Genomic DNA, 54,445 nt, shown 5'->3' with positions numbered 1-54,445 from the left:
GTAATGGCGAAGGCAGCACTTCCTGATCACGACGCAGCCGAGGCAACCGCCGCGGCCGCATTCCGGCGCCAGCTGCGGTTCTGGCTGATCGGCGCCGTCATCCTGATTGGCTTCCTCTATCTGTTCAGCGACATTCTGCTGCCCTTCGTGGCGGGCATGGTGCTGGCATACTTCCTCGATCCTGTTGCCGATCGGCTGGAACGGTTCGGCCTGTCGCGTGTCATGGCGACGGTGGTGATCCTGATTGCCTTCATCGTCATCCTGGTGCTTGCCTTTGTCATCCTGGTGCCGGTGCTTGCCTCGCAGATGGCAGGGTTTGCGGAAAAACTGCCGGATTATCTCACTCGTCTGCAGGCTCTCGTCACCAATTTCGACCCGAAATGGCTGGAGCAGCGTTTCGGCGTCAACGCCGCCAGCCTCAAGGATGGGCTGAATTCGGTGCTGAGTTCCGGCCTGGGTCTGGTGACCACGGTTTTCCAGTCGTTGTGGAATTCCGGCATGGCGCTGGTTTCGGTGGCATCGCTGTTCGTGGTGACACCGGTGGTTGCCTTCTACATGCTGCTCGACTGGGATCGCATGGTGGCGACCGTAGACAGCTGGGTACCGCGCGATCATGTCGAGACGGTTCGGCAGATATCGGCCGATATCAACAGCGCCACCGCCGGTTTTGTTCGCGGGCAGGGCACGCTCTGCCTGGTGCTCGGTGGCATGTATGCGGTTGGGCTGACGTTGACGGGGCTGAATTTCGGTATCCTCATCGGCCTCTTCGCCGGCCTGATCTCCTTCATTCCTTATGTCGGTTCGCTGACTGGGCTGGTTTTGGCGATCGGTGTCGCCATCGTGCAGTTCTGGCCGGACTGGACGATGATCGTCGCGGTCGCAGCGGTTTTCTTCATTGGCCAGTTCATCGAGGGCAACATCCTGTCGCCCAAGCTGGTGGGCAAGAGTGTCGGCCTGCATCCGGTCTGGCTGATGTTTGCGCTGTTCGCGTTCGGCGCGCTGTTCGGCTTTGTCGGTCTTTTGATCGCGGTGCCGGCTGCAGCGGCCATCGCGGTTCTCGTGCGCTTCGCCATCGCGCGATATCTGGAATCGCCGCTCTACAAAGGGCACGGCGTCGAACCGCCGCCATTACAGGGCAAGCGAACCCGATCGCGACGCGGATAGGAAGAGATGGAACGGCCGCGTCAGCTTCCGCTCGATCTCGGGCACGGCACCGCCTATTCTCGCGACGACCTGGTCGTGTCGGCATCGAACGTGCAAGCGGCAGCACTCGTCGACCGCTGGCCGGACTGGCCCGCACCCGTGGTGGTACTGGCGGGGCCGGCGGGGTCCGGCAAGACGCATCTGGCCCACATCTGGCGTGAGGCAGCCGATGCTGTCAGCATCGAACGCGGGAAGATCGCACAAGGCGCAGCGACCTTCGACGGGCGACCGGTTCTGATCGACGACATCGATGCCGGCGCCTTCGACCAGAATGGTCTGTTCCACCTCATCAACAGCGTGCGCGGTGCCGGCTCCCACTTGCTGCTGACCGCACGCCGGTTCCCGGCCGCGTGGGGTACGACGCTGCCCGATCTGGCATCGCGTCTGAAGGCCGCCGCGACCGTCGAGATCGATGAGCCGGACGATGTGCTTCTGGCCGGCGTCATCACAAAGCTGTTTGCCGACCGTCAGGTCGAGGTCGAACCGCATGTCGTGCAATATCTGGTGCGGCGGATCGAGCGCTCGCTGGCCACCGCGATGCGGGTGGTTGAGCGGCTCGATCGTATGGCACTGGAGCAGAAGGCGCGGATAACCCGCGCCATGGCTGCCGACGCCGTCAGTGCCATGGACGAAGGGCAGGGCGAATTCGAGCTATAGGCTTCAGGCGCCTGGCTCAATTCGATTGCCGCTGACGGGATCGAAGATATGCTGTGCGCTCCGGTCCACGGCAAGACGCACGTGTTGCCCCGGTGCCAGAGCGGGCCGGCCAATCGCATAGATGCGCAACTGCTCGTTGGCGAGGCGCACATAATATTGCGTTGACATGCCAAGTGGTTCGACAACCTCCACCTCGGCCGCGAGCGAGCCGTCCTCGGCAATCCTGATATCCTCCGGGCGCACACCGACCGTGAACGCGGAACCATCCCGCAACGGCAGACCATCGGGCAGGCGCAGCTTTTGGCCATCGCTGAACACCGCCTCCGCAACCGCTTGCCGCGAAACGGTAGCAGGCAGGAAGTTCATTGCCGGCGAACCGATGAAGCCAGCGACGAACATGTTTGCTGGATGGTCATAGAGCTCCAGCGGTGCGCCGACCTGCTGTACGTTTCCATTGTGCATGACCACGATGCGGTCGGCCATGGTCATGGCTTCGGTCTGATCGTGGGTGACGTAGATGGATGTAGTCTTGAGCTGCTGGTGCAGAGCTTTGATTTCCGTGCGCATATGCGTGCGCAGCTTCGCATCAAGGTTGGACAAGGGTTCGTCGAACAGGAAGACCTGAGGGTCGCGAACAATGGCCCGGCCCATGGCGACACGCTGGCGTTGGCCGCCGGAGAGTTGGCGCGGCAGGCGCTGCAGCAAGGGGGCCAGTCCCAATCGCTTCGCTGCACCTTCGACACGGGTTGCGATCGCCGCTTTCTCGGTCTTCCGCAGCATCAGGCTGAAGGCCATGTTCGAAGAGACATTCATGTGCGGATAGAGCGCATAGGATTGGAACACCATGGCGATGTCGCGATCCTTCGGCGCAACGTCGTTGACGACACGTTTGCCAATGCTGATATCGCCGCCTGACACATCCTCAAGGCCGGCGATCATGCGCAGCAGGGTGGATTTGCCGCAACCAGACGGGCCGACCAGCACGACGAACTCGCCGTCGGCGATTTCCAGGTCGACCTCATTGAGGACCCGGACGAGGCCGTAGTCCTTCCTGACCTTTTCCAGCGTGACGGAAGCCATGATCACCCCTTGACCGCACCGGCGGTGAGCCCGGTGACGAGATAGCGTTGCAGGAAGGCGAAGAAGATACAGACCGGGATCAGTGCCAGCACCGATGCCGCCATCATCTGCCCCCAGTCGACGGCAAATTTGCCGATGTAGGTGAGCAGGCCGACGGCGAAGGTCTTCTTGTCGTCGCTGGAGATCAGCATCAGCGCAAAGAGCAACTCGCTCCAGGCCGCAGTGAAGACGAAGCCGAGCGTCGCGCCCATGCCGGGTAGGGTGAGGGGCACGATGATGCGCCGCATCGCCTGCGCCCTGGTGCAGCCGTCGATCATGGCCGCCTCCTCCAGGTCCTTCGGAATGCCGTCGAAGAAGGACTGCATCAGGAAAGTGGCGAAGGCAGTGTTGAAGGCAGTGTAGATGATGATGAGGCCGGTCAGGCTGTTGATCAGCCCGACCTGGCCCATCATGCGATAGATCGGCGGGATGACCATGACGAGCGGGAAGGTCTGGGTGAGCAGCAGCATGATGGCGAGCGCCGCCTTGCCGCGGAATGTGAAGCGGGACATGGCGTAGCCGGCCAGCGTAGCAATGACGGTGACTAAACCAGCCGTCGAAAGCGAGACGATGACGCTGTTCAGGAAATAGCGCGGGAAGTCGGTGGCAGACAACACTGTCGCGAAATTCTCGAAAGTGGTTCGTGACGGCCACAGCGTAATGCCTTCGGAGTAGAGGAGCGAGGTCGGCGTCACCGATATCTTCAGCGTCCAGAAGATCGGAAACAGAGCGAACAGCACATAGGCGGTGATTGCCGCATAGAGGCCGATGCCACCGAGCAGGCGCGAGGACTGGGTTTGTCCGGCAATCATCAGACATGCCTCACAAGCGTGCGTCGGATGCCGATGAGCACCAGCGCATAGAGGACGAGCAGGACAAGCAGCAGCACGGCAATCGCCGAGGCGTAACCCTTGTCCAGTGACTTGAAGGCGCTGACGTAGATGTAGACCGGCATGGTGGCGGTCGAACCGGCCGGGCCGCCTTCTGTCATGACGAAGATCAGGTCGGCGAAGGTGGCGATCCAGATCGTGCGCAGCATCACCGTGATGGCGATGGTCGGCGCCAGGAAAGGCAGAGTCACCTTGACGAAACGCTGCCAGGGCGTGGCCCCGTCGATGGCCGCCGCCTCATGCAGCTCCGAAGGAATGGATTTGAGCGCCGCCAGCAAGGTGATGGCGAAAAACGGTACGCCAAACCAGACATTGGCAATAATCGGCCCCCACATGGCCGTGGCCGGGTCGGAGAGGACGTTGGTCGGCTCGGCTTTCAGGCCCAGAGCATAGAGCCAGTGCGGCAGCGGGCCGATGATGGGGTTGAACAGCCAGGCCCAGGTCAGGCCGGAGAGGAATGACGGCACTGCCCAGGGCAGGAAGACAAGCGCCTGCACGACACGGCGGCCGGCGAAGGGTTTGTCGAGCAGAAGCGCCAATCCAAGGCCAAGGAAGAACTGGAAGAACAGGCTGGCGATGGTCCACCAGGCAGTGTTGATGAGTGCCTCGCCGAGTAAAGGGTCCGCCAGCATCGCCTGATATTGGCCGAGGCCGACGAATTCCGACTTGAAGGCGGAAAACTTCCGGAACGAATAGCCAATACCGATGATGAGCGGCACAAGCAGCACCGTAACCAAAAGTACGATTGCCGGGCTCAGATAGAGCCAGGGCTCGAAGGACGCAAAGGATAAGCCCTTGCGGCGCGTTGGTGGACTGTCGATGGCAATGGTCATCAAAACACTCGCTAGAGCAATTCCGCAAAACGTGTGCCGCTTCCGGAAGTGCGTAGAACAAAGAGCTCGAGCGTCTCCGCGTCTCCGAAGAAGCGGAACCGCTCTACGGCAAACCGGGCGGCAGCTTTCTCTCCGGTCAACGAGGAGAGATGTCCGGTGGAACAGTGAGGGGCGGCACGAGCCTGGGAGAGCCTGGCATTGCCGCCCCTCATCCGGCCTCTTCGGGCCGTTCCACGGACTTCCCCGATCGTGGGGGGAACAAGAAAATCACTTCTTGTTCTTGGCCATCCAATCCTGCTGTTCCTTGGTCATATAAGCGGCCCACTCATCGGCAACTTCCTTGGCCGGGCGCTTACCCAGAAGCACTTCCTGGAAGCCCTTGATGGCGATCTGGTCGACGAAGTTGCCGAGATTTTCCAGATGGGTCGGCGGGGTCACGAACTCATACTTGTCGCCACCGTTCAGCTCGTCGAACCATCCCTTGAACTGCTCGGTCTTGAAGTACGCGTCCTCTTCGGCACCGTTGTGGATCGGCAATACACCGACCATCTTGGCCCATTCGATGTTGCCCTTGGGGGACAACAAGGTCTCCATTAGCTTCCAGGATTCATCCTTGACCTTGGAGTTGGCAAAAATCGCCCAGCCGGAATAGCCGAGTGTCGGGAATGATTTGCCGCTTGGCCCGGCCGGAACCGGCGCGACGGCGAAGTCGTCCTTGTTCATCTTTTCGGCGATGCCGATCAGTGCATCCGGATCCTGGTCGAGCATGGCGCAGGTGCCGGAATAGAAGCCGGTGACGGTCTCGTTAAAGCCCCAGCTGACGCTGTCCTTCGGCGCGTAGCCGTTCTTGTACAGGTCGGCCAGCACCTGCAGACCCTTGACCGAGCCTTCCTCGTTCATGGTCGAGGTGCCATCGGCGTTGAAATAGCCGCCCTTGCCGTTGGCGATGTTCATGAACATGTTCATGCCGAAGGTAGCGCCGGGGCCGCCGCGCAGGCAGTAGCCATATTTGCCGGGCAAGGCGGAGATCTTCTTGGAAGCCTCGACAAACTCGTCCAGCGTCGTCGGAGCGTGGTCGAGGCCGGCTTCCTTGAACAGCTTCTTGTTCCAGAACATCGCCTTCAGGTAGTAGCCGTAGGGGATCATCAGCTGTTTGCCGCCGACAGTCGAACCGAACTGCCGTGCACGTTCGCCAAGCGTCTTGTTGTCGGGCCACTTCTCCATATAAGGCCCAAGGTCTTCCAGCATGCCGTTGGCACCGTAGAGACCCATCCAGCGTTCAGGCATCTCGACCACGTCCGGCGTGTCGCCGGCCTGCACCATGGTCAGGAATTTTTCGTAAGCCTGGCCCCAGGGCAGTGAGATCAGCTCGACCTTGACGCCCGGGTTGGCGGTTTCGAATTCAGCGATCTGTTTCTTCAGGAATTCCGTGCGCGGCGGACTGGTGATGACCTCGACCATCTTGATCGTGGTGTCCGCCATTGCCGTACTTGCGGAAATCGCCAGGCCGGCGACGGCTGCAAGCAGTGTCTTCAACGTTCCCATGTCTTCCACTCCCATTTCTGTTCGACAGGTTATTTTTTTGCTTTTTCAAGGGCCTGTGTGATGTCGCTCCACAAATCCTCGACATTCTCCAACCCGACATTGAGCCGGATGGTTCTCGGGCTGACGCCGAAGCGCGCCATGGAATTCAACCCTGGGGTCTGCTCCAGTGAAGCCTTTGCCGGCACGACCAGACTTTCATGGCCGCCCCAGGAGACGCCGATGCGAAAATAGCTGAGCGCGTCGGTGAAAACGGGGATGTCGATCTCTTCCGTCACTTCGAAAGAGAACAAGCCGGCGTAACCGGCGAGCGTCGCCTTGCCGGGATGGTTCGAATAGACGGGATGATTGACCCGCTCGACCATGCCGTGTGCCTTGAGCCGCTCGGCAATGGTGAGCCCGGTTTTCATGTGATGCGGCAGACGCAGCGGCAACGTGCGCAGGCCACGTAGCAGCAGCCACGCCTCGAAAGGCGAAAGCTTGCCACCAAGATAGGAATAGGTCTGTTCGTTGATGCGGCGGATGTTCTCAGCCGAACCCGCGACCACGCCGGCAACAGTGTCGCTGTGGCCGCCGAGATATTTCGATGCCGAGTGCAGCACGAGATCGACGCCATGGGCGATCGGCTTCTGAAAGATCGGTGTCGCCCAGGAGTTGTCGATCGTGGTGACGATTCCATGCGCTTTCGCCAGCCGGGTCAGGTGTGCCAGATCCTGCAACTCGAACATCATCGACGTCGGGCTTTCAAGATAGAGCAGCTTGGCGCCGGGCAGGGCGGCTGCCACGGCTTCCGGGTCGGAACCGTCGACATAGTCGACTGTGATGTTGAGACGCGGAAACAGCCTTTCGAACAGCCGGTAGGCGTCACCGTAGCAGTTGCGCACCGCAACGACACGGTCACCCGCGCCGACAAAGGCCAGGACAGTGGCGCTGATGGCAGCCATGCCCGACGAGAAGCCGCGCGCGGCCTCTGCGCCTTCGAGTGCAGCCACTCGTTTTTCGAACTCCATGACGGTTGGATTGTCGCCACGCGAATAGATCGGCTGGCGCCGTTTGCCGGCAAAGGTGTCGGCCATCTCGGCGTAGCTGGCAAAAGTGAACAGCGACGTCTGGTAGATCGGCGGCACCACGGCGCCGCCAGCGAACGGATCATCATGGGCAAGCAGCGTTGCTGCCTCTGCAACAGGATCGATGTCGAGGTTCGGTCGAAGGTCGTTCATGCTTGTCGTGCCTGCTTGCGTGCCGCTTCGCCGCGCCGCAGATCGGCTTCGACGGTGGCGATCAGTTTCAACGCTTCGGCTCGTGCGCCTTCGGCGTCACGGGCGGCAATGCGCTCGTAGATGGTGCGATGGTAGGGGAAGGACGCGTGGCCGAAATCGCGCACGCCAAGCGGGTGTTCCCAGAAACGGTGGAACATTTCATGCATGGCAGCGATCAATTGCTCGAATAACGGGTTGCCGGATGCGCGATAGATCGCCTGGTGGAACTCCCAGTCTTCTTCAGATGACATGCCGGCGCGGCTGTGGAAGGCCTCTTCCATGATTTCGAGCTTGCGGCGGATAAGCTCAAGTTCGTGCGGGCCGGTGCGCATGGCGCACAGGGCGACGGCCTCGGCCTCCAGCGCACGGCGGACTTCCAGCGTCTGCATGAGGCTGGCGAAATCGTTACCGCCCGCAAGTGTCAGCGGCATATGCAGCATATGCGGGGAAACGGCGGCTTTCAGGAAGGTGCCACTGCCTTGCAGACGCTCGACGAGGCCTAGCCCCTCCCAACGCGTCAATGCCTCGCGCACCGTATTGCGGCTGACCTTCAGCCGCTCTGCCAGAATGCGCTCCGTCGGCAGTTTGTCGCCGGGTTGCAGCGTTTCCTGCTGAACGAAACCCACCAATGCCTCGAGCACCGCGTCGTCGCGCGCTGTCGTCTGAATCGGCGGGAGGCGAACCTGGCTCATTCGACATCCAATTGGATCAATGGTCCAACCAATTACATGGTGAAAAAAAGGAGTCAATCGCGGATGGAGGCTTGAACTGCGGCTTGGGAAAACCGATGCGGCTCGCAAGGCCAATAGCCGCGCTGCATCAATCGCCGCCACAGCCTCCGCAACTGCTGCCGCATCCTCCTCCACCGCAGCCCCCGCTGTTGTCCTGTTTCTTTTTTCGAAGTCCCTTGTCGGGGCTGAAATATTCCATCGCCATGATCGCAACGGCGATGGCTGCGAAGATCATGGCGGCGGACGACTGGCCGCCCTCGCTGACCACAACCAATGCCAGGGCAAGGAGTAGAAGCAGGCCAGCGAGAATATGAGCGACTTCGATACCCAGGATCGTTGAAGATGCATCGCCCCTTTGCATCGCTGCGCCGAAGCGGACCGCGGCGCTTGGCCAAAGATCGGCTGGCGGTTCGGCGCCGAATTCCTCGGCATAGCGCTGCCTGGTTCGCTGGTAGGCGTGCAGGAATTGGGCGTCCTCGGTGGCGCCGCCTTCCGTGGGACTGTGATGGATCTCCCTGCCGAGCGTTCCAGCACAGAACTCATCCCAATATCCTCGTGTGTAGACGAGATGCAGATGCCAGACCTCATCGACCTCCTGCGAGGGCGTAAGCATCTCGTCTGAGACGCAGATCAGGCCGAGAAGGGCAGGCTGATGGCGGGTTGATCGAGATTGTAGGCCTGTATGCGATTCCAGAGTTCAGGATCGCTTGGCTTCTGCATAAATGCTCCCGTGGGTGTTCAGCGACGGGATTATTATAGCAGATCAGCAGTCGTGGCCGGGCCAGCTGTCAAGTGGGCCGGTGTGTCGGCATCCAAAGGAATGGAGAGAGAATGGTCGGAGTGGCAGGATTCGAACCTGCGACCCCCTGATCCCAAATCAGGTGCGCTACCAGGCTGCGCTACACTCCGAGGCCGCGTGTTGCCTAGTGGGTCGCACGCCGCAAAGCAAGCCCTAAAACCATTGGTCTTGCGGATAATTCCATTGCGCAGTAAGCACCGGGGACGAAACGGCGCGCAGCCGAGCAACGAGGTTCCCATGTCCGCACGCATCTTCAGCCCAGCCAAGACCGCCATGCAGTCGGGCAAGGCCAGAACCGGCAACTGGGTGCTGGAGTTCGATCCGGAACAGCCGCGCAAGATCGACCCACTTATGGGCTACACCACCTCCGGCGACATGAAGAGCCAGATCAGGCTTTCCTTCGAAACACGCGAAGAGGCGGTCGCTTATGCCGAAAAGCAAGGCTTGGCGTTTCGCGTCGAGGAGCCGAAGGAAACCAAGCGGCGGCAGATTTCCTATTCGGACAATTTCCGCTATGACCGCCGCACGCCTTGGACACACTGACCGCCGAATTATGGCAAACGCCGTCGACTGCCCGCTTTGAATTCGCTACCCCGATTCGGGTCAGCCAGCGGTCCCGTAGCTCAGCTGGATAGAGCACCGGCCTTCTAAGCCGATGGTCACAGGTTCGAATCCTGTCGGGATCGCCAATAATTTCAATAATTTACCTATAGAATCCAAATCGCGAGAGCGACCTGGTTACTGGGCCGTTATGCGATCTGTTCATTTGGGCGTTCTGTCCCATGCGCAAAATGACCGCATCAGAGCTCTGCTGATCATTGCCTGAGAGCCGGTCACTACGCGTACAGGGCTGCCGAAGTAGATTTCAGAACGCAAGGAAGACGAGGTAGTAAATCGTAGGGAAAGGGTAGCCGGTGACTTCTTCGGAGCAAGCGAAGGGAAAAGCCGTAACCAGAAACGGAGCCGAATTCGAAGCTCTGAAGCGAGGATTGAGCAATGCCCCGCAGGAAGACAAAATGGCAAATCCTGGAAGGTCAACCCGGCCAGTTCGAGCGCGCAGCTTCAATTTCCGGACCGCGCTACGGGACACGATGATGAGCGTCCGGCCATTCAGCGACGACTATATAGCCCTCGCTGCGCCGAGCGACAGGACGAGCAATGAGCAACGCTATCGAGATAACCGTCCGCCAAAGTCGCTATGCAATACGAGAGCCCGCCGCCGACGATCTTCGGCGGGCTCCCGTCACACCGCAGTTACTGCGGGGCTACGGTCGCTGAAGGCGTTCCGTTTGCCGTGATGTTCAGGTTGTTGTTGTTTGTCTGATACGAAAGCAACTGGGCACCACCGCTGGCGTTGATGCCCGTATCGTTGCCAACGATGACGTTATTGCCGATAAGGATCGTCGATTGTGCACCATTCGACTGGACGCCGATTGATCCGTTGTTGCTGATCACATTGTTGCTCAGCATGATGTTGACCAATGTCGTCGATGTCACGCCGGCTACGCCCTGGAAGAGGTTGCCGGAGATCGTGCTGCGGGCGACGTCGACACGCCTTGCTCCCGTGCCTGTGGTGCCGTCGACACGCAAGCCCTGCGAGTTGTTCAGCAACTGTACGCCATCGAGAGTGACCTTCGCGGTAGCAGCGCCTGAAGGGCGGATGATGACGCCACTGCCGCCACTCACCGAGCCATTGGAGGTTATTGCCGAGTTATTGATGAAAAGCTTGGCGTTGGCGCTGGGGGCGAAATTGACACCCGTCCCCGACGCGCTGGTGAAACCAAAGATTTTGGTTTCGTCGATTTGCAAGGAGGCTCCGTTGAGAAAATTCACGCCGTTGAGACCGGGCGTTGAGCCTGCACCCTCGATAGACAGCCCGCGCAAGATCACATCGATGCCGGCTCCATTGACGTTGATGCCATTCGTAGCCGATGCCAGCACGCCAGCGAGAACGTGACGGCAGTCGATGGTGATCGACTTGGTGATCGTGACAGTGCCGAATCCGCCGGGATCTATGCAATTGATAATCCCGCCGTCTGCCGTCTTGGAAATGGCACCGGCAAAGGTTTTGCAGGGTGCCGTGCGACTGCAAGGATTGACGTCGTCGCCAACGCCAGAAACCCAGGTGCGCGTTGCTTGAGCCTGCGCGCCTGAAACGAAGAAAAGCGAAGCAACTGCCAGTGCGAACACTGACAGCCAAAGCTGTAGAGTTTTCATGGTATCCCCCAGTGTGAAAGTAATCAAAACTTCCGCATTTGCCCGCATCCGGCCGCTGAATACACCAATTCAGGGGATTCGGGCAACGGAGGCTTTGTTCTGAAAATAAAACATCCGTCGCCACGTCGCGACAGGGGTGGCGATGGTGACCTTCTCGCCGGGGGGCTACCAGTCAAAACATCACGGTTGGGATAAACTCTTAGATGATTGGACCCATCAAGTATGAATGAGCCATATTGCTCAACTAAGCTGTTAGTCCACGGGTTAGAACAGGCTCCAGACTCATTCGCCAGCCTTGCACAGCCCGAAGCAGCTCGAGCGTCAGGAGCCAAGGGCCGTTTTGACGTTGCGTGGCAGGCGGCATTTCCCGTTTACAGAAGCGCCGGATTTCTCAATGAAATGCAGCCCAAAATCGTAATTCGAATTCCCGCATACCCGCAGAACTGCACGGTTGGCTGTGGGTCTTATAAGCCAATGGTCGCAGGTTCGAATCCTGTCGGGATCGTCAATAATTTCAGATAGTTACGTGTCGTTTCCTGGTGTGGTTCCCAGGATTTACGGCCACTTCTTCCCCTTCAGCCCCTTGGGCTTCATGCCGTCTGCGGTTTCCATGAACTGAGCGACGGTATCGACCCACGCTGCTGTTTTCGGTGGGATCTCTGCTTCCTCCGTCAGCCACGCCTCGACCAGCGACACGTCACACCCCAAGGCTTGTGCGAGGGTTTCTGGCGACCAGCGGACTATGGACAAGCATTCTTCAAGCCGTTCGGGTGTCATGAGAGGTAACCTTCCTGTTTCACTTATCCCTGCCTCAACTCGAGGCCGCCTGCAGCTCCTTGGGCAAGGGCTGGCTTGAGCACCGCAGGTGCATGTCACGCGCAATCTGCTTGCGCTGCTTGTCCTGGTGCTCCTTTATGGCCAGTGCAAGTCCGAGCCCATAGGGGCCAAGCAAAAGGCCGGGTGCGAGTTTGCGGGTTTCCTTTTCTTTGGCCTCAAAGGCCAACGCTGTCGCTCGTACCTGTTGGCATTGCTTCGATCGCCATTTTGGGTCTTTGGTCGACAACGTGGCTGCGTAATTGGTCGGCGACGTCGCGCAGCCGGCGATCATTGCCGCCAGAAGGACTACCGCCACGGCCGATATGCGATTGATTGCCATGCAATTTCCCTCTGTTTCGTCGAGCAGTCTCTGATGCGCTGGCCGCAGGGATTGCCGCATCATGCCGAATGCCGCCCGTAGCGACGACAGTTACCCTAAGCGGGTTTCTGAATCGCTCACAAGCATTCATGAGGTTTTTGCCTGGTTCTGAGTCTTGGCGAGGCATTCGCCTGCTGTGGGCGGCTTGCTAAGCGCTGAGCCGGAGGAAGCCGATTTGACAACGGCTTCGCATAAAGGGGAACAAGCAGGGCGCATTCGCCCTGCCAAGTGCTTTCATGCGGCGTCCGTGGAGCGCTTCTTCTTGTCCAGCCGCTTCTTCTCCAATTCCCGCTTCCTCACGATCTCACTCAGGATCTGGTGGGCGGCTTCCGCCTCGCGCTTGCTGAGCCCGGCCAGAACCTGATTTGCAAACACCACAGGTTCATCGGTCTCATTGTCCCAGACCGACCAGAGATCGGTTGGCTCGAGCACCAGCTCAAAACGTTCCTTCACAATCGCCTCCGTTTTCCCCACGCCCTGGCATGGCGAGAGTGGTGCGCGATTCTGTTCAATGAAACGTGAGTAAAATCAGTAGGATAAGATTAGAATTTTAGCAAATGACCAAGTCTGTGCCCGAATTGACCGAGCAATGTCGATCAATGGCTAAAGATCAGTGAAACAAACGCGCCTGGATGACGCTCAAGCCGACCGGCAAGATCGAGCTCCAGAAGGATCATGACGACCTGGCCGGGATGGAGGCCCGTGTGTCGGATGATTTCGTCAATATTTACAGGTGCTTGGCCAAGTGTTTCGATGGCCCTCGCGCGCTCGTTGTCGGTGGGTGGCGGTGTCACTGACAGATCTGTTGGTTCTTCCACAGGACTGGAAGGGGGAAACCGTGGGCCGCTCAACGGTGCCAGAGCATTAAGTATGTCTGCGGTTTCGGTGACGAGAGTGGCGCCATCCTTAATGAGAGCATTCGTGCCGCGGGCGCGCGGATCGAGCGGGGAGCCGGGAACGGCGAAGACCAACCGTCCCATTTCGGCGGCGAGGCGTGCGCTGATCAATGATCCCGAGCGTTCGGCGGCTTCCACCACGATCAGTCCGAATGCTGCGCCGGCGACCAGCCGGTTTCGGCGCGGAAAATCCTGGGCACGGGGCTGCCAACCGAACGGCATTTCGGAAATCACGGCGCCACGCTCAACGATCTCGTCGATCAATCCGGCATTCTCAGGTGGATAGGGGTGGTCGAGCCCGCCTGCGAGCACGGCGACCGTACCGGTGGAAAGACTGCTTTGATGAGCGGCGGTGTCGATGCCGCGCGCAAGGCCCGAGACGATTGCGTAGCCTTCGCGACCAAGTTCGGCTGCGAGCATACGCGCCATCTTGATGCCGGCGAGCGATGCGTTGCGCGCGCCGACAATGGCGACTGCCGGCAGCGCGAATGCTGCACCGGTACCTTTCATGGCAAGCACTGGTGGTGGATGGTCCATGCGCTTGAACAGCGGCGGATAGTCCGCTTCGCCAATGCAGACAAAGCGCGCGCCCGCGCGCCTCGCAGCTTGCATCTCCGCTTCGATCTCGGCGATCGCCGGAATCCTGACGGTACGGCTGGCTCCGCCGGAAAGCGTCAATTCGGGCAGGAGTTCAAGTGCCGCCTCAGCCGAACCGAAACGGTTGATCAGCGCACGGAAGGAAGCAGGGCCAACATTCGGCGTGCGAATAAGGCGCAGCCAATTCAGCCGTTGCCGGTCGCTGAGGCGCGGCCCGGCAACGGGCTTGCTCATCCTTTGGCCCCGATCCGGCCTTCGGTTCCAGCTCTCAGCCGCTCGATGTTGGCCCGGTGCTTGTAGAAGATCAGTACGCTCATCAACGCAAACGCGAGGGCATATTGAGCGTGGCCGAAGAAAAACAGTGCGACCGGAACCACGATGCACGCAACGAGTGCGGCCAAGGAGGAATAACGGAATAACACCGCCATCGCGAGCCAGACGGCGGCGAAGATCAAAGCCACCTGCCAGGCCAGGCCGATCAACACGCCCAGATAGGTGGCGACGCCCTTGCCACCTTTGAAACCGAGCCAAACCGGGAAAATGTGTCCGATGAAAGCGCCGGCACCTGCAAGCGCACCGGCTTCCGTGCCGTAGCGCGCGAAGATCAGCGCGGGAACCGTGCCCTTCAGCGCGTCAAGGATCAAGGTAGCCGCGGCGAGGCCTTTGTTACCGGTCCGCAGAACGTTGGTGGCGCCGATGTTGCCGGAACCGATGCTGCGCACGTCGCCGAGGCCGGCGGCACGGGTCAAAAGCAGGCCGAAGGGTATCGAGCCGCAAAGATAACCAATGATTGGCGCAATAATGGAAATCAGCGACATTGCTCCCCCGTTGCTTTGCGTCGCTTGCAGACGCTAGAGCGTTTCCGTTTTGTCACGGAATCGCGGAAACACTCCAGCCTTTTGTAAATACACAGTTCCGAGCGCAGAACTGCTGCGCGCTTCTGCTGCCATTACTCTAGGCGGAAAATACTGTGCGGCCCGCGACCAATGTATGCAAGACCTTGCCCTGCAGACGCGCGCCCTCGAAGCAGGTGTTTTTTGAGCGTGAGCGGATCCCGGCCTCGTTGACAATCCAGGGTTCATCGAGGTCGACGACAGCGAGATCCGCTGTTGCGCCGGGCTTCAACGTGCCACCAGGCAAACCGAACAGTCGGGCCGGCGCCGTCGAAAGCACTTCCACCAGTCGCAGGAGCGACAAGTCTTCGTTGTGGTAGAGTCGCAGCGCGACTGCGAGCAGCGTCTCCAATCCGACGGCGCCCGCTGCCGCGTCCGCAAAGGGAAGGCGTTTGGTGTCGACGTCCTGCGGGTCATGCGAGGAAACGGCTATGTCGACCGTGCCGTTCTTCAACGCCTCGATCATGGCCAGACGATCTTCTTCGAGGCGCAGCGGCGGTGCCAGGCGGAAGAAGGTACGGTATTGGCCGACGTCGTTTTCGTTGAGCGCCAGATTGTGGATGGCCACGCCGGCGGTCACATTGGCACCGTCTGTCTTGGCGCGGGCAATCGCTGCGGCGGAGATCGCCGTCGAGATCTTGGCGGCGTGATAGTTGCCTCGGGTCAGCCGGGCGAGCGCGAGATCGCGCTCCAGCGGGATCAGCTCAGCTTCGCGTGGAATGCCGGAGAGGCCGAGCCAACTGGCATACAACCCTTCGTTCATGACGCCGGCCGAAGCAAGGTCGGCATCCTGCGTTTCATGTGCGATCACCGCACCGAAGTCGCGGGCATAGGTCAGCGCACGCCGCATCACCAAAGCGTTGGCGATGGTGTGCCGGCCGTCGGTTAAGGCGACCGCACCAGCCTCGCGCAGCAGGCCGAATTCGGTCATCTCACGGCCGTGCAGGCCCTTGGTGATGGCTGCAGCGGGAAAGACGTTGACGCTTGCGGTGTCGCGGGCGGTGCGCAACACGAATTCGACCAACGCCACCGTGTCGATCGTCGGATCGGTATCGGGCATCATCACAAGCGAGGTGACGCCACCCGCGGCAGCGGCCTGACTTGCCGAGTGGATGGTCTCGCGGTGTTCGCCGCCGGGCTCGCCAATGAAAACGCGGGAGTCGATCAAACCGGGGATGATCGCCTTGCCCGAGCAATCGACAACCGTGGCGCCCTCAGGGGTGCCCTGGTTGAGCGCTTCTGCACCAGCGGCGGCGACGGTCCTGCCGTCGACGATGACGGTGCCGATCTCGTCGATGCCGCGCGACGGATCGATGATGCGGGCACGCTTGAAAACCGTCGTGGTCATGCGCCGCGCCCCTCCTGGTTGCGACGCGGGTCGAGCAGGGCTTCCATCACCGCCATGCGCACGGCGACACCCATCTCGACCTGTTCCTGGATGACGCTCTGCGGCCCGTCGGCCACTTCGGAGGCAATCTCGACACCACGATTCATCGGTCCGGGATGCATGACGAGCGCATCGTCCTTCGCGGCTTTCAGTTTCTCGGCATCGAGACCGTAGTAGCGGAAATACTCGCGTACTGAAGGCACAAACGCACCTTCCATGCGCTCGCGCTGCAGACGCAGCATCATGACGACATCAGCATCCTTCAGGCCTTCGGCCATGGAGCGGGTTACGATGACCCCCATGCGTTCGATACCCGAGGGCAGCAGCGTCGAGGGCGCGACAACCCGCACCTGGGCGCCGAGCGCATTGAGCAGGATGATGTTGGAGCGCGCGACGCGCGAATGCAGGATGTCGCCGCAGATCGCGACGATCAGTTTCGACAGCGGTCCCTTGGCGCGACGGATGGTCAGTGCGTCGAGCAGCGCCTGGGTGGGATGCTCGTGCGTGCCGTCGCCGGCGTTAACCACGGAGCAGCCGACTTTCTGCGCCAGCAACGCCGCAGCTCCCGCCGACTGATGTCGGATGATGAGGATGTCAGGGCGCATCGCGTTCAGCGTGATCGCGGTGTCGATCAGCGTTTCGCCCTTTTTCACCGACGAGGAGGCTACCGACATGTTCATGACGTCGGCGCCGAGTCTTTTGCCGGCAAGTTCGAACGACGATTGCGTACGTGTCGACGCTTCGTAGAACAGGTTGATCTGTGTGCGTCCGCGCAGTGTAGAGGTCTTCTTCTCGGACTGGCGCGAGATCGCCACCGCGCGGTCGGCCCGGTCGAGGAGTATCTCTATGTCAGGGGGAGAAAGGTCGCCTATGCCCAGAAGATGGCGGTGCGGAAACAGCGGAAGGGACGAAGCGTCGGTCATCTCAAGGCGCTGCTATAGGGCCGCCGCGAGCCACCCGCAAGCACCTCGATCGGAAAGCGCGGCTTTCCACCGGTATTTTCGTCGCCTCGACGCAACAGCTTCGTTATAAACCCGGCAGCGGTTCCGGATTCGAGCAGGCAAGCGGAGCGGATGTGAAAGGGAAAGCGTGGCCGACGACGTGATCAATCAGCCGCCGCCGCTTGCAGGCGGCAATGCCTGGCGAGGCGATCCGCTGCTGATCCAGCTCGCCGAGCGATTCTCGGAGCCGGTGCGCAAAGATCTCGATCAACTTGGCCGTTTTGTGCTGACGCAGGAAGCGCAGGATCTGGCGCGGCTCGTCAACATCGAAACGCCCAAGCTGAGGACGCACGACCGGCAGGGCAGGCGGGTCGATCTGGTGGAATTCCACCCCGCCTATCATGCATTGATGCGTCGTTCGGTTGCGAATGGCCTGCATTCTTCCGTGTGGGAGAACGGCGAAGCCGAGATCGGCCGGCGACATCAAGTGCGCGCCGCGCGCTTTTTTCTGACAGCGGAACTGGAGACCGGCCATCTGTGTCCGATCACCATGACCAATGCCTCGCTGGCGGCACTGATGGCCAACCCGAAGATATTCCGGGAGTGGGCACCCCGTGTAACAACGCGCAAATACGACCAGGCGCAGAAGCCACCCGTCGAAAAGACCGGGCTGACGCTCGGCATGGGCATGACCGAAAAGCAGGGCGGCACTGACGTGCGCGCCAATGTCACCAAGGCAGAGCGTGCTGGTTCCAGTGGTTTCTACCGGCTGTCCGGGCACAAATGGTTCATGTCGGCGCCGATGTCGGACGCCTTTCTGGTGCTGGCACAGGCGTCGGAAGGGCTATCGTGTTTCCTGGTGCCGCGCATTCTCGGCGACGGCTCAGGCAACGGCTTCCGCTTCCAGCGACTGAAAGAGAAACTTGGCAACCGCTCCAACGCTTCGTCCGAAGTCGAGTTCGAGAACGCCATCGGCGAGATGGTCGGCGAACCGGGCCAAGGCGTCAAAACCATCATGGACATGGTCACGCTGACCCGGCTGGATTGTGCAGTCGCTTCCGCCGCGATCATGCGAGCCGGTCTGGCGGAAGCCGTTCATCATACGCGCCACCGCAAGGTATTCGGCGCCAACCTGATCGATCAGGCGCTGATGCAACGCGTCCTGGCCGATATGGCGCTCGACGTCGCCGCGGCCACTGCGCTGTCGTTTCGCCTGGCACGCTCCTTCGACGAGGCTGCAGCGGATCGGGGCGAGGCGGCCTTCGCCAGGGCCATGACACCGGTGGTGAAGTATTGGGTGTGCAAGATCGCTCCCTCCTTGCTCTATGAGGCGATGGAGTGCCTGGGCGGCAACGGATATGTCGAGGAAGCGCCGCTGGCGCGCTACTATCGGGAAGCTCCCGTCAATGCCATCTGGGAAGGCTCCGGCAATGTGATGGCGCTGGACGTGCTGCGCGTGCTCGGGCGGGCGCCTTCGCTGTTCGAAGACGTGCTGGCCGGTATCGACCGCGATCTCGGCGCCAATGGACACGGAACGATCAGTGTCCTGAAGGCGGCCATGCAGGTGGCGTCGACCGACGAAGGCTCGGCCCGGCTGTTGACGGAGCAGCTGGCTCTGGCAGCTGCGGCTGCGGAACTGAAGCGGCTGGGGGCAGGGCGTATCGCCGATGCCTTCATCGAAACGCGGCTGGCCGGTCAGTGGCGCAACACTTATGGCATGCTCGATTCACGCCATGATGCGCGCATGATCCTCGATACGCTGTATCCGGCTACAAGCTAGGATTTCCTGCCGGACTGAAAAACACCTCGGCGCGAGATGGGCGCGGTGGGGGCGCTTTCCGTCGTTGAGCTGTAGGGGAGGTTGGTTCTCCACAGCTATGTTGCCGCCACTTGGCTGTTAACCCTAACAAATGGTTTCCGTTGCGATGGCGAGCGGCAAGCCCCACTGTCTTTCTTCAATCATAGGAAGACCATGCGCTACTCGCTGCAACTGCTCGAAAGCCAGGAAAGGACCGGACATTGGACGGTCCCCGCTGAGCAGCGCGTGGACCTTTGGTGCCTTGCAGCAGGGGCGGCCTGATGCGCGCCTTGTTGTTGCTGTGGATCGCGCCGCTCGGTTTGTTCTGGGGCTGGTACTTCCTGTCGCTCAACGACATGAATTTTGGCTATGTCATGCTGAGCCGCCAGCTGCACGATCTGGTTTTCCAGCTTTACGGCGAGATGCTGGGCATCGATCCGGCGTCGATCCCTGGTCTGATCGCCAGGGCCTGCTTCTTTGATTCCTTCCTGGTTGCCGGCATTGTCGCTTTTCGCCGTCGCCGCCAGATCTCGACGTGGTGGCGTCAGCGTCAATCCGGTCGCGTTCCGCTCAGCCGGATCGACCGAGTGTCCTCAGGCGGTCCAAGGCTCCCTGCAGAATAAAGGCGGCAGCGGCTGAATCGATGCGTGTTTCGCGTTTGCGGCGCGAGACGTCCATTTCGAGCAGCGCTCGTTCCGCGGCCACAGTAGACAGGCGTTCATCCCACAGCACAAAAGGCAGGGCGCTCAGTGGCGCCATGTTGCGAATGAAGGCGCGGGATTTCTGCGCACGCGGCCCCTCGGAGCCGTCCATGTTGACGGGCAAGCCGATGACGATCGCGACGGCATTTTCCTTGCCGAGCAGCCCGAGTAGGGCGGCTGCGTCGATCGTGAATTTCTTGCGCATAATCACGGGACGGGGATGCGCAAAAGAAAGGCCGAGGTCCGAAACCGCAACGCCGATGGTCTTGTCGCCAAGGTCGATACCGGCAAGCGTGCCGCCTGCTGTCAACAGTTGAGGCAGGGCGTCGATTGCGATAATTGCCACGTGCTTTCCTTTGACTTGATCCGTCGCCGTTCTATCTTCCTGCTTTCATAAAATCGAGGAGAGGCTGATGAAACTCACCTGGTACGGGCACGCGGCATTTCGTGTCGAAGCCGCCGGCGCAACCATCCTGATCGATCCTTTCCTGGTGGGCAATCCGTCATGGGGCGGTGGCTGGGAAGGTGTGGCTGACGGCGTCACCCACGTGCTGCTGACGCACGGTCATGATGATCATATCGGCAGCTCGGTCGACATCCTGAAGAAGAGCGGTGCCACGCTGGTCGCCAACTTTGAGATCTGCATGCATCTGGTCGGCAAAGGCGTGTCGGGTGACCGGATCAATCCTGGCAATATCGGTGGCACCGTCGATTGCGGCGGCTTCACCACGACCTTCGTACAAGCGCTGCACTCCTCCTCCGCGTCAGGCGAAGGCGGCAGCAACACCTATCTGGGCAATCCGGGTGGGCTGGTGCTGCATTTTCCGGAAGACAAGACGCTCTATCACATGGGTGATACCGACATTTTCTCCGATATGGCACTGATCAACGAATTGCATGAGCCGAAGATCGGCCTGGTGCCGATCGGCGATCGCTTCACCATGGGCGGTGCCGTAGCCGCGCTCGCGTGCCGTCGCTTCTTCGCGTTCGATACCGTGATACCATGCCACTTCGGAAGCTTCCCGATCATTGACCAGTCGGCGGACAAGTTCGTCGATGGTATGGAAGGCTCCGGAACCAAGGTGGCTTTGCCTCGGGTTGGCGAGACTATTTCCCTCTAGGCAAAGCGAAACATAGTTCCGCGCCGTTCACGGTTGCGCGCGGCGCGGCGCGCGGCTATAGCCGCCTGAACCTTTCCGACACGCTCGCCGAGGCGCCCATGTCCGTCGACATCCAGACCGTAAAGCGCGTTGCGCGCCTCGCCCGCATTGCCGTGAGCGAGGAGGACGCCGCGCGCATGACCGGTGAACTCAACACCATTCTCGGCTTCGTCGAGCAGTTGAATGAAGTTGACGTCTCCGGCGTCGAGCCAATGACGTCGGTGACGCCAATGGCGATGAGAAAGCGCGTGGATGTCGTGACGGATGGCAACAAAGCCGCAGACATCGTCGCCAATGCGCCAGCCACGGAGGAAAACTTCTTCCTGGTGCCGAAGGTGGTGGAATAAAGCCCTGACTGTGGCGGTAACGATCGAAGATTCCGTTTCCGGCTGTCCGCGATTTTACGAAAAGAAGCTTGCCTGATGAGCGACCTGACCAGACTGACCATTGCCGAAGCACGCGCGAAGCTGCAGGCCAAGGAGATTTCCGCGACGGAGATCACCGATGCGTATCTCGCGGCGATCGATCAGGCCAACCCGTTGCTCAATGCCTATGTAACGGTCACGCATGACAAGGCGCGAGAGATGGCAAAGGTCTCTGACGCCAGGCTTGCCAAGGGTGAGGGCAAGGCGCTCGAAGGCATCCCGCTCGGCATCAAGGATCTGTTCGCCACGGAAGGCGTGCATACGCAAGCCTGCAGCCATGTGCTGGACGGGTTCAAGCCGCGTTATGAATCGACCGTGACGAGCAATCTGTGGGACGATGGTGCCGTCATGCTCGGCAAGCTCAACATGGACGAGTTCGCGATGGGCTCTTCCAACGAGACGTCCTATTATGGCCCGGTGATCAATCCCTGGCGCCGTTCGCGCGTGCAGACCACCGTCAAGCCGACGTTCCATGACGGCAGCGCCGGCTTCGTCCAACCCGGCGGTGTCGAGGAAAACCGCACCTACGACAATATGCAGCTGGTTCCAGGCGGTTCTTCCGGTGGTTCTGCTGCTGCGGTTTCCGCATTCCTGTGCGCCGGTGCCACCGCGACCGATACGGGCGGTTCAATCCGCCAGCCTGCCGCCTTTACCGGTACGGTTGGTATCAAGCCGACTTATGGCCGCGTGTCGCGCTGGGGCGTTGTTGCCTTCGCCTCGTCGCTCGATCAAGCCGGGCCGATTGCCCGTGATGTGCGCGATGCCGCCATTCTGTTGAAATCCATGGCCTCGGTCGACGCCAAGGATACGACCTCCGTCGATCGCCCGGTACCGGACTATGAGGCTGCGCTCGGCCGTCCGATCAAGGGCATGAAGGTGGGCATTCCGCGGGAATATCGTGTCGACGGCATGCCCGAAGAGATCGAGGCGTTGTGGCAGCAGGGCATCGCCTGGCTGAAGGATGCCGGCGCCGAGATCGTCGACATTTCGCTGCCGCATACCAAATACGCGCTGCCGGCCTATTACATTGTCGCGCCAGCCGAGGCTTCCTCAAACCTTGCCCGTTATGACGGCGTACGCTACGGCCTGCGCGTGCCGGGCAAGGATATTATCGACATGTACGAGAAGACCCGCGCCGCCGGTTTCGGTCGTGAGGTCAAGCGCCGTATCATGATCGGCACCTATGTGCTTTCGGCCGGTTATTACGATGCATATTACCTGCAGGCCCAGAAGGTGCGGACGCTCATCAAGAAGGACTTCGAGGATGTGTTCGCCGCGGGCGTGGATGTCATCCTGACGCCGGCGACACCATCGGCTGCTTTCGGCGTTGCCGACCAGGACATGGCCGCCGATCCGGTCAAGATGTACCTCAACGATGTCTTCACGGTGACGGTGAACATGGCCGGCCTGCCGGGAATTTCCGTGCCGGCGGGGCTCGATTCGCACGGCCTGCCGCTCGGGTTGCAGCTCATTGGCCGGCCATTCGATGAAGAGACGCTGTTCCAGACCGCACACATCATCGAGAAGGCAGCCGGTCGGTTCGAAGCCAATCAATGGTGGTGAGCGGTCGGTCTTTTCGATCTTCGGCCTGATTCCGGAGACGGAACAGTCGTCGTTCCGCAGTTTCGCCTGAATCCCAAGAGACCACTGACATAGGCAGGGGCGAATCCTCCGCCTATCGAGGGAGGACTGGGGTTCGGCCTTCGGACACGACTGGGGCCGTCTGATGTTCTTCTTTCTTTCCAAAGTATTCTGGTTTTTTGCTCAACCACTCAACCTGGCGATCCTGCTGCTGCTCGCCGGTCTCGTTGCCGGTTTCTTCGGTAGCCGCAGACTGCTCAAGACTGGTATCTTCCTGGCGACACTCATCCTCGTCCTGTCGGCATGGACATCGTTCGGTGCGATGATCATGACCCCGCTGGAAGAGCGTTATCAGCGTCCAGCCGCGCCGCAGAATGTCGACGGCATCGTCGTTCTCGGGGGCGGCATGGAAGGCGCGATCAATCTGGCCCGTGGTGGCTATGAACTCAGTACGGCGGGCGACCGTTTTGTCGAGACTGCGATCCTGGCCAGGCGTTATCCGGGCGCCAGGGTGGTGGTTTCGGGCGGTGCCGGCGAATTGATCCTCGAAGGTGAGGGCGATGCCGTCACCGCGAAGCGATTGCTGACGGCGCTTGGCGTGGCGCCGGAACGGTTGCTGCTGGAGAGCGAATCCCGCAACACCTATGAAAATGCCGTCTTCACGCGCAGGCTGGTGACACCGAAAGCGGGCGAAACCTGGCTCCTGGTGACATCAGCCTTCCACATGCCGCGTTCCAAGGCGTTGTTCGACAAGGCTGGTTTCCAAACCGTGCCATGGCCGGTCGATTACCGTACGTCGGGCCGCGAAGGCGTAGGCCTGTTCACGGATAACCCGATCGATTCCCTGCAGACGACCACCATGGCGCTCAAGGAATGGATCGGATTGTTCGTCTATTGGGCTACCGGCAAGATCGACCGTTTGTACCCTGGGCCGGCCTAGAGCGGTTTCGGGGCGCTTAGAACTGCGGCGCGGGCGTTTGAGAAGAACTGGCGCCGCACCAAAACAGCCAGAAGGACCAGGGTGGTGGCGGCGAACACGCCGGCGTTTGCAAACCAGCCGAGATAGGCAAGAGAAAAGAAGATGCCGCGCAGGCCGGCATTGAAGTGTTTGCCGGCGAGGATGTTCATTCTGGCCGCGCGCATGACTGCAGCTTCTGTCTCATGCGGTGCGACGATCCCTTCCTGGGTTGTCGGCACCGCGCCGATGAGGATCGAGCAATAGTTGAAGAGCCTGTACGACCAGCCGAATTTGAAAAACGCATAGGCGAGTAAAGCAATCAAGCCGACAATCTTGGCTTCGAACACGCCGTGCGGCGGTGTGCCGACATAAGGAAGTGTCGACACCACCGCCAGCACATGGTCCGAGGCGCCGAGCAACGCAAAACAGCCGCCAATCGCGAAAATCGAGCTGGACGCAAAAAAGGCGGTGCCTTGTTGCAGCCCGATCATGATCGAGGTGTCGATCATGCGCAGCTCGCGTTTGGCCATGGTGCGCATCCAAGCTTCGCGTTGCGCGTTCATGGCCGTGGTCAGCGAAATGCGGCGGAAGACTTTTCCGTCGGCGGCGAGGGCGAAAAACACCCAGACGCTGAGGAAAAGACCAAGCGCCAGAAAGTCGTTCAGCGAAAATAGAAAAGAATCGCTCATAGACACTATCTAATACATACAACGCGACGGAATGCCTTATCCTGCCACGCTTGCATGCCGATGTCGCTTGCAGTGAAACGGGTGTCGGGCGGTGCCTAGCGCTCCCGAAGCGAATAGCGGAATGATCGATCAGAGTGCGCCGCCCATTCGGGAGCGCCCGAGGAGCTTGGAAGCGTGTTTCTTTCGGTTTTCGACCTGTTCAAGATTGGTATCGGTCCTTCGAGTTCGCATACGATGGGGCCAATGACCGCGGCCGCGCGCTTTCTCGAGGAACTCGAAGGCAATGACTGGCCGCGTCCCGCCGGCGTAAGGGTGGAGCGGGTTGGCGCCAGCCTGCATGGGTCGCTCGCCTATACGGGCATTGGACATGGCACGGACCGTGCCGTGATCCTTGGACTGGCTGGCCAGGTGCCACAGACCGTCGACCCCGACAAGGCGGAGGCCATCATCGCGGCGGTAACTGCGGAGAAACGCGTTTCGCCACCTGGACGCTCATCCTACCACTTCGATCCGGCCAAGGATCTCGTGCTCGACAAGAAAACCCCTCTGACCGGCCATGCGAACGGCATGGCCTTCTACGCCTATGACGGGGCTGATCGACTGCTTTTGAAGCGTATCTACTATTCGATCGGCGGCGGTTTCGTCGTTTCGGACGAAGAATTGCAGCGCATGAAGTCGAAGGGCTCCGTCACAACGGAAGGCAAGAAAGTGCCTTATCCGTTCAAGAATGCCGTCGAAATGCTGAAGATGGCCGAGAAGAGCGGGCTGTCGATTGCCGAGATGAAGCGAGTCAACGAAGAAACGCACATGTCACGCGAGGACCTCGACGTCGGGCTCGATGCGGTATGGAGTGCGATGCTCGGCTGTATCGAGCGCGGCCTGACCCAGGAAGGTATCATGCCGGGCGGGCTGAAAGTACGCCGGCGTGCCCGGCAGCTGCACGACAAGCTGCAGGAACAGTGGCAGCAGAACCGGCCGAATCCGCTGCTCGCCAATGACTGGCTGTCGATCTACGCCATGGCGGTGAACGAGGAGAATGCTGCTGGCGGCCGCGTTGTCACGGCGCCGACCAACGGCGCAGCCGGCACACTCCCGGCTGTCCTGCGCTATTGGCTGCACTTTCATCCCGAGGCCGACCAGGCGTCGATCCGCGACTTCCTGCTTACCGCTGCTGCGGTTGGGGGGATCATCAAGTCGAACGCATCGATCTCCGGAGCCGAGGTCGGCTGCCAGGGCGAAGTCGGCTCCGCTTCCGCAATGGCCGCAGCCGGGCTCTGCGCCGTCATGGGCGGAACGCCGGAGCAAGTGGAAAATGCTGCCGAGATCGCGCTGGAACATCACCTTGGCATGACCTGCGATCCGATAGCCGGGCTTGTCCAAGTGCCGTGCATCGAACGCAACGCCTTGGGAGCAGTGAAGGCGGTGACAGCTGCCTCGCTCGCCATCAAAGGTGACGGCAAGCATTTCGTGCCGCTGGACGCAGCCATAGAGACAATGCGCCAGACCGGACTCGACATGAACGAAAAGTACAAGGAAACCAGCCTTGGCGGCCTCGCCGTCAACGTGGTGGAGTGCTAGACCGACCGTGTCTGGCATTGTGGAGAAGTCGCCGAAGCCGTTGACCGGCGCTGCCGGAAGACTAATTTCCAGCCATGGTTCTTAATCTCATCAAACTGTGCGTCGGCTGCGAAAGCGTCGAGGACCTTGAGGAATGGATCGCCGATCGGCTCGATGACAAGCGCCGAGCCGGCGAGCCGGTGGAGCAGTACCACACCACCCGCATGGTACCGACCCGTGGCCCTGAAATCGTCGAAGGCGGTTCGCTCTACTGGGTGATCAAAGGCAGCGTGCAGTGCCGGCAGCTGATCACCGAAATCAGGCCCTTCACCGACAAGGAAGGCATCGGCCGCTGTCACCTGGTACTCGATCCGGGCGTGGTCCGCACGGAATGGCAGCCACGGCGCGCCTTTCAGGGGTGGCGCTATCTGAAGCCTTCAGATGCGCCAGCCGATCTCGGCCAGGGCAGGGTCGGCTGGGCGGAAATGCCGTCAAAGCTGAGGCAGGAACTGGCGGAGCTCGGCCTGCTCTGAACGTGTTGAAGGCAGAGAGGCCCGTTTCGGGCCCATGATCTGCCGGCCTGTTGGTGTCTTGGGAAGATCGCGGTAGACTCTGCCGAACCAGGATGGTCGGCCATGGGTATTGTGATCGTCGTCGCTGCAATCGTGCTGGCTCTAGCGGGAGCCATATCGCTCTTCTTGCGTGCCGACCCCAGGGCGATCGCCGAGAATGCGCGCGTTGCCCTGCCAGTCGGCCTTGGCACTGCCGGCGTCGCGATCATGGCTGCCGGACGCGCTGGGTTCGGCCTCCTGGCGCTGGCCGCGGCCGGTTCACTCTATATGCTGTTTCGCAGGGAGCGTCCGGTGGCAACGCTGATCACGCGCCATTCCCTGGTTCGTACCGCTGCTCTCGAGATGGAACTCGACCACGATACCGGCCGGATGGAAGGACTGGTCCTGGCAGGGCGCAGCGAAGGCAAGATGCTAGCAGCAATGAGCCTGACGGATCTGAGGCTGCTCCACCAGGAACTGGCTGTCGATCCCGACAGCCGGCAGTTGCTAGAGACGTATCTTGACGGCCGTTTTCCCGCTTGGCGCCTCAACGCGCAGGCGGATGGTGGCGAGAGGTTGGGTGTTGCGCCAGGTCCGGGCGCCATGACTAAGGAGGAGGCCTACAAGATCCTTGGTCTTGAAACGGGCGCCGCCGCGACGGATGTCCGCAAGGCGCACCGCCGCCTGATGCAACGCTTGCACCCCGATGTCGGAAACGCGTCGTTCCTGGCGGCGCGGATCAACGAAGCCAAGGACGTCCTGCTCTCCAATCACCACTGATCTCCTTCGATAAGATACGTTTCCGGGAGAAATCCGTTCACTGCTGCACGGCGAAGCAGGAGATGCTCTTCCGCTTCAGCGCGTTGCAGGCTTTCCACGCCGCTTCCTTGGTCTCGAACCCGAAGCGGGCGCGGTAGTAGGTGGTGCCATCCTTGTCGAACGCGACAGTGTAGCCGGAAGCCTTGGCCAAGACGCGGCCGGCCTGTTTGGCGACCTTGTCGAGCTGTGCCTTGGCATCGGCTTCGCGTGGTGCCGAAGCGATCTGCACGGCCCAGTTGCCCGAAGCTGTGGAATTCGCGGTGGTGGAGGCGGTCATCAGGCGGTCGATCGGTGTTTCTTCGACCGGAGCATAAGCCTGAACGACCGGAAGCTCGGCAGGGATCGTCGCTTCGGCAAGCGAAGCCGTGACAACAGGGGCCGCCGCAGCAATCACCTTCTTGTTCTTGCGCAAAGGCTTCACCGGGGTCGGTTCGACCACCGCATCCTCGGCCGTAATCTCATCGGCGACGGCCTCATCCGCCGAGGCAACGACGGTTTCAGGCTTTTCGTCCGGGGTCGGTGCATTCTTTTTCGGCAGGAAGACATTGGCGATCGCGGCCACTGCCGTATCCCCGGAAGCACGCGCTACCAGAGGGCCAGAACCGCGGGTGGAGGTCTGCGGCATGTAGGTCTGAATCAGCGAAGCCATCTGCTTGTCGCGAGAGCCTCCCGAGGAGCCGCCCATCACCACAGCCACAAGCTTGCGATTGCCGTCAGCGACCGAAGAAACCAGGTTGAAGCCCGATGCGCGGGTGTATCCGGTCTTGATGCCGTCGACGCCCTTGATGCGGCCGAGCAGCCGGTTGTGGCCGTTGATCTGGCGCTTGCCATAGGCGAACGAGCGCGTGGAGAAATAGCCATAGTACTGCGGATAGTGCTCACGCAGCGCCATGCCGAGAACGGCCATGTCATGCGCGGTGGTGAACTGGCCAGGATCCGGCAGGCCGTTGGCGTTGCGGAATACCGTTCCCTTCATGCCCAGGGCGCGCGCCTTGGAGGTCATCATGCGTGCGAAATTCGTTTCGGAACCACCGATCATTTCCGCGAGCGCGGTGGACGAGTCATTGGCCGATTTGGTTACCATCGACAGGATCGCGGTTTCGACCGTAACGGCGCCACCCTTGCGTACGCCAAGCTTCGTCGGCGGTTCGGCGGCGGCCTTGGCCGAAAAGACAACCGGGGTGTTCTTGCTGATCTTGCCGGCGGCGAGCGCCTCGAAGGTCAGATAGAGTGTCATCATCTTGGTCAGCGACGCCGGATAACGACGCGCATTCGCGTCCTTGGAATAGAGCGTCTTGCCCGTCTTGGCGTCGATAACGATCGCGGAAGACGGCGCGGCAAACGCCGAGGCCACATTCGCAACGGCGAATGTCAGCGCGAGCGATGCGACCACGGAGGTTTTGAGGAGAGAAGAAACTGACTTGGACACGATGCCTGTTAACGCCTGACGCACTGCTGCTTCCTTTGAATTTTGCTTGCACCCCGGGGAGTCGGCAAAGGTCCGGCCCCGCATTTGGCCAACCTACTTTAACGCTCGTTACCAATCCGTTTATGGTAACCACCTCGTTCACCATTTCGGCGGCAGTTGAGGCGAGCTTTATTCGAATCTTAGGGGCTGGCGGTGCATCCGCGCGGGAATTGACTTTTTGTGCATCGCAGCATACATCTTATGCATCGCACAAATTAGCCGATCCGCACGAAAGGAATGCCCAATGAGCCAGACCTACGAGGATTTCAGCAAATACGGCAAGGAATTCGCAGACACCGGCGTCAAGAGCTTCGCGTCGCTCTCGAAGGGTGTGCAGGCGATCGCCGCCGAGGCAACCGAATACACCAAGAAGAGCTTTGAAAATGGCGCTGCCCATTTCGAAAAGCTTCTCTCGGTCAAATCTATCGAGAGCGCTGTCGAGCTCCAGACCGACTATGCCAAGCAGGCTTACGAGGCTTTCGTAGCGGAGGCCACCAAGATCAGCGAATTGTATGCCGACCTTGCCAAGGATGCCTACAAGCCTTTCGAATCGCTGACTGCCAAGGCGAAGTAAGCTTCATTTTCTGCCAGTTTGCGGGTTTCCGACCCGTCCAACGAGCCCGGTTGCGCTTGCGCAGCCGGGTTTTTTCACATCCGCCAGCGCGACATCTTCACGTTTGCTAAAAACGACGCTGAATGAGGACCTAGCCATATTGTCAGCTAACCAGAAGGGCTTAAAATCCTGCATCGACACCCTACATGTCGGGTTCTGATGGGGATTCGATCCAGAAGGCAGGAATACGTGACCACCGGTAAGACTGCAACGAATGTGGCGCGAATGCAGAACGGCAGCGACGGTAGCGGTACCGGGCGTGGAACAGCCGTCATCACGCGCACGAAAACCAAGACCAAGAAACCCAGCCTCTACCGGGTTCTGATCCTCAACGACGACTACACCCCGATGGAATTCGTGGTTCATGTCCTGGAGCGTTTTTTCCAGAAGGACCGCGAAGCCGCTACGCGCATCATGCTGCATGTTCACAATCACGGCGTGGGCGAGTGCGGGGTCTATACATACGAAGTGGCCGAGACCAAGGTGTCTCAGGTCATGGATTTCGCCCGACAGAACCAACATCCGCTGCAATGCGTGATGGAGAAGAAGTGAGGTAACATGCCGGCTTTCTCCCAGGGCCTGGAAAAGGCGCTTCATCAGGCGCTGACCTTCGCCAACGAACGTCACCACGAATATGCGACGCTCGAACATCTTCTGCTGGCCCTGATCGACGACAATGAGGCGGCCGCGGTTATGCGCGCCTGCAACGTCGATCTGGACGAGTTGAAGCAGACCGTCCTGACCTATATCGACACCGAACTCGACAATCTCGTCACCGGTTACGACGAAGATTCCAAGCCGACGGCGGGTTTCCAGCGCGTTATCCAGCGCGCCGTGATTCATGTGCAGTCGTCCGGCCGCGAGGAAGTCTCCGGTGCCAACGTGCTCGTTGCCATCTTTGCCGAGCGCGAGAGCCACGCTGCCTACTTCCTGCAGGAACAGCAGATGACCCGCTACGACGCGGTCAACTACATTTCGCACGGGATCGCCAAACGCCCGGGGTCGTCGGAAAGCCGGGCGCCGCGCGGCGCCGAGGACGAACAGAGCGGCAGCACTGGCGCCGAGCAGCAGGAAGAGGGTGGCAAGAAGAAGCAGCAGGACGCGCTGACGGCTTACTGCGTCAACCTCAACAACAAGGCAAGAGCCGGCCGCATCGATCCGCTGATCGGTCGTTCGCCCGAAATCAACCGCACCATCCAGGTGCTGTGCCGCCGCTCCAAGAACAACCCGCTCTATGTCGGTGACCCCGGTGTGGGCAAGACCGCGATCGCCGAAGGCCTCGCCAAACGGATTGTCGAGGGCGATGTACCCGAAGTGTTGTCCGATGCCACCATCTTCGCGCTCGACATGGGCACGCTGCTGGCCGGAACACGCTATCGCGGCGACTTCGAGGAGCGCCTGAAGCAGGTCGTGAAGGAACTCGAAGACTATCCGGGCGCCATCTTGTTCATCGACGAGATCCACACTGTGATCGGCGCTGGTGCCACTTCGGGGGGAGCCATGGATGCTTCGAACCTGCTCAAGCCGGCGTTGTCGTCTGGAGCTATTCGCTGCATCGGCTCAACGACTTACAAGGAGTTTCGTCAGTTCTTCGAGAAGGACCGGGCGCTCGTTCGGCGCTTCCAGAAGATCGATGTGAATGAACCGACCGTCGAGGATGCCATCGAGATCATGAAGGGCCTGAAGCCCTATTTCGAGGAATTCCACAAGGTCAAGTACACGGCCGATGCGATCAAGGCTTCGGTGGAACTTTCGGCTCGTTACATCAACGACCGCAAGCTGCCGGACAAGGCGATCGACGTGATCGACGAGACCGGTGCCTCGCAGATGCTTCTGCCCGAAGGCAAGCGCAAGAAGACGATCGGCATCAAGGAAATCGAGGCGACGATCGCGACCATGGCGCGCATCCCGCCGAAGACGGTTTCCGCCGACGACGAGAAGGTTCTCGCCGGTCTCGATGTCGAACTGAAGCGTGTCGTCTATGGCCAGGATACGGCGATCTCCGCGCTCACCTCGGCAATCAAGCTGGCGCGCGCCGGCCTGCGCGAACCGGAGAAGCCGATTGGCTCCTACCTGTTCTCAGGCCCGACCGGTGTCGGCAAGACCGAAGTGGCCAAGCAGCTTGCTGCCTCGCTCGGCGTCGAGTTGCTGCGCTTCGACATGTCGGAATACATGGAGCGCCATACGGTTTCGCGGCTGATCGGCGCGCCCCCCGGCTATGTCGGCTTCGACCAGGGCGGTCTGCTGACTGACGGCGTCGACCAGCATCCGCATTGCGTGCTCCTGCTCGATGAAGTCGAGAAGGCGCATCCTGATCTGTTCAACATCCTGTTGCAGGTGATGGATCACGGCAAGCTGACCGACCACAACGGCAAGCAGATCGATTTCCGCAACGTGATCCTGATCATGACCACGAATGCGGGCGCGGCGGATGCGCAGCGGGCGGCAATCGGCTTCGGCTCGACCAAGCGCGAAGGAGACGATGTCGAGGCGATCAACCGTCTGTTCACGCCGGAATTCCGCAACCGTCTTGATGCCATCATCCCGTTCGGCTCGCTGCCGGTTCCGGTGGTGCACCAGGTCGTGCAGAAGTTCGTCATGCAACTGGAAGCGCAGCTTTCGGAGCGTGGCGTCACTTTCGACCTGTCGGCCGATGCGATCGCGTGGCTGGCCGACAAGGGCTACGACGAGCGCATGGGCGCGCGCCCGCTGGGTCGTGTCATCCAGGAGCACATCAAGAAGCCGCTCGCTGATGAAGTTCTGTTCGGCAAGCTGAAGCACGGTGGCACTGTGCGTGTGAGCGTCGAGAAGAAAGAAACCGGCGAATCCGGTCTCAAGCTGGAGACGCTGGCCGACGAGGCACCCGTGAAGCCTAAGAAGGAACCGGAAGAGGACGCGCCGAAGCCGCGCAAGGCGACGGCCAAGAAGGCGGTTGCCAAGAAGGCTGTCGCTTCCAAGTCCGAACCCAAGGGAAAGGACGGCGGCAAACGTAGCCTGGTACCGCAGTTGCCGCGCAAAGGCTGAGCCACAGGCCGGAAACAGTAGACAAAAAGCCCCGGTACCGGGGCTTTTTTTATGCGTATCGAGAACGGCCGTTGACCGGAGTTCGAACAGACAGCCGCTTCGCGGCGGCTCGCCCGCGAGCAATTGGTCCATCAGTTATTCGTTCGAGGGTTTGCGCAGTCGAAAATGCAGAAAAATGGGCGCTACCCGCGTATCGGCCACGATCGGCTCCGCTGCTGCTGTTTCTTCGCTCGCCATGGGTTCGCCCAACGCTTCGATGACGAAGCCAGGCTGAACGATCATGGCGATCCACTGGCTGAGCGTGTGATGGAAGCGGGGGACGTGGAAAGGCTGAGCCCTGGCCCGTTCTTCGGCTGGCGCGGCTGAAAAGTGCCAGCTTTCGACCGCGCCGTCAGTTGCCTCGAAATAGCGACCGACCTCCACGGCGCGGACCTCGCCGCTGTCGCTGCGAATGTTGCGGCGATAGGGCGGCACGAAGCAGGGGTGAAGGATCGAGAACTGGAAGAAGCCACCTGGCTTCAGCACCCTGTATGTTTCAGCAAGTGCGATCTCCGGTCCGGCGATGTCCATCATCGACATGAAGGCCGTGGCGAAGTCGAACGTTGCTTCCGCGAAAGGCAAGGCCGTTGCGCTGGCGTGCCGGTAGACGATGCCGAGCGGTTCGGAACTTTCGGCTTCCCTGGCGTGGCGGATAAAAGTCGGCGCAATGTCGATCGCCTGCATGCACGCCCCCAATCGTGCGAGCTGGCGCGTGTTTTCGCCTTCGCCGCAGCCAATGTCTATGCCGGTCAGATCGCGAACCTGAGGCAGGAAGGCGAGAAAAGCGGGCGTATTCAGCGCGTCGCGATAGACGTCGTAGCCGGTACGCACATGCCGGGTCCATGTCTCGGCATTGGCTTCCCAATATCGCGCGACTTCTTGTTCATCCATCGTCGTATCTCCAGCCAAAAAGGCCGTCTGCTTACAGGGTTTCCTGGATCAATGGAAAGATGGAAAGTGCCTTTTGGTGTGGTCGTATCATGCGGCAGCTCATGCTATTGCCGCAGACATGTCGATCCCGCCTTCCGACACGACGGTGTCACGTTCGATATGGTTTTTGCGTGGCGTTCGCGCCGCCTTTTCCCTTCCTGGCCTGATCCTTGTCAGTTCTTTCGTGGGTTTCGCTGCATTGGCGAAAGACGCTGGAGTCACAATGGCGCAGGCTGCTTTCATGACCGGCAGCGTCTGGGCATTGCCTTCGATGGTCGTCTTGGTGGGCGCCATTGTCTCGGGTGCGGCGCTGCCAGCGGCGTTGCTGGCTGTGACGTTGTCCGCCATACGCCTGATGCCGATGGTCATGGCGCTCGTGCCTGAAATGCGCACCGCAAGAACACGGCAATGGGTGCTTTACCTGCTTGCGCATTTCGTGGCCGTGACGTCCTGGGTGTTGGCCATGGAGCGGCTGAGGCACATCCCGCGCGATATGCGCACGACCTTCTATGCTGGGCTCGGCGGCACGCTGGTGACCGCGAACATCATCGTCGTTGCTGCCGTCTATGCCGTGGCGGATGCGCTGCCTTCCACCGTATCGGCGGCGCTGCTGATGCTGACCCCGATGTACTTCCTGACGTCCTTGTGGGGATCTGCCCGCGAACGGGTGGGGCACGTGGCGATGGTTTTGGGACTTATTCTCGGCCCCGTCTTTCATGTGCTGTTGCCGCAGTTCGACTTGTTGGCGGCTGGACTGGTTGGCGGCGCGGCGGCCTATGGCTGGCACCTGTGGCGGCGTAAGGCGCGCGCGACATGAGTTATTTTTCCAACGACGGCTGGTGGTGGCCTTATCTCTTCATTCTCGTTGCCGGTTTTGCGGCCACCGACGTCTGGCGTTTCCTTGGCGTTTATCTCGGTGGCAAGCTTTCCGAAGATTCCGATATTTTGGTGCTGGTTCGCACCATGGCGACGGCGCTTGTCGCCGCCGTCATCGGCAATCTCGTCGTCTTTCCAGGCGGCGCGCTTGCGCACACTTCGCTTGCGTTGAGGATAGCTGCGGCAGTCGTTGGGTTCGCCGCCTATCTGCTGTCTGGCAAACGCATGGTCGTCGGCATAGCCGTCGCCGAGCTTCTGCTGGTGGTTGGACTTCTTCTTGGGTTTTGATTCCGCGTCAGCCAGCCAGGGCAGCCTTGATTTTCTCGGCATTCGCGGCCAGCACTTCCGGCTTTTCCATTTCGCCACTGTGCGGTTTTAGCGGTACACCGTCGAAGCGCGGAATGACGTGCACGTGCAGGTGGTAGACCGTCTGGCCCGAGGCCGGTTCATTGAACTGCATGATGGTGACGCCGTCGGCAGCAAAAGCCTTTTTCACTGCCTGTGCCACTTTCTGGGTGACGGCGAAGAGGGGGGCAAGCGTCGTCGGGTCGGCATCGAGCAGATTGCGCGACGGTGCACGCGGAACGACCAGAGTATGCCCCTTGCCTTGCGGCATGACGTCCATGAAGGCGACCACGGCATCATCCTCATAGACGCGGTGCGAAGGAATCTCACCGCGCAGCAGCCTGGCGAAGATGTTGGTATCGTCATAGCTCATGGTGTGCCTCTCGTGCTGGCTGGCGGGCTAGGGTACTCATCGTGCAGGTTGCACGAAATCTGACGCCGGAAAAGCATGTTGCGAAACTATCTCTATCTTGTCGTCGCGATCCTGTTCGAGGTTGTTGCCACCACTGCATTGAAGGAAACGCAGGGCTTCACGAAGCTTTGGCCATCGCTTGTCTCCGTGACTGGCTATGCGCTGGCATTCTATTTTCTGTCGCTGCCGCTACGCACCATGCCGATCGGGATCGTCTATGCTTTGTGGTGTGCCGCGGGTATCGCCTTGATCACCGCGATCGGCTGGATCTGGTTTCGGCAAGCGCTCGACATGCCGGCGCTGATTGGCATGGGACTGATCGTGGCAGGCGTGGTGGTGATCAACGTCTTCTCCAAGACCGTCGTGCATTAGCGCATTCACACGCTTCAGCCGACCACCGGTTCGCCTTTGCGGAAGGGCGTGTGTTCGTCCAGGTAGTCGCTCATCTCCGCCACTTCGCGGCGTTCGCGCACGAGATAGTCGGCGACCGCGCGTCGCAGGCCGGGATGCGCGATGTAGTGTGCCGAATGCACCGTAACCGGTCGATAGCCGCGCGCCAGCTTATGCTCACCTTGCGCGCCAGCTTCGACCACTTTCAGCTTGTTCTCGATCGCGAAGTCGATGGCCTGGTGGTAGCAGACCTCGAAATGCAGGAACGGGTGGTCTTCGATGCAGCCCCAGTTGCGCCCATACAGCGTGTTCGAGCCAATGAAGTTGATGGCTCCGGCGATGTAGCGGCCGTTGCGTTTGGCCATGACGAGCAGAATGTCGTCGGCCATGCGTTCGCCGATCAGCGAGAAGAAACGGCGATTGAGGTAGGGGCGACCCCATTTGCGACCGCCCGTGTCCATGTAGAAGGTGAAAAAGTCGTCCCAGGCCCGCTCCGTGATCGCCTTGCCTGTCAGCCGCTCGATGGTGATGCCGTGGCCGAGCGCTTCACGGCGTTCCCTTTTCAAGGCTTTGCGCTTGCGCGACGCAAGCGTGGCAAGGAAATCGTCATAGCAGTCGTAGGCTTCGTTGAAGAAATGAAACTGCTGGTCTGTTCGATGCAGGAAACCAGCCGCCTCGAGGGGGGCTACGTCTTCTTCACCGGCGAAGGTGACATGTGACGACGAGACGCCGAGCCGTTCGGTGACGAGTTTCAGTCCCGCAGCCAGGGCGCTTCTCACGGTGTTCGCATCTTCGCCATCTGAGACGAGCAGGCGAGGGCCGGTGGCGGGCGTGAACGGCACGGAACATTGCAGCTTCGGATAATAGCTGCCGCCGGCGCGTTCGAAGGCGTCCGCCCAGCCATGATCGAACACATATTCACCCTGGCTGTGCGATTTCACATAGCAGGGTACGGCACCGAGCAATCGGCCGTCAGCCGCCTCCAACCTGAGATGATGGCTTTGCCACCCGGTGTTTGAAACAGCGCAGCCGGATTCCTCCAGTGCGTTTAGAAAATCAAATGAAATGAATGGATTGTATTCGGTTTTCGATGTTCTTGTCGTGCCGGCAAAGCCATCCCACTCCTCACGCGTGAAGGCATTGATACTGGCGGCTATGCGCACGGCATAGCCTGCCTCATCGGGTTCCTTCACGTCGTCGCTCTGGTCCATGGCGTGTTATCTATGGTCCATCGGAGCGTGTACAAGATGGTCAGGCGACCTGCACGTGATCGGGCTCGAATCCTTCGAATGTCATCTGATCGGCATATTTGAAGGTGAGGTCGATTGCGGGTTGATCGCGGATGGTCCAGGTGATGACCGGCATGCCGAGCTTTACCCTTACGAAGGAAACAAAGCGGTTGGGTAGGTCGCCTGCGGCATAGGAGGTGAAGGCGATGCCATGCGCCAGCATGGAAAAATGCGCCTCGATCTCGTGGTCGGCGGTGCCATAGGCGGTCAAGCCGCCGGGGATGCCTGGCGCCTCCGTCTCGAACTCACGGATCAGCCAATGGTCGAAGGACATGATGGCGACCTGGCCTTCATAGCGCTTGAGCAGGCGCCCCACGGCCTTGACCAGCCCGGCATCGTGGCCCGGCGTGCCCTTGATCTCGACGACGAGCGGCACGCGTCCGTCAACGAGATCAAGCAGTTCGCGTAACGTCGGCGGGTGGTCGTCGGTGCCGCCGACGCGCAGCTGAGCCATCTCGGCAGCCGTGCGTTGCCAGACGAAGCCGTCGGTGCCGGTCAGGCGGCGCAGATCGTCATCATGGATGACGATCGGCACTCCGTCGGCGGACAGATGCACGTCGCACTCGATGGCATAACCACGCTCGATTGCGGCGGAGAAGGCGGAAAGTGTATTCTCCCAACGCTTGTCGTTGAGGTCGTGAAAGCCACGATGCGCGATCGGCCGGGCCGTCAACCAGGAGATATCGGTCATGGCAGGCTGGCCTATTCGACTTCCAGAATCGCTTCGATCTCAACGGGGGCGTTGAGCGGCAGCGACGCGCTGCCGACGGCCGAACGAGCGTGCTTGCCCCTTTCCCCGAGGGCGGTCGCCAACAGATCGGAGGCGCCATTGGCGACGAGATGTTGCTCGGTAAAGTCAGGCGTTGAGGCGACGAATACGGTGATCTTGACGATGCGGCGAATCTTTCCAAGATCGCCAAGCGCCGCCTTGGCCTGAGCCAGGATGTTCACCGCGCAGTACTTCGCGGCTTCCTGGCCGGCGGCAACATCGACGTCGCGGCCAAGCAGGCCAGTCGCAGTGAGTTTACCGTCCTTCAGAGGCAGTTGGCCGGAAGTCAGCAGGAGATTGCCGCTGCGGGCGAACGGCACGTAATTGGCGACGGGCACAGCGGGCACCGGCAAGGTGATGCCGAGATCGCTTAGCCGCTTTTCGATTGTTTCGCCCATGGTAATTCCTTATTGCTTGAAGGTGTCGGGTTGGTTGGGTCGAAACTGCATTGTTTGACACGCTTCCGCCATGACTTTTTGTGATGTGGATCATCTTTTGCGGCTCAACTGTCAGCCGCGCCGACCGGAGCTGCCCATGCGCGTGACGCGCCTTCTCGCCAGTGCCTGCATTGTGTTCGCCGCTCTGCCCGCTGTCCCTTCATTTGCCGCCCCCCTGCTGCAGCCGCATCGTGCCGTCTATGACCTCGCACTGGACAAGGCTTCCGATCGATCAGGCATCACCGGCCTGTCGGGGCGTATGGTCTATGAGTTCAACGGCTCGCCTTGCGAGGGTTATACGGTCAAGTTCCGGTTCGTGACCCAGATCGCGACCAACGACAACAACACGCGCCTTACCGACCAGCAGACCACGACTTTCGAGGATGCGCAGGGCAAGACCTTCTCCTTCGTAACGAAGTCCTTCGTCGATCAGTCGATGGACAAGGAAGTGAAGGGAACGGCCACCAAGGAACCCAAGGATCTCAAGGTTGTCCTGGACAAGCCCGACAGGAAGACTCTGGAGCTGACCTCGACCCAGTTCCCGACCCAGCACCTGGTGGAGTTGATCGGCAAGGCGGAGAAGGGTGAGACCTTCTATGAGACCAGCCTGTATGACGGCTCCGATACGGCCGACAAGGTCATGACGACGACAGTGGTGGTTGGCAAGCCTGCAGCAGCGACGAAGGACGATCCTGAAATTTCCGCGCTCGCCAAATTCAGCAAGGATAAATACTGGCCGGTCGACATCGCCTATTTCGACCAGACCGACAAGGCGGATGGCGAAGAGCTGCCCTCCTACCGCATCTCCTTCAAGCTGCACGAGAATGGGCTCACGCGGGATCTCACCATGGACTACGGTGATTTCTCGATGACCGGCAAGCTGGTCAATCTGTCCCTGTTCGACACGCCGCAGAAACCCTGCAAGCAGTAGCGTCGCTGCCGGCCCCATGGCAGTCTATGTCGATGCGGCGATCTGGAAATGGGCTGGCCATCGCTGGTGCCATCTGCTTGCCGATGACGTCGATGAGCTGCATGGGTTCGCAGCCCAGCTGGGTGTGAAGCGTTCCTCCTACCAGGGGCCGCCGAAGACATCGGCGCCGCATTACGATATTACCGGGTTCGAGCGAGATCGCGCGGTGCGGCTTGGCGCTATCGAATGCAGTCGCGAAGAAATCGTCGCCGTGTTCCGGCGCGTTAGGATCAAGAACGGGAAGGTGAGGACATGACACTGGCGGCCTTTTTTGCCTACAGCACGGCAGTGGTCCTGGCGGCGATGACGCCGGGGCCAGCGATGTTCGCCGTGATTACCAACGGCGTATCGCGCGGCTTTGTGCGTGCCTTCACCGCAGGTCTCGGGGTGGCGGCTGGCGATGCCGTTCTGGTCACACTGGCGCTGTTGGGGCTGGTCACCCTGGTGCAGACGTTCGAATGGATCTTTCTGGTCCTGAAGTATGCCGGCGCGGTCTACCTGATCTATCTTGGCGTCAAGATGTGGCGATCCGCGGCCGCCAGGACTGAGGAGGGTGGCAAGGGTGAGGATCGATTCGCCCGCTCCTTCGTGCTTGGGGCGTCGATCGCACTCGGCAACCCCAAGGCCATCCTGTTCCATGCCTCGATCATGCCACTGATCCTCGATCTCAACGCCATGACCTTTGCCGATGGCCTCGTGGTCGTTGCGGTGGTGGTTTCGGCCAACATCCTGACGATGGGGTTCTACGCGGCCTTGTCGGGTCGTGCTTCGCGCTGGTTCCGTATGCCCTCGCGCATGCGGCTGATGAACCGTGTGGCGGGTGGGGCGATGATCGGGACGGGAGCTTTCATCGCGGCGCGATAGACAAGCCGATAGCCGGCAGGCTTGCTTTTGCGCTGCAACACGGTTATAGGCGCGACCATTCCACACACGGGCTTTGGTGTCTGTCCGGGAGAAATCCGGCTGAAACCTCCGGTGGCGGCTCAGGTAAACCCCGAAAAGCAAAGCGCTTTCGATCCGGTTTTCCAGAAACCGTCAAATGCCCGTGGAGGTCAACCGGAAAGGAAACTATACAATGGCTCTGCCAGATTTCAGCATGCGTCAGCTCCTTGAGGCTGGTGCTCACTTCGGCCACCAGACCCACCGCTGGAACCCGAAGATGGCGCCTTACATTTACGGCGCCCGTAACAACATCCACATTATCGACCTGTCGCAGACGGTTCCGCTGCTGCATCAGGCCCTCAAGCAGGTTTCGGACACCGTTGCCCGTGGCGGCCGCGTGCTGTTCGTCGGCACCAAGCGCCAGGCCTCCGACATCGTTGCTGATGCCGCACAGCGTTCGGCGCAGTACTACGTGAATTCGCGTTGGCTCGGCGGCATGCTGACCAACTGGAAGACGATCTCGAACTCGATCCAGCGTCTGCGCAAGCTTGACGACCTGCTGTCCGGTGGCGAAGCCCAGGGCTTCACCAAGAAGGAACGCCTGAACCTCGATCGTGAGCGCGAGAAGCTGAACAAGGCTCTCGGCGGCATCAAGGACATGGGCTCGACCCCGGATCTGATGTTTGTGATCGACACCAACAAGGAAGCGAACGCCATTCTCGAGGCCAAGCGCCTCGGCATTCCGGTGGTCGCCATCATCGATTCGAACTGCGACCCGGACAAGATCGATTTTCCGATCCCGGGCAACGACGACGCGGCCCGCGCCATCCAGCTGTACTGCGACCTGATCGCCAAGGCTGCCATCGACGGTATCGCTCGTCAGCAGGGCGCGCTGGGTGTCGACATCGGCGCGGCGGCTGAAGCTCCGGTCGAGCCGGTTCTCGGCGAGACCCCGGCAGGCGAAACCCCGGAAGCGTAAGGCATTTTGCAGCCAAGTGGCATCACTTGGCGTCGTACAAATGCGGTGAAAACAAAGTTTGGAGCGTTTCCGTGAAAAACGGAAACGCTCCAAACTCGAAGGCCGCATCAGGCCTTCATCAATTTCATATCTTGGCGCGCTAAGCGCCTGAACGCGGCGCATCATCGAAGAACCGATGGTGCGCCAGCCTATTGCGAAACAAAGAGGCGACAATGAGCATTTCAGCAGCACAGGTCAAAGAACTGCGCGACCTCACCGGCGCGGGCATGATGGACTGCAAGGCGGCCCTGGCCGAAACCAACGGCGACATGGAAGCAGCGGTTGACTGGCTGCGCGCCAAGGGTATTGCCAAGGCCGACAAGAAGGCTGGCCGCACTGCCGCCGAGGGCCTTATTGCCGTCGACGCCGGCCTGCGCGAAGCCGCGATCGTCGAAGTCAACTCCGAGACCGATTTCGTTGCCCGCAACGACGCCTTCCAGGAGATCGTGGCCAACGTCGCCAAGGTGGCGCTGGCCTATGGCAAGACCGAGGCCGTTGCCGTTGCCAAGTACCCGGGTTCCGACAAGAGCGTCACTGACACTATCAAGGACGCCGTCGGCACCATCGGCGAAAACCTCAGCTTCCGTCGTTCCGACAAGCTGACGGTCTCCGAAGGTGCGGTTGCGACCTACATCCACAATGCGGTTGCCGACAATCTCGGCAAGCTCGGCGTGCTGGTTGCTATCGAGACCGCTGGTGACGCACACAAGGCCAGCGCTTTCGCGCGCCAGGTCGCCATGCATGTCGCCGCCACCAACCCGCTGTCGCTCGATGTCGATGCGCTGGACCAGGCAGCCGTCGAACGCGAACGCGCGATCTTCTCCGAACAGGCCCGTGCTTCGGGCAAGCCGGAAAACGTTATCGAGAAGATGATCGAAGGCCGTCTGCGCAAGTTCTACGAAGAAGTCGTGCTGTTGAAGCAGGCCTTCGTGCTGAACCCCGACCTGACCGTCGAGCAGGCGCTGAAGGCAGCCGAGAAAGAAATCGGCGCCCCGGCCAAGATCACCGCCTATCTGCGCTTTGCGCTCGGTGAAGGCATCGAGAAGGAAGAGAGCGACTTCGCGGCCGAGGTCGCTGCGGCGGTCAAGAAGTAATCGCTCGAAGCTTCGTATCAGCTTTTTGATCGGCCGGGTGTCCGCAAGGATGCCCGGCCGATTTCTTGTGCGGTGTCGATGAAGGCGCGCAGCTTCGGCGCCATCGAGGCTCGGCGCGGAAAATACAGGAATAGCCCGGGTTCCTCGATCGAGGTTTCGGGCAGAATTTCGACCAATCTTCCGGCGGCAATGTCTGCCCGTAGAAGCGGTTCGAAGGCATAGGCCAGCCCGATATCGGCGAGGGCGAGGTCGCGCGCCGACATCGGGTCGCTGACGATCGTGGTGCCTCGTGTTGCCACGCTGACGTCCTTGCCATTGTCCAGCAGGTCCCAACGGTAGAGCGCGCCGGAGCGCAGCAGCCGGTAGCCAATGCAGTTGTGATCGGCGAGCTCGCTCAGGTGCTTCGGTTTACCGTTGCGGCCGATATAGGCAGGCGAAGCGACGATCGCCGTGCGGAAGGGCGGCGTCAGACGAACCGTGACCATATCCTGCGCGATCATTTCTCCCAGGCGCACGCCCGCGTCGAAGCCTTCTCCGACGATGTCGGTCAGTCTTTCGTCAGTGAAGATCTCGACCGCCACATCCGGATATCGCTCGGCCATTGCACCCAACACCGGCAGCAGTGCGAGTGTCAGCGCTACGCGTGAGGTGTTGAGCCTCAGCAGACCGCTGGCGCGGCCCTTCACGGCTCGGATGTGCTCCATGCGCTCGGCAATGTCCGCCAGCGCCGGCTCTGCCGTGGCGACCAGCGCCTGACCTGCTTCCGTCAAAGCAACGGATCGTGTCGTGCGCGCAAAAAGCGGCTGTCCGATCCGCTCCTCGACCAGGCGCACTGCGTGGCTGACCGCGGACGGGCTCATGCCGAGCTCCGCGGCCGCGGGAGCGAAGCCGCCGCGCTGCGCTACGGCGACGATGACAGGCAAATGGCTAAGCAGATCGCGGTCCATTCATGAATTATATCGCATAATAGGTACCAATAAAGCGACATTATCATTCGATCGTCACTCCTCCATGTTGAGCACGCCAGATCAAGCAGGAGCAGGCGATGTCGATGCAATTCGAAGGAAAGACGGCGATCGTGACCGGGAGCTCGCGGGGCATCGGCCGGGCGATTGCGGAACGCATCGCCGATGGCGGTGCAGCCGTGGTCATCAACTATCTCGAGAACGAAAGGCGCGCGCGAGAGGTCGTTGAGCGAATCGAGGCCCGGGGCGGTCGGGCAATCGCGGTTCAAGCCGACGTCTCGAAACTCTCCGATATTCGTGGCCTGTTCGACAAGGCCCAGTCGGCATTCGGCAAACCGGATATCGTCGTTGCCAATGCGGCAACGGCAATCATCAAGCCGCTCGTCGAAGCCACGGAGGATGACTACGACCGGGTTTTCGACACCAACGCCAAAGGTGTCTTCTTCATCCTGCAGGAGGCGACAAGACGGTTGCGCGATGGTGGGCGCATCGTTGTCGTCTCGACAGGCGGTACAAAGATGTTCTTTGGCCAGACCTCGCTCTATCTCGGCAGCAAGGGTGCGGTGGAACAGTTCGTGCGGGTGCTGTCGCGTGAACTGGGTCCGCGCAACATCACTGTGAACGCCATCTCGCCGGGTTTCACCGATACCGAGTTGCTACCGGATCGGGATCGTGCCGTTGCGGCTGGCCTTTCTGCCTTCGATCGCATCGGCACCCCGCAGGAGGTTGCCGAGGTCGCTGCATTTCTGGCGAGCGACGCGGCGCGCTGGGTGACCGGGCAGAATGTTGGCGCCGGTGGCGGCGTTTTCTGACCGCGTTTCTCCAACGATCAATCAAACCCTATTTGAAAAGAGGAATGACGATGAACGCTTTGACGCGTCTCGCACTTTGCTCGGCTGTCCTGGCTGCTGCCGACGTGAGTGGCAACGCCGCGCCGGCAGAATCCACGAGTACGGAACTGCAGAGGCTTATCGATGAGCGAGCCCTGGTTCGTCTCGTTGATCGGATCGACCGCGCAGTCGATGCACAGGACTGGAAACTGGCACGCGGTTTTTTCGCCGATCGTGTGCGGGTCGACTTCAGCTCGCTCGGCGGCCAGCCCGAAACGACAATCTCGGCTGATGATCTGATTGCGGGATGGGCCGGGAACCTGAAGGGCAGCAAGACCAGCCTGCACCTGCGCACCAATCACGACGTCGTCATCGGCGGCGACCGCGCCACGGTGAAATCGAACGGCTACGCGTGGAATCGCATGGAAGGCAATGGCGACCCGCTGTGGGAGGTGTGGGGCACCTACACGGCAGAGATGGTGCGCAGCCAGAGCGGTTGGGAGGTTGACGCTTTCGCTTTCCACAAGACGCATGAGCGCGGCAACGAATGGGTGAAGACCACGCCTGGGCAATGAACCAGATCATAGCAAGACAACATTCGGCCTCAGGAGCCTTCCATGACCACGACCTACTACACGCTCGGCAACAGCGGTCTCAAAGTGAGCCGATTGGCGCTCGGCACCATGACGTTCGGCACCGAATGGGGCTGGGGCTCTGACAAAAGTGCTGCGCGCGGACTGTTTGGGGCGTATGTCGAGGCTGGCGGCAATTTCTTCGACACGGCAGATGCCTACACCGGCGGCACATCCGAGACCTGGCTGGGGGAGTTCATAGCCGAGAGGGGATTGCGCGACAGGGCGGTGATCTCGACCAAGTTCAGCATGAACCTGGAAGGAGCAGACCCAAACACGGGTGGAAATGGTCGCAAGAACATTATGCGGGCACTCGAGGCCTCACTGAAGCGGCTCGGCACCGACTATATCGACCTCTACATCCTGCACTGCTGGGATCGTGTGACCCCGCCGGAAGAAGTGATGCGCACGCTGGATGATCTGGTGCGCGCAGGCAAGGTTCGCCACGTCGGCTTGTCCGACGTGCCGGCGTGGTATGCGAGTCGCGCGCAGGCGGTTGCCGAATTTCGCGGCTACGAGCCAATTTCGACGCTACAGCTCGAATATTCCCTGGTCGAGCGCAACATCGAGCACGAATTCGTGCCGTTCGGTACCCGGCACGGCGCGGGCATCATGGCGTGGAGTCCGCTGGGCAGCGGGCTGCTCAGCGGCAAGTATCGCGCCGGTGGCCCAAACGGTACGGGCGGCCGCCTTGAAACAGTGCGGGGCACGACAAACCCGGGTTTTCAGAAGTTCAATGAACGCAATTGGGCGATCATGACCGAACTGGAGAAGGTGGCTGCCGAGCTCGGAAAAAGCATGGCGCAGGTGGCGCTCAACTGGGTGACGACGCAACCCGGTGTCGCCTCCACCATCATCGGTGCGACCAAGATCGAGCAATTGCAGGACAATCTCGGCGCCCTGGATTTTGAAATCCCGGCCGAATTGCGGGCAAAGCTCGAACGCGTCAGCCGTTCCGCCACTCCATTTCCGTATTCCTTCTTCGGCTCGGAAATCCAGGGTGGCCTGACCGGCGGTGCTACGGTTGGCGCCAAGCCTGCAGGCTACCAGCCTGAGGTTCTGGTCGAGGGAATGTACGCCGGCGTCAATTGAGCGAAGCCTGCGGATTCATCAACAGGTCCAGTCCATTGCAGGAGGGCGCGGCGTGACATGGCCGCGCCCTTCGTGTATCGGGTGCAACACATCACCAACGGTACGGGACAGCGCCGGCCTTGCCCGGGACCAACCCGCGACACGACCCCAGGGGACCCAATGACAACCAAACCGCTCTACCGACGTGTCCTGTTGAAAGCGTCGGGCGAGGCGCTGATGGGCGAGCAGCATTTCGGCATCGATGTTTCGGTGGTTGACCGCATCGCCTCCGATATTGCCGAGGCGAGGGCGCTCGGAGTCGAGGTCGGCGTGGTCATCGGTGGCGGAAACATCTTCCGTGGCGTTGCCGTCGCCTCCAAGGGCGGCGATAGGGTGACCGGCGACCACATGGGAATGCTGGCAACGATCATCAATTCGCTGGCGTTGCGTACGTCGCTCAACAAGATCGGCGTCGATGCGGTGGTGCTTTCGGCGATCGCCATGCCGGAGTTGTGTGAGAGTTTCTCGCAACGCCAAGCGACCGCCTACATGAACCAGGGCAAGGTGGTGATCTTTGCCGGCGGCACCGGAAATCCCTTTTTCACGACCGATTCGGCGGCGGCCCTGCGTGCGGCCGAGATCGGCGCGGATGCGCTGTTCAAGGGCACGCAGGTGGATGGTGTCTACTCTGCCGATCCCAAGAAGGACCCGACCGCGACCCGTTTCGACCGCATCACCCACGCCGAAGTCATCAATAAGGGCCTTTCCATCATGGATACGGCCGCAATTGCGCTTGCGCGGGAAAACAACATTCCGATAATCGTCTATTCGATCCACGAAAAGGGCGGTTTCGGCGAGATATTGAAGGGCGGCGGCCATTGCACGGTGGTAGCCGACAATTGAAAATCAGGGCTCAGCCCTGACGCAAGTGGCCCGGACAGCGGGCCGGGGAGACGACAATGAGTGGCGACTACAACGATCTGAAGCGGCGCATGGATGGGGCGATCGCCGCCTTCAAGCAGGACCTTGCTTCGTTGCGTACGGGGCGCGCGTCCTCCAACCTGCTCGATGCCGTGAACGTTCAGGCCTATGGCTCGGCGATGCCGATCAACCAGGTGGCGACCGTCTCGGTGCCGGAGCCGCGCATGATTTCGGTATCGGTGTGGGACAAGTCGATGGTCGGCGCCGTCGACCGCGCCATCCGCGAATCCAACCTTGGCTTCAATCCGATCGTCGATGGCACCAATCTCCGCATTCCGTTGCCGGAACTCAACGAGCAGCGCCGCAAGGAATTGGTCAAGATCTCGCATGGTTATGCCGAAAATGCCCGTGTTGCGGCCCGTCACGTGCGCCGCGACGGCATGGATTATCTGAAGAAAGCGGAAAAGGACGGCGATATCAGCGAAGACGATCATCGCAAGGAGTCCGATCGCGTCCAGAAGCTGACTGACGAGACGATCACCACCATCGACCGGCTGCTTTCCGAGAAGGAAGCCGAGATCATGCAGGTCTAGGCGCGGCCACAGCCGACGCGAAAGCAAAACCATGGCAACGCCGGCGCATGTCGCGATCATCATGGACGGGAACGGCCGCTGGGCCAAGGCGCGCGGCCTTCCGCGCGTTGCGGGTCATCGTGCCGGCGTGGAGGCCGTCCGCCGCACCGTGAAAGCGGCCCCGGAACTTGGGATTTCATACCTCACGCTTTATGCGTTCTCCTCGGAGAACTGGTCGCGGCCGAAGTCCGAGGTTTCGGACCTGATGGGGCTGTTGAAGCTGTTCATCCGGCGCGATCTGGCGGAGCTGCATCAGAACGGCGTCCGGGTCAGGATCCTTGGCGATCGCGCCAACCTGCAGCCCGATATTCGCAATCTGCTCCTGGAAGCGGAGACGCTGACGGCGGGAAATTCCAAGCTGACGCTGCTGATTGCGTTCAACTATGGTAGCCGCGACGAGATCGTGCGCGCGGCGCGCAAGCTGGCTGCCGCTGCTGCGCGTGGCGAAATCACACCCGAGCAGATCGACGCGGACAGTTTCGCTGCACAGCTGGATACAGCAGACATACCGGATCCGGAGCTGCTGATCCGCACGAGCGGTGAAATGCGGCTTTCAAACTTCCTGCTCTGGCAGGCTGCATACAGTGAGCTCGTTTTCGTGCCTTGCTTCTGGCCCGATTTCAGTCGCGAACACTTGGCCGACGCCATCCGCGACTTCGGTGGACGCGAGCGCCGGTTCGGTGGTCTTGCCGCGCAAGACGTCGCCTCATGAGCGCTGCGCTCAGCAACCTGCAAATTCGGATCATTTCCGCAATCGTCCTCGGCGTTGCCGTGCTGGCGCTGACCTGGTTCGGCGCCTTGCCGTTCCGGCTTCTGGCTGCGTTGATTGCTGGTGCGATCTATTATGAATGGAGCCGGATGGCGCACGCCAGCGGTGCAAGCGGGCATGGCCCGCTTTCAGCCATCCTGATGCTGGTTTTCGTCGGCGTTCTCGTCGCAGGCTTGCCGGCTTTGACGACGGCCGCCGTTCTGGCATTGCTGGTCGGGATCGCCACCATCACTGTGGCGATGCGCGGCAAGGGCCAATGGGATGCCGCTGGCCTCGCCTATGCCGGCCTTTCCGGTTTTGCGCTCGCGTTTCTGCGCGACGCAGACTGGTCAGGCCTTGCCGCGATGCTGTTCCTGTTCGCCGTGGTCTGGGCAACCGACATTTTTGCCTATTTCGTCGGAAAGGCCGTCGGCGGGCCGAAGCTCGCGCCGGCGATCTCACCCGGAAAAACCCGCAGCGGAGCATTGGGCGGTGCTGTTTTCGGCGTCGCCGCGGGAATTCTGCTGGCGGCGCTGTTTGGCCTGCCCAACCTTACGCTGCTCGCGCTCGTGGCTCTGGTGCTGTCAATTGTCGCACAGGCGGGGGATCTGTTCGAATCCTGGGTCAAGCGCCGCCATGGCGCCAAGGATTCCAGCACGATCATTCCAGGCCATGGCGGTGTCATGGATCGCGTTGACGGGCTTGTGGCGGCAGCTGCGGCCCTGTACCTGATTGGCTGGATGACGGGGTCGGCCGATCATCCGGCGCAGGGGCTGTTTCCGGTCTGAAATTCGACATGCACCGCAAAGGTGCCACGGATTTGCCTGGATTGATGTCACATTTGCGGGCTGACCAGAGGCCGGGACATTGAGGACGTGAATTGAACGAAATTCTTCCCGCGCTGTTGAGTACCCAGGGCTTCGTGCTCGGCACCCTTGTGCCGTTCCTGTTCGTTCTGACCATCGTCGTTTTCGTGCATGAGATGGGACACTATCTCGTCGGCCGCTGGTGCGGCATCGGCGTGCGCGCCTTCTCGATCGGTTTCGGTCCGGAACTGATCGGTTTCAATGACCGTCGCGGTACGCGCTGGAAGCTTTGCGCCATTCCGCTCGGTGGCTACGTGAAGTTCGTCGGTGACATGAACGCCACTTCGAGCCAGCCCGGCGAGGCGGAACTCGAGAAGCTCAGCGACAGCGAGCGCAAGATCGCCTTCCACACCCAGCCCATCTGGAAACGTGCGGCCACCGTTTTTGCCGGCCCGCTGTTCAATTTCCTTTTGACGATTGCCGTTTTTGCCGTGCTGTTCATGACTTTCGGCCGTTCCGTGCTGGAACCGGCGGTCGCCGAGGTTCGGCCTGGCAGCCCGGCGGCGGCGGCTGGCATTCTGCCTGGCGATCGATTTGTCAGCGTCGACGGCGCGAAGGTCGAGAGTTTTGCCGACGTGCAGCGCCTCGTTTCGGGCAGGGCGGGCGACGCCATCACCTTTGTCATGCTGCGCGACGGCAAGGATGTCAGCGTGGTTGCGACGCCGCAATTGTCTGAACAGGAAGACGCGCTCGGCAACAAGGTCAAGATCGCGGTGATTGGGGTGACCACCAACAAGGAGGTCGGCCAACCCAGGCACATCACCTATTCGCCGGGGGGCGCCGTCGTTGCGGCCGTGGAGGCGACCGGCCAGATCATCGAGCGCACCGGCCTTTTCATGAAGCGTTTCGTGGTCGGCCGTGAGGACAAATGCCAGCTCGGCGGGCCTGTGAAAATCGCCGGCATGGCAGGCCAGGCCGCCAAGCTCGGCTTTGAGTGGCTAGTGCAACTTGCCGCATTGCTGTCTGTCGGGATAGGGATACTCAATCTTCTGCCGATTCCGCCACTGGACGGCGGCCATCTTCTCTTCTACGGGATTGAGGCTGTCATCAGGCGACCAGTATCCGAGCGGATGATGGAGGCGGTTTATCGGACGGGAATGATTCTCGTCCTGGGGTTCATGGGTTTCGTGTTCTGGAACGATTTGTTTGGATGCTGAAATCATGAAGGAATTTGGCTCGTGGGGCGGCTTTGTTGAGGCGCCGTTTACCATGAGCAGGGATATGAGTGACGCGAAAGCCACGCTGGGAACGTAAGTAAATACAAATTAACCAGAAGCCTTGCGTGTAGGGAAAATCCGGTTAATACGGTACGGGAAAATGACCGCGACGTCCGGTTTTCTCGCCGTGGGGACTACGAGAAAAAGGTTTTATAGCCCGATGAAGGCAGCATCCAAGTTTCTGAGCGCCGCGTCTGCGGCGGCTTTGTCAGCCGCCCTGGTAGTTCCGGGTTCGCTCGCTGTTCAGTTTGTGTCGGTGTCTGCCGCCCACGCTGCTGTGGTGAGCCGCGTCGATGTGAGCGGTAACACGCGCGTCGATGCCGAGACGATCCGCAACTATGTGAAGATCAAGCCCGGCAAGGCATTCTCCAATGCCGACATCGATGAGGCCGTGAAGGCGCTGTTCGGCACGGGCCTGTTCTCGGATGTCCGCATCAACCAGGTCGGCTCCGCCCTGGTGATCAAGGTTTCAGAGTACCAGGTCGTCAATCAGGTCATCTTCCAGGGCAATAAGAAGATCAAGGACGCCCAGCTCTCGATGGCTGTGCAGCTGAAGCCGCGTTCTTCCTATTCGCAGGCCGCCGTCGATGCCGACATCGAGGCAATAAAGGAAGCCTACCGTCGCATCGGGCGCGATGACGCTGCGGTTACCAGCCAGATCATGGATCTCGGCGAGAACCGCGTTAACGTCGTCTACACCGTCAACGAAGGCGAACGCACCAAAATTGTCTCCGTCAATTTCGTGGGCAACAAGGCTTTCGGCAGCCGTCGGCTGACCGACGTCATCGGCACCAAGAAGTCGAGCTGGCTGTCGTTCATCCTGCGCGACGATGTGTTCGATCCGGATAAGCTGAAGGCCGACGAAGAGCTGCTGCGCCGCTTCTACTACAATCGCGGCTACGCCGATTTCCAGGTCGTGTCTGCGACGGGTGATCTCGACAGCGCCAACAACCAGTACACCGTCACCATCACGGTGGATGAGGGTGATCGTTACGATTTCGGCGATATCAGCGTCGACTCGTCGATCCCGGAAGTTGACGCGCAGGCGCTGCAGTCGGTGGTTCAGACCTCAAAGGGCGACACCTACAACGCCAAGAAGGTGGAAGATTCGATCATCGCGCTGACCGAAAAGGTTGCCGGGCAGGGTTATGCCTTTGCTCAGGTCACGCCGCGCGGCGATCGCAACTTCGAGAACAAGACCATCTCGGTCACCTATACGATCGACCAGGGCGCCAAGGCCTATATCGAGCGTATCGAAATCCGCGGCAACGTCCGTACCCGCGATTACGTGATTCGTCGCGAATTCGACCTCAGCGAAGGCGATGCCTTCAACCAGGTGCTCGTGCAGCGCGCCAAGAAGCGCATCGAAGCGCTTGATTATTTTGAAAAGGTCGACATTTCGACCCAGCCGGGTTCCGAGCCTGACCAGGTCGTGCTCGTCGTTGATCTCGTCGAAAAGTCGACGGGTGACTTCTCCGTGGGTGCCGGCTACTCGACCGGTGGCGAAACGCCTGGCCCGTCGGTGATGGGTTCGATCACAGAGCGCAACTTCCTCGGCCGTGGCCAGTTCATCAAGCTGTCCGCCGGTGGCGGCAGAAAGTCGCGCGACTACAGCGTGTCCTTCACCGAGCCGTATTTCCTCGGTCGCCGTATCGCTGCTGGCTTCGATATCTACCGCTCGACACGCGAATACGATGCCTATGATTCGGAGACGACCGGTGCGACGATCCGCTTCGGTCTGCCGATCACGCAGAACCTGACGACGCAGCTCGCGTACAACATCTCGCAGGAGAAGTATAAGTACGACAAGGGTTGCTATGATGCCTCCGGCGTCTTCAATCCGCTGCTGTGTAACGTTTCGCAGGCCATCCAGAACGCCATCACCGATCCGGTGACCGGTAATCTCCGCGGCGCCTGGATCAAGTCGTCGGTCAGCGGCTCGCTGGTCTACAACACCATCGACGATATGAAGAACCCGCACTACGGCATCTATGCCAATGGCGGCGTTGAAGTGGCAGGTCTCGGTGGCGATGCCAAGTTCGTCAAGCTGACGGCTCGTGCCTCGATCTACCAGACGCTGTCCGAAGAGCTAGATATCGTCGGCCTGGTGTCTGGCGGTGCCGGCCACATCATGGGGTATGGCGACAAGGACCTGCGCGTCTTCGATCTGTTCCAGAACAACGACCGCATGATCCGCGGCTTCGAGTTCAACGGTATCGGTCCGGCGGCGGCCCGGCCCGGCGGTGGTTACGATCACCTGGGTGGCACGACGTATTTCAATGCATCGGCTGAAGCGCAGTTCCCGCTGCCGCTCGTTCCGGAAAGCCTGGGATTGCGTGGTGCTGTCTTCGCAGACGCCGCAACGCTCTACGGCAACGAAGTTGCGGGCGTCGATGGAACGACAACCGGCATGAAGCTGCGTGCGTCCGCTGGTATCGGCCTGATGTGGGCATCGCCGTTCGGTCCTCTGCGCATCGACTATGCGATCCCGCTCAAAAAGGAAAAGACGGACGACGTCCAGGAATTCAACTTCGGCATTTCGACCCGATTCTGATTTGCGAACCATGGCGGCTTCCGGGCACTTCTGCCCGGAAGGCCACGGTCTGATTTGGCTGGATACCGCTCAGGAATGACCGAACCGGTGTTTTTTGTGCCTTCACGCCGGTTCACGGTGGCCGAAGTCGCGAATCTGACGGGTTCGGCCTTGCCCAACGAGGCATATGCCGAGACCGTCATCGAGACGATCGCGTCGGCAACCGACACCAACGACAAAGCCCTGGTTTTCGTGGACGGCAAGCGCAACGTCGGTCTGATGCCGGCATTGAATGCTGCAGCGGTGCTCTGTACGGCAGATATTGCCGACAAGGCTCCTGCCGGTGTCGCCGTGCTGATCAATCCACGTCCGCAGCAGGCTTTCGCCATGATTGGCCGGCTGTTGTATCCCGATGCCTCCACACCGGTCGCCCTGACCTCCGAAACGGGTGTTTCGCGTCACGCTTTCGTCGATGATACGGCTCATGTCGAAGACGGGGCCATCGTCGAGGCCGGTGCCGTGATCGGTGCGGGTGCGTATGTGGGCAGCGGTACGGTTATTGCGCCGAATGCCGCCATTGGGCGCAACTGCCGCATCGGGCGCGACGGCTATATCGGTCCCGGTGCCAGCGTGCAGTATGCCCTGGTCGGCAATCGCGTCATCATTCATGGCGGTGCGCGTATCGGACAGGACGGTTTTGGCTTTGCGGGCGGTGCCAAGGGTCCGGAACGCATGCCGCAAATCGGCCGCGTGATCATTCAGGATGACGTGGAAATCGGCTCAAACACCACGGTAGACCGCGGTGCCATGGCTGATACCGTAATCGGCGAAGCTACGAAAATCGACAATCTGGTCCAGATTGCCCACAATGTGCGTATCGGTCGGGGATGCATCATTGCGGGTCATTGCGGTCTCTCCGGTTCCGTGACATTAGGCGACTACGTCATGCTGGGCGGCCGCGTGGGCATCGCAGACCACATTACTGTGGGCGATAGGGTGCAGGTGGCCGCGTCCTCCGGCTTGATGTATGACATTCCTGCGGGCGAGCGCTGGGCTGGTATGCCTGCGCAGCCGATGCGTGATTTCTTCCGGGAGCTCTCGGCGATTCGCGCGTTTACGAAGCATTCCAAGGGGGACAAGAATGGCTGATACGGCCGGTTCGACGCTCGAAGTCGTCGATCTGATCGGGTTGATGAAAATCCTGCCCCATCGCTACCCGTTCCTGATGATCGACCGCATCATCGATATCGATGGCGACAACTCCGCCACCGGCGTCAAGAATGTCACCGTCAACGAGCCGCATTTCATGGGGCATTTTCCGGAACATCCGGTGATGCCGGGCGTGCTGATCCTGGAGGCGATGGCACAGACTGCGGGCGCTATCTGTATCCGCTCCGCGGGTGCGGAAAAACCGTCGCTCGTGTATCTTTTGACCATCGACGGTGCCAAGTTCCGCAAGCCCGTCGTTCCGGGCGATCAACTGCTGATCCATGTGCGCAAGCTCAAGAAACGCGGCAATCTTTTGAAATTTGCCTGCGAAGGCAAGGTCGACGGTGCCGTCGTCGCCGAGGCAGAAGTCCAGGCGATGATGGTCGAAAACGAGCGACCATAGGTTTTCAGGTACGCATGACAATCGAGACGTTCATTCATCCCGCAGCCGTTGTGGAATCCGGTGCCCAGCTTGGCGTTGGTGCTCGCATCGGCCCATTTTGCCATGTCGCGTCCGACACGGTTATTGGTGACAATGTCGAACTGGTAAGCCACGTCTCCGTGCTGGGCGGAACGACCATCGGTGCGGGCACCAAAGTGTGGCCGATGACCGTTCTGGGCGGGCCTCCGCAGAACACGAAACACAAGGGTGGGCGCACGACGCTGGTTATCGGCGCCAATTGCACTATCCGTGAAAACGTGACGATGCATCTCGGCACCGACAACAGCCGGGGCGAAACCACCGTCGGCGACAACGGAAACTTCCTAGCCTACGCGCATGTCGGTCACGATAGCGTCGTCGGCAAGAATGCGACCTTTGCCAACGGCGCGACGTTGGGCGGTCATTGCGAGATCGGCGACAATGTC

Annotated in this window: 59 protein-coding genes, 2 tRNA genes and 1 pseudogene (2 of these 62 running past the window's edge); 37 read left to right on the top strand and 25 right to left on the bottom strand. The window is 60.6% G+C overall.

Annotated elements, in window-relative coordinates:
• The 3 genes in view from AC3WTO_RS08450 to hdaA are tightly spaced (at most 6 nt apart) and all read left to right on the top strand, a layout consistent with a single transcriptional unit that may run on beyond the window.
• On the top strand, positions 1-26 hold the 3' end of the coding sequence (locus tag AC3WTO_RS08450; RefSeq protein WP_492460835.1) for a CDP-alcohol phosphatidyltransferase family protein. The gene continues 526 nt to the left of window position 1, outside the view; the window shows 26 of its 552 coding nt (coding positions 527-552); its start codon lies off the left edge, out of view; its stop codon occupies positions 24-26.
• Positions 4-1,164: an AI-2E family transporter gene (locus AC3WTO_RS08445; RefSeq protein ID WP_492460258.1), complete on the top strand. Its 1,161-nt coding sequence runs from the start codon at positions 4-6 to the stop codon at positions 1,162-1,164. Before AC3WTO_RS08450 ends, AC3WTO_RS08445 begins: the two co-directional genes overlap by 23 nt.
• 6 nt (positions 1,165-1,170) lie before the next feature.
• Complete coding sequence (gene hdaA, locus AC3WTO_RS08440) at positions 1,171-1,860, top strand: DnaA regulatory inactivator HdaA (RefSeq protein ID WP_492460257.1); 690 nt, start codon at positions 1,171-1,173, stop codon at positions 1,858-1,860.
• A gap of 3 nt (positions 1,861-1,863) precedes the next feature.
• Here hdaA and AC3WTO_RS08435 read toward each other — a convergent pair whose 3' ends face one another.
• The 8 genes from AC3WTO_RS08435 to AC3WTO_RS08400 form a co-directional block, all read right to left on the bottom strand.
• Positions 1,864-2,940 (bottom strand): ABC transporter ATP-binding protein, encoded by a 1,077-nt coding sequence (locus AC3WTO_RS08435; protein ID WP_492460256.1) that lies wholly within the window; start codon positions 2,938-2,940, stop codon positions 1,864-1,866.
• A gap of 2 nt (positions 2,941-2,942) precedes the next feature.
• The gene (locus AC3WTO_RS08430; RefSeq protein WP_492460255.1) at positions 2,943-3,791 is read right to left on the bottom strand and encodes a carbohydrate ABC transporter permease; all 849 of its coding nucleotides are present in this window, start codon (positions 3,789-3,791) and stop codon (positions 2,943-2,945) included.
• On the bottom strand, positions 3,791-4,702 hold the full coding sequence (locus AC3WTO_RS08425; RefSeq protein WP_492460254.1) for a carbohydrate ABC transporter permease: 912 nt from the start codon (positions 4,700-4,702) through the stop codon (positions 3,791-3,793). Before AC3WTO_RS08425 ends, AC3WTO_RS08430 begins: the two co-directional genes overlap by 1 nt.
• A 267-nt stretch (positions 4,703-4,969) precedes the next feature.
• A complete protein-coding gene (locus AC3WTO_RS08420; protein WP_492460834.1) occupies positions 4,970-6,238 on the bottom strand; it encodes an ABC transporter substrate-binding protein in 1,269 nt (422 codons plus the stop codon).
• Positions 6,239-6,276: 38 nt separating this feature from the next.
• Complete coding sequence (locus tag AC3WTO_RS08415) at positions 6,277-7,464, bottom strand: PLP-dependent transferase (protein WP_492460253.1); 1,188 nt, start codon at positions 7,462-7,464, stop codon at positions 6,277-6,279.
• Positions 7,461-8,195, bottom strand: a complete 735-nt coding sequence (locus tag AC3WTO_RS08410) for a FadR/GntR family transcriptional regulator (protein WP_492460833.1) — start codon at positions 8,193-8,195, stop codon at positions 7,461-7,463. The genes AC3WTO_RS08415 and AC3WTO_RS08410 overlap by 4 nt, the downstream gene beginning before the upstream one ends.
• A gap of 127 nt (positions 8,196-8,322) precedes the next feature.
• Positions 8,323-8,847, bottom strand: a complete 525-nt coding sequence (locus tag AC3WTO_RS08405; RefSeq protein ID WP_492460252.1) for a glycine-rich domain-containing protein — start codon at positions 8,845-8,847, stop codon at positions 8,323-8,325.
• Positions 8,848-9,066: 219 nt separating this feature from the next.
• A tRNA-Pro gene (locus AC3WTO_RS08400) sits at positions 9,067-9,143 on the bottom strand.
• A gap of 127 nt (positions 9,144-9,270) precedes the next feature.
• Here AC3WTO_RS08400 and AC3WTO_RS08395 point away from each other — a divergent pair.
• Positions 9,271-9,576, top strand: a complete 306-nt coding sequence (locus tag AC3WTO_RS08395; RefSeq protein ID WP_492460251.1) for an ETC complex I subunit — start codon at positions 9,271-9,273, stop codon at positions 9,574-9,576.
• A 69-nt stretch (positions 9,577-9,645) separates the two neighbouring features.
• Positions 9,646-9,722: transfer RNA gene (locus tag AC3WTO_RS08390), tRNA-Arg, on the top strand.
• 565 nt (positions 9,723-10,287) lie between these two features.
• On the opposite strand, the gene AC3WTO_RS08385 is transcribed toward AC3WTO_RS08390, so the two are convergent.
• The 8 genes from AC3WTO_RS08385 to AC3WTO_RS08350 all read right to left on the bottom strand — a co-directional run bounded on the left by AC3WTO_RS08385 (position 10,288) and on the right by AC3WTO_RS08350 (position 17,141).
• Positions 10,288-11,298, bottom strand: a complete 1,011-nt coding sequence (locus AC3WTO_RS08385) for a right-handed parallel beta-helix repeat-containing protein (protein ID WP_492460250.1) — start codon at positions 11,296-11,298, stop codon at positions 10,288-10,290.
• 507 nt (positions 11,299-11,805) lie between these two features.
• Positions 11,806-12,027 (bottom strand): hypothetical protein, encoded by a 222-nt coding sequence (locus tag AC3WTO_RS08380; protein ID WP_054310926.1) that lies wholly within the window; start codon positions 12,025-12,027, stop codon positions 11,806-11,808.
• Positions 12,028-12,061: 34 nt separating this feature from the next.
• The gene (locus AC3WTO_RS08375; RefSeq protein WP_492460249.1) at positions 12,062-12,406 is read right to left on the bottom strand and encodes a hypothetical protein; all 345 of its coding nucleotides are present in this window, start codon (positions 12,404-12,406) and stop codon (positions 12,062-12,064) included.
• A 273-nt stretch (positions 12,407-12,679) separates the two neighbouring features.
• Positions 12,680-12,898: a hypothetical protein gene (locus tag AC3WTO_RS08370; RefSeq protein ID WP_492460248.1), complete on the bottom strand. Its 219-nt coding sequence runs from the start codon at positions 12,896-12,898 to the stop codon at positions 12,680-12,682.
• 143 nt (positions 12,899-13,041) lie between these two features.
• Positions 13,042-14,172: a DNA-processing protein DprA gene (gene dprA / locus AC3WTO_RS08365; RefSeq protein ID WP_492460247.1), complete on the bottom strand. Its 1,131-nt coding sequence runs from the start codon at positions 14,170-14,172 to the stop codon at positions 13,042-13,044.
• On the bottom strand, positions 14,169-14,756 hold the full coding sequence (gene plsY, locus AC3WTO_RS08360) for a glycerol-3-phosphate 1-O-acyltransferase PlsY (RefSeq protein WP_492460246.1): 588 nt from the start codon (positions 14,754-14,756) through the stop codon (positions 14,169-14,171). The genes dprA and plsY overlap by 4 nt, the downstream gene beginning before the upstream one ends.
• A 136-nt stretch (positions 14,757-14,892) precedes the next feature.
• Positions 14,893-16,179, bottom strand: coding sequence for a dihydroorotase (locus tag AC3WTO_RS08355; RefSeq protein WP_492460245.1), 1,287 nt, complete (start codon positions 16,177-16,179; stop codon positions 14,893-14,895).
• Positions 16,176-17,141, bottom strand: coding sequence for an aspartate carbamoyltransferase catalytic subunit (locus AC3WTO_RS08350; RefSeq protein WP_492460244.1), 966 nt, complete (start codon positions 17,139-17,141; stop codon positions 16,176-16,178). Before AC3WTO_RS08350 ends, AC3WTO_RS08355 begins: the two co-directional genes overlap by 4 nt.
• Positions 17,142-17,307: 166 nt before the next feature.
• On the opposite strand from AC3WTO_RS08350, the gene AC3WTO_RS08345 reads away from it, so the two are divergent.
• Both AC3WTO_RS08345 and AC3WTO_RS08340 read left to right on the top strand, forming a co-directional pair.
• The gene (locus tag AC3WTO_RS08345) at positions 17,308-18,939 is read left to right on the top strand and encodes a DNA alkylation response protein (protein ID WP_492460243.1); all 1,632 of its coding nucleotides are present in this window, start codon (positions 17,308-17,310) and stop codon (positions 18,937-18,939) included.
• A 299-nt stretch (positions 18,940-19,238) separates the two neighbouring features.
• Positions 19,239-19,580 carry a DUF6105 family protein gene (locus AC3WTO_RS08340; RefSeq protein ID WP_492460242.1) on the top strand — a complete coding sequence of 114 codons (342 nt, stop codon included), beginning with the start codon at positions 19,239-19,241 and terminating at the stop codon, positions 19,578-19,580.
• Here AC3WTO_RS08340 and ruvX read toward each other — a convergent pair.
• The gene (gene ruvX, locus AC3WTO_RS08335) at positions 19,528-20,004 is read right to left on the bottom strand and encodes a Holliday junction resolvase RuvX (protein WP_492460241.1); all 477 of its coding nucleotides are present in this window, start codon (positions 20,002-20,004) and stop codon (positions 19,528-19,530) included. The two genes, AC3WTO_RS08340 and ruvX, sit on opposite strands and share 53 nt — an antisense overlap.
• A 67-nt stretch (positions 20,005-20,071) precedes the next feature.
• Here ruvX and AC3WTO_RS08330 point away from each other — a divergent pair, with 67 nt between their 5' ends.
• The 4 genes from AC3WTO_RS08330 to AC3WTO_RS08315 all read left to right on the top strand — a co-directional run bounded on the left by AC3WTO_RS08330 (position 20,072) and on the right by AC3WTO_RS08315 (position 23,764).
• Positions 20,072-20,779 (top strand): metal-dependent hydrolase, encoded by a 708-nt coding sequence (locus AC3WTO_RS08330; RefSeq protein WP_492460240.1) that lies wholly within the window; start codon positions 20,072-20,074, stop codon positions 20,777-20,779.
• A gap of 98 nt (positions 20,780-20,877) precedes the next feature.
• A complete protein-coding gene (gene gatC, locus AC3WTO_RS08325) occupies positions 20,878-21,165 on the top strand; it encodes an Asp-tRNA(Asn)/Glu-tRNA(Gln) amidotransferase subunit GatC (RefSeq protein ID WP_492460239.1) in 288 nt (95 codons plus the stop codon).
• Between the two features lie 75 nt (positions 21,166-21,240).
• Positions 21,241-22,806, top strand: a complete 1,566-nt coding sequence (locus AC3WTO_RS08320) for an amidase (protein ID WP_492460238.1) — start codon at positions 21,241-21,243, stop codon at positions 22,804-22,806.
• A 163-nt stretch (positions 22,807-22,969) separates the two neighbouring features.
• The gene (locus tag AC3WTO_RS08315; protein WP_492460237.1) at positions 22,970-23,764 is read left to right on the top strand and encodes a YdcF family protein; all 795 of its coding nucleotides are present in this window, start codon (positions 22,970-22,972) and stop codon (positions 23,762-23,764) included.
• Here the strand turns inward: AC3WTO_RS08315 and AC3WTO_RS08310 are convergent.
• Positions 23,761-24,471 carry a DUF599 domain-containing protein gene (locus AC3WTO_RS08310; RefSeq protein ID WP_492460236.1) on the bottom strand — a complete coding sequence of 237 codons (711 nt, stop codon included), beginning with the start codon at positions 24,469-24,471 and terminating at the stop codon, positions 23,761-23,763. The two genes, AC3WTO_RS08315 and AC3WTO_RS08310, sit on opposite strands and share 4 nt — an antisense overlap.
• 174 nt (positions 24,472-24,645) lie before the next feature.
• Here AC3WTO_RS08310 and AC3WTO_RS08305 point away from each other — a divergent pair, with 174 nt between their 5' ends.
• The 3 genes from AC3WTO_RS08305 (at position 24,646) to AC3WTO_RS08295 (ending at position 27,359) form a co-directional block, all read left to right on the top strand.
• Positions 24,646-26,049, top strand: coding sequence for an L-serine ammonia-lyase (locus AC3WTO_RS08305; protein WP_492460235.1), 1,404 nt, complete (start codon positions 24,646-24,648; stop codon positions 26,047-26,049).
• Positions 26,050-26,123: 74 nt separating this feature from the next.
• Positions 26,124-26,561, top strand: coding sequence for a DUF1489 family protein (locus AC3WTO_RS08300; RefSeq protein ID WP_492460234.1), 438 nt, complete (start codon positions 26,124-26,126; stop codon positions 26,559-26,561).
• A 102-nt stretch (positions 26,562-26,663) separates the two neighbouring features.
• The gene (locus tag AC3WTO_RS08295; protein WP_492460233.1) at positions 26,664-27,359 is read left to right on the top strand and encodes a DnaJ domain-containing protein; all 696 of its coding nucleotides are present in this window, start codon (positions 26,664-26,666) and stop codon (positions 27,357-27,359) included.
• Between the two features lie 37 nt (positions 27,360-27,396).
• On the opposite strand, the gene AC3WTO_RS08290 is transcribed toward AC3WTO_RS08295, so the two are convergent.
• Positions 27,397-28,851, bottom strand: coding sequence for an SPOR domain-containing protein (locus tag AC3WTO_RS08290; protein ID WP_492460232.1), 1,455 nt, complete (start codon positions 28,849-28,851; stop codon positions 27,397-27,399).
• A 259-nt stretch (positions 28,852-29,110) separates the two neighbouring features.
• Here AC3WTO_RS08290 and AC3WTO_RS08285 point away from each other — a divergent pair, with 259 nt between their 5' ends.
• The 3 genes from AC3WTO_RS08285 (at position 29,111) to clpA (ending at position 32,503) form a co-directional block, all read left to right on the top strand.
• Entirely contained in the window at positions 29,111-29,440 is a 330-nt protein-coding gene (locus AC3WTO_RS08285) for a phasin family protein (protein WP_492460231.1), read from the top strand.
• 264 nt (positions 29,441-29,704) lie between these two features.
• Positions 29,705-30,031 (top strand): ATP-dependent Clp protease adapter ClpS, encoded by a 327-nt coding sequence (clpS, locus tag AC3WTO_RS08280; RefSeq protein ID WP_492460832.1) that lies wholly within the window; start codon positions 29,705-29,707, stop codon positions 30,029-30,031.
• Between the two features lie 6 nt (positions 30,032-30,037).
• Positions 30,038-32,503 (top strand): ATP-dependent Clp protease ATP-binding subunit ClpA, encoded by a 2,466-nt coding sequence (clpA, locus tag AC3WTO_RS08275; protein WP_492460230.1) that lies wholly within the window; start codon positions 30,038-30,040, stop codon positions 32,501-32,503.
• A 135-nt stretch (positions 32,504-32,638) separates the two neighbouring features.
• On the opposite strand, the gene AC3WTO_RS08270 is transcribed toward clpA, so the two are convergent.
• Complete coding sequence (locus AC3WTO_RS08270) at positions 32,639-33,433, bottom strand: class I SAM-dependent methyltransferase (RefSeq protein WP_492460229.1); 795 nt, start codon at positions 33,431-33,433, stop codon at positions 32,639-32,641.
• 118 nt (positions 33,434-33,551) lie between these two features.
• On the opposite strand from AC3WTO_RS08270, the gene AC3WTO_RS08265 reads away from it, so the two are divergent.
• Together AC3WTO_RS08265 and AC3WTO_RS08260 are read left to right on the top strand one after the other, a co-directional pair.
• Positions 33,552-34,289, top strand: a complete 738-nt coding sequence (locus AC3WTO_RS08265; protein WP_492460228.1) for an AzlC family ABC transporter permease — start codon at positions 33,552-33,554, stop codon at positions 34,287-34,289.
• Positions 34,286-34,636: an AzlD domain-containing protein gene (locus tag AC3WTO_RS08260; RefSeq protein ID WP_492460227.1), complete on the top strand. Its 351-nt coding sequence runs from the start codon at positions 34,286-34,288 to the stop codon at positions 34,634-34,636. Before AC3WTO_RS08265 ends, AC3WTO_RS08260 begins: the two co-directional genes overlap by 4 nt.
• Before the next feature lie 7 nt (positions 34,637-34,643).
• Here AC3WTO_RS08260 and AC3WTO_RS08255 read toward each other — a convergent pair whose 3' ends face one another.
• Positions 34,644-35,066 carry an HIT family protein gene (locus AC3WTO_RS08255; RefSeq protein WP_492460226.1) on the bottom strand — a complete coding sequence of 141 codons (423 nt, stop codon included), beginning with the start codon at positions 35,064-35,066 and terminating at the stop codon, positions 34,644-34,646.
• A gap of 78 nt (positions 35,067-35,144) precedes the next feature.
• Here AC3WTO_RS08255 and AC3WTO_RS08250 point away from each other — a divergent pair, with 78 nt between their 5' ends.
• The gene (locus AC3WTO_RS08250) at positions 35,145-35,477 is read left to right on the top strand and encodes a DMT family transporter (protein WP_492460831.1); all 333 of its coding nucleotides are present in this window, start codon (positions 35,145-35,147) and stop codon (positions 35,475-35,477) included.
• Between the two features lie 14 nt (positions 35,478-35,491).
• Here the strand turns inward: AC3WTO_RS08250 and AC3WTO_RS08245 are convergent, their stop codons facing one another.
• The 3 genes from AC3WTO_RS08245 to AC3WTO_RS08235 are packed head-to-tail and all read right to left on the bottom strand — an operon-like array spanning position 35,492 to position 37,951.
• Positions 35,492-36,706, bottom strand: a complete 1,215-nt coding sequence (locus AC3WTO_RS08245; protein WP_492460225.1) for a GNAT family N-acetyltransferase — start codon at positions 36,704-36,706, stop codon at positions 35,492-35,494.
• Between the two features lie 40 nt (positions 36,707-36,746).
• Entirely contained in the window at positions 36,747-37,475 is a 729-nt protein-coding gene (locus AC3WTO_RS08240; RefSeq protein WP_492460224.1) for a glycerophosphodiester phosphodiesterase, read from the bottom strand.
• Between the two features lie 11 nt (positions 37,476-37,486).
• On the bottom strand, positions 37,487-37,951 hold the full coding sequence (locus AC3WTO_RS08235; protein WP_492460223.1) for a RidA family protein: 465 nt from the start codon (positions 37,949-37,951) through the stop codon (positions 37,487-37,489).
• Between the two features lie 136 nt (positions 37,952-38,087).
• Between AC3WTO_RS08235 and AC3WTO_RS08230 the strand changes: the two genes are divergently transcribed.
• From AC3WTO_RS08230 to tsf, 5 genes are all read left to right on the top strand, one after another.
• Positions 38,088-38,921 carry a cell envelope integrity EipB family protein gene (locus tag AC3WTO_RS08230; protein WP_492460222.1) on the top strand — a complete coding sequence of 278 codons (834 nt, stop codon included), beginning with the start codon at positions 38,088-38,090 and terminating at the stop codon, positions 38,919-38,921.
• A gap of 16 nt (positions 38,922-38,937) precedes the next feature.
• A complete protein-coding gene (locus tag AC3WTO_RS08225) occupies positions 38,938-39,216 on the top strand; it encodes a DUF4031 domain-containing protein (protein WP_492460221.1) in 279 nt (92 codons plus the stop codon).
• Positions 39,213-39,824, top strand: coding sequence for a LysE family translocator (locus AC3WTO_RS08220; protein WP_492460220.1), 612 nt, complete (start codon positions 39,213-39,215; stop codon positions 39,822-39,824). The genes AC3WTO_RS08225 and AC3WTO_RS08220 overlap by 4 nt, the downstream gene beginning before the upstream one ends.
• A 211-nt stretch (positions 39,825-40,035) precedes the next feature.
• Positions 40,036-40,821: a 30S ribosomal protein S2 gene (gene rpsB / locus AC3WTO_RS08215; RefSeq protein WP_129415057.1), complete on the top strand. Its 786-nt coding sequence runs from the start codon at positions 40,036-40,038 to the stop codon at positions 40,819-40,821.
• A 212-nt stretch (positions 40,822-41,033) separates the two neighbouring features.
• Complete coding sequence (gene tsf, locus AC3WTO_RS08210) at positions 41,034-41,954, top strand: translation elongation factor Ts (RefSeq protein ID WP_492460219.1); 921 nt, start codon at positions 41,034-41,036, stop codon at positions 41,952-41,954.
• Between the two features lie 17 nt (positions 41,955-41,971).
• Here the strand turns inward: tsf and AC3WTO_RS08205 are convergent, their stop codons facing one another.
• The gene (locus AC3WTO_RS08205; protein WP_492460218.1) at positions 41,972-42,901 is read right to left on the bottom strand and encodes a LysR family transcriptional regulator; all 930 of its coding nucleotides are present in this window, start codon (positions 42,899-42,901) and stop codon (positions 41,972-41,974) included.
• Between the two features lie 98 nt (positions 42,902-42,999).
• Between AC3WTO_RS08205 and AC3WTO_RS08200 the strand changes: the two genes are divergently transcribed.
• From AC3WTO_RS08200 to lpxA, 12 genes and pseudogenes are all read left to right on the top strand, one after another.
• A complete protein-coding gene (locus tag AC3WTO_RS08200) occupies positions 43,000-43,731 on the top strand; it encodes an SDR family oxidoreductase (RefSeq protein ID WP_492460217.1) in 732 nt (243 codons plus the stop codon).
• 50 nt (positions 43,732-43,781) lie between these two features.
• Positions 43,782-44,324 (top strand): nuclear transport factor 2 family protein, encoded by a 543-nt coding sequence (locus AC3WTO_RS08195; protein ID WP_492460216.1) that lies wholly within the window; start codon positions 43,782-43,784, stop codon positions 44,322-44,324.
• A gap of 42 nt (positions 44,325-44,366) precedes the next feature.
• Entirely contained in the window at positions 44,367-45,473 is a 1,107-nt protein-coding gene (locus tag AC3WTO_RS08190; RefSeq protein ID WP_492460215.1) for an aldo/keto reductase, read from the top strand.
• 159 nt (positions 45,474-45,632) lie between these two features.
• Positions 45,633-46,355 carry a UMP kinase gene (gene pyrH / locus AC3WTO_RS08185; RefSeq protein WP_054310889.1) on the top strand — a complete coding sequence of 241 codons (723 nt, stop codon included), beginning with the start codon at positions 45,633-45,635 and terminating at the stop codon, positions 46,353-46,355.
• 56 nt (positions 46,356-46,411) lie between these two features.
• A complete protein-coding gene (gene frr, locus AC3WTO_RS08180; protein WP_492460214.1) occupies positions 46,412-46,966 on the top strand; it encodes a ribosome recycling factor in 555 nt (184 codons plus the stop codon).
• Positions 46,967-46,985: 19 nt separating this feature from the next.
• A pseudogene (locus AC3WTO_RS08175) lies at positions 46,986-47,717 on the top strand (isoprenyl transferase); the annotation flags it as partial.
• A complete protein-coding gene (locus AC3WTO_RS08170; RefSeq protein WP_492460213.1) occupies positions 47,714-48,541 on the top strand; it encodes a phosphatidate cytidylyltransferase in 828 nt (275 codons plus the stop codon). The pseudogene AC3WTO_RS08175 and the gene AC3WTO_RS08170, both read left to right, overlap by 4 nt.
• A 92-nt stretch (positions 48,542-48,633) precedes the next feature.
• Complete coding sequence (gene rseP / locus AC3WTO_RS08165) at positions 48,634-49,776, top strand: RIP metalloprotease RseP (RefSeq protein ID WP_492460212.1); 1,143 nt, start codon at positions 48,634-48,636, stop codon at positions 49,774-49,776.
• 220 nt (positions 49,777-49,996) lie between these two features.
• Positions 49,997-52,390 carry an outer membrane protein assembly factor BamA gene (bamA, locus tag AC3WTO_RS08160; RefSeq protein ID WP_492460211.1) on the top strand — a complete coding sequence of 798 codons (2,394 nt, stop codon included), beginning with the start codon at positions 49,997-49,999 and terminating at the stop codon, positions 52,388-52,390.
• 75 nt (positions 52,391-52,465) lie between these two features.
• On the top strand, positions 52,466-53,518 hold the full coding sequence (gene lpxD, locus AC3WTO_RS08155) for a UDP-3-O-(3-hydroxymyristoyl)glucosamine N-acyltransferase (RefSeq protein ID WP_492460210.1): 1,053 nt from the start codon (positions 52,466-52,468) through the stop codon (positions 53,516-53,518).
• Positions 53,511-53,981: a 3-hydroxyacyl-ACP dehydratase FabZ gene (gene fabZ, locus AC3WTO_RS08150; protein ID WP_492460209.1), complete on the top strand. Its 471-nt coding sequence runs from the start codon at positions 53,511-53,513 to the stop codon at positions 53,979-53,981. The genes lpxD and fabZ overlap by 8 nt, the downstream gene beginning before the upstream one ends.
• A 14-nt stretch (positions 53,982-53,995) precedes the next feature.
• Positions 53,996-54,445 carry the 5' portion of an acyl-ACP--UDP-N-acetylglucosamine O-acyltransferase gene (gene lpxA, locus AC3WTO_RS08145; protein WP_492460208.1) on the top strand. It continues 384 nt past the right edge of the window, so only the first 450 of its 834 coding nucleotides appear in the window; it begins with the start codon at positions 53,996-53,998; its stop codon lies off the right edge, out of view.

It is taken from the genome of Mesorhizobium sp. EU05-FHT14A09 (genome assembly GCF_058790995.1).
This window is presented reverse-complemented; position numbering and strand designations above follow the sequence as displayed.

What these genes read in the sequence shown, in the direction of transcription:
- AC3WTO_RS08445 (WP_492460258.1), top strand. Translation starts at nt 4, where the DNA reads ATGGCGAAGGCAGCACTTCCTGATCACGACGCAGCCGAGGCAACCGCC.
- hdaA (WP_492460257.1), top strand. Translation starts at nt 1,171, where the DNA reads ATGGAACGGCCGCGTCAGCTTCCGCTCGATCTCGGGCACGGCACCGCC.
- AC3WTO_RS08435 (WP_492460256.1), bottom strand. Translation starts at nt 2,940, where the DNA reads ATGGCTTCCGTCACGCTGGAAAAGGTCAGGAAGGACTACGGCCTCGTC.
- AC3WTO_RS08430 (WP_492460255.1), bottom strand. Translation starts at nt 3,791, where the DNA reads ATGATTGCCGGACAAACCCAGTCCTCGCGCCTGCTCGGTGGCATCGGC.
- AC3WTO_RS08425 (WP_492460254.1), bottom strand. Translation starts at nt 4,702, where the DNA reads ATGACCATTGCCATCGACAGTCCACCAACGCGCCGCAAGGGCTTATCC.
- AC3WTO_RS08415 (WP_492460253.1), bottom strand. Translation starts at nt 7,464, where the DNA reads ATGAACGACCTTCGACCGAACCTCGACATCGATCCTGTTGCAGAGGCA.
- AC3WTO_RS08410 (WP_492460833.1), bottom strand. Translation starts at nt 8,195, where the DNA reads ATGAGCCAGGTTCGCCTCCCGCCGATTCAGACGACAGCGCGCGACGAC.
- AC3WTO_RS08405 (WP_492460252.1), bottom strand. Translation starts at nt 8,847, where the DNA reads ATGCTTACGCCCTCGCAGGAGGTCGATGAGGTCTGGCATCTGCATCTC.
- AC3WTO_RS08395 (WP_492460251.1), top strand. Translation starts at nt 9,271, where the DNA reads ATGTCCGCACGCATCTTCAGCCCAGCCAAGACCGCCATGCAGTCGGGC.
- AC3WTO_RS08385 (WP_492460250.1), bottom strand. Translation starts at nt 11,298, where the DNA reads ATGCGGGCAAATGCGGAAGTTTTGATTACTTTCACACTGGGGGATACC.
- AC3WTO_RS08380 (WP_054310926.1), bottom strand. Translation starts at nt 12,027, where the DNA reads ATGACACCCGAACGGCTTGAAGAATGCTTGTCCATAGTCCGCTGGTCG.
- AC3WTO_RS08375 (WP_492460249.1), bottom strand. Translation starts at nt 12,406, where the DNA reads ATGGCAATCAATCGCATATCGGCCGTGGCGGTAGTCCTTCTGGCGGCA.
- dprA (WP_492460247.1), bottom strand. Translation starts at nt 14,172, where the DNA reads ATGAGCAAGCCCGTTGCCGGGCCGCGCCTCAGCGACCGGCAACGGCTG.
- plsY (WP_492460246.1), bottom strand. Translation starts at nt 14,756, where the DNA reads ATGTCGCTGATTTCCATTATTGCGCCAATCATTGGTTATCTTTGCGGC.
- AC3WTO_RS08355 (WP_492460245.1), bottom strand. Translation starts at nt 16,179, where the DNA reads ATGACCACGACGGTTTTCAAGCGTGCCCGCATCATCGATCCGTCGCGC.
- AC3WTO_RS08350 (WP_492460244.1), bottom strand. Translation starts at nt 17,141, where the DNA reads ATGACCGACGCTTCGTCCCTTCCGCTGTTTCCGCACCGCCATCTTCTG.
- AC3WTO_RS08340 (WP_492460242.1), top strand. Translation starts at nt 19,239, where the DNA reads ATGCGCGCCTTGTTGTTGCTGTGGATCGCGCCGCTCGGTTTGTTCTGG.
- AC3WTO_RS08330 (WP_492460240.1), top strand. Translation starts at nt 20,072, where the DNA reads ATGAAACTCACCTGGTACGGGCACGCGGCATTTCGTGTCGAAGCCGCC.
- gatC (WP_492460239.1), top strand. Translation starts at nt 20,878, where the DNA reads ATGTCCGTCGACATCCAGACCGTAAAGCGCGTTGCGCGCCTCGCCCGC.
- AC3WTO_RS08320 (WP_492460238.1), top strand. Translation starts at nt 21,241, where the DNA reads ATGAGCGACCTGACCAGACTGACCATTGCCGAAGCACGCGCGAAGCTG.
- AC3WTO_RS08315 (WP_492460237.1), top strand. Translation starts at nt 22,970, where the DNA reads ATGTTCTTCTTTCTTTCCAAAGTATTCTGGTTTTTTGCTCAACCACTC.
- AC3WTO_RS08310 (WP_492460236.1), bottom strand. Translation starts at nt 24,471, where the DNA reads ATGAGCGATTCTTTTCTATTTTCGCTGAACGACTTTCTGGCGCTTGGT.
- AC3WTO_RS08300 (WP_492460234.1), top strand. Translation starts at nt 26,124, where the DNA reads ATGGTTCTTAATCTCATCAAACTGTGCGTCGGCTGCGAAAGCGTCGAG.
- AC3WTO_RS08295 (WP_492460233.1), top strand. Translation starts at nt 26,664, where the DNA reads ATGGGTATTGTGATCGTCGTCGCTGCAATCGTGCTGGCTCTAGCGGGA.
- AC3WTO_RS08285 (WP_492460231.1), top strand. Translation starts at nt 29,111, where the DNA reads ATGAGCCAGACCTACGAGGATTTCAGCAAATACGGCAAGGAATTCGCA.
- clpS (WP_492460832.1), top strand. Translation starts at nt 29,705, where the DNA reads ATGCAGAACGGCAGCGACGGTAGCGGTACCGGGCGTGGAACAGCCGTC.
- clpA (WP_492460230.1), top strand. Translation starts at nt 30,038, where the DNA reads ATGCCGGCTTTCTCCCAGGGCCTGGAAAAGGCGCTTCATCAGGCGCTG.
- AC3WTO_RS08270 (WP_492460229.1), bottom strand. Translation starts at nt 33,433, where the DNA reads ATGGATGAACAAGAAGTCGCGCGATATTGGGAAGCCAATGCCGAGACA.
- AC3WTO_RS08265 (WP_492460228.1), top strand. Translation starts at nt 33,552, where the DNA reads ATGTCGATCCCGCCTTCCGACACGACGGTGTCACGTTCGATATGGTTT.
- AC3WTO_RS08260 (WP_492460227.1), top strand. Translation starts at nt 34,286, where the DNA reads ATGAGTTATTTTTCCAACGACGGCTGGTGGTGGCCTTATCTCTTCATT.
- AC3WTO_RS08255 (WP_492460226.1), bottom strand. Translation starts at nt 35,066, where the DNA reads ATGAGCTATGACGATACCAACATCTTCGCCAGGCTGCTGCGCGGTGAG.
- AC3WTO_RS08245 (WP_492460225.1), bottom strand. Translation starts at nt 36,706, where the DNA reads ATGGACCAGAGCGACGACGTGAAGGAACCCGATGAGGCAGGCTATGCC.
- AC3WTO_RS08240 (WP_492460224.1), bottom strand. Translation starts at nt 37,475, where the DNA reads ATGACCGATATCTCCTGGTTGACGGCCCGGCCGATCGCGCATCGTGGC.
- AC3WTO_RS08235 (WP_492460223.1), bottom strand. Translation starts at nt 37,951, where the DNA reads ATGGGCGAAACAATCGAAAAGCGGCTAAGCGATCTCGGCATCACCTTG.
- AC3WTO_RS08230 (WP_492460222.1), top strand. Translation starts at nt 38,088, where the DNA reads ATGCGCGTGACGCGCCTTCTCGCCAGTGCCTGCATTGTGTTCGCCGCT.
- AC3WTO_RS08225 (WP_492460221.1), top strand. Translation starts at nt 38,938, where the DNA reads ATGGCAGTCTATGTCGATGCGGCGATCTGGAAATGGGCTGGCCATCGC.
- AC3WTO_RS08220 (WP_492460220.1), top strand. Translation starts at nt 39,213, where the DNA reads ATGACACTGGCGGCCTTTTTTGCCTACAGCACGGCAGTGGTCCTGGCG.
- rpsB (WP_129415057.1), top strand. Translation starts at nt 40,036, where the DNA reads ATGGCTCTGCCAGATTTCAGCATGCGTCAGCTCCTTGAGGCTGGTGCT.
- tsf (WP_492460219.1), top strand. Translation starts at nt 41,034, where the DNA reads ATGAGCATTTCAGCAGCACAGGTCAAAGAACTGCGCGACCTCACCGGC.
- AC3WTO_RS08205 (WP_492460218.1), bottom strand. Translation starts at nt 42,901, where the DNA reads ATGGACCGCGATCTGCTTAGCCATTTGCCTGTCATCGTCGCCGTAGCG.
- AC3WTO_RS08200 (WP_492460217.1), top strand. Translation starts at nt 43,000, where the DNA reads ATGTCGATGCAATTCGAAGGAAAGACGGCGATCGTGACCGGGAGCTCG.
- AC3WTO_RS08195 (WP_492460216.1), top strand. Translation starts at nt 43,782, where the DNA reads ATGAACGCTTTGACGCGTCTCGCACTTTGCTCGGCTGTCCTGGCTGCT.
- AC3WTO_RS08190 (WP_492460215.1), top strand. Translation starts at nt 44,367, where the DNA reads ATGACCACGACCTACTACACGCTCGGCAACAGCGGTCTCAAAGTGAGC.
- pyrH (WP_054310889.1), top strand. Translation starts at nt 45,633, where the DNA reads ATGACAACCAAACCGCTCTACCGACGTGTCCTGTTGAAAGCGTCGGGC.
- frr (WP_492460214.1), top strand. Translation starts at nt 46,412, where the DNA reads ATGAGTGGCGACTACAACGATCTGAAGCGGCGCATGGATGGGGCGATC.
- AC3WTO_RS08170 (WP_492460213.1), top strand. Translation starts at nt 47,714, where the DNA reads ATGAGCGCTGCGCTCAGCAACCTGCAAATTCGGATCATTTCCGCAATC.
- bamA (WP_492460211.1), top strand. Translation starts at nt 49,997, where the DNA reads ATGAAGGCAGCATCCAAGTTTCTGAGCGCCGCGTCTGCGGCGGCTTTG.
- lpxD (WP_492460210.1), top strand. Translation starts at nt 52,466, where the DNA reads ATGACCGAACCGGTGTTTTTTGTGCCTTCACGCCGGTTCACGGTGGCC.
- fabZ (WP_492460209.1), top strand. Translation starts at nt 53,511, where the DNA reads ATGGCTGATACGGCCGGTTCGACGCTCGAAGTCGTCGATCTGATCGGG.